34 protein-coding genes and 1 pseudogene are annotated in these 47,141 nt (G+C 43.1%); 17 read left to right on the forward strand and 18 right to left on the reverse strand.

Annotated features, from left to right (window positions below):
• Positions 1-237 precede the first annotated feature (237 nt).
• Positions 238-1,440 (forward strand): enoyl-ACP reductase FabV, encoded by a 1,203-nt coding sequence (gene fabV / locus ACED42_RS15480; protein WP_009847071.1) that lies wholly within the window; start codon positions 238-240, stop codon positions 1,438-1,440.
• A gap of 181 nt (positions 1,441-1,621) precedes the next feature.
• Here the strand turns inward: fabV and ACED42_RS15485 are convergent, their stop codons facing one another.
• Together ACED42_RS15485 and ACED42_RS15490 are read right to left on the reverse strand one after the other, a co-directional pair.
• Positions 1,622-3,304 carry an aspartate:alanine antiporter gene (locus ACED42_RS15485; protein ID WP_012604238.1) on the reverse strand — a complete coding sequence of 561 codons (1,683 nt, stop codon included), beginning with the start codon at positions 3,302-3,304 and terminating at the stop codon, positions 1,622-1,624.
• A 247-nt stretch (positions 3,305-3,551) separates the two neighbouring features.
• Positions 3,552-3,815 carry a GrxA family glutaredoxin gene (locus ACED42_RS15490; RefSeq protein WP_009847069.1) on the reverse strand — a complete coding sequence of 88 codons (264 nt, stop codon included), beginning with the start codon at positions 3,813-3,815 and terminating at the stop codon, positions 3,552-3,554.
• A 518-nt stretch (positions 3,816-4,333) separates the two neighbouring features.
• Between ACED42_RS15490 and ACED42_RS15495 the strand changes: the two genes are divergently transcribed.
• Positions 4,334-5,626: an iron-containing alcohol dehydrogenase gene (locus tag ACED42_RS15495; RefSeq protein WP_371703229.1), complete on the forward strand. Its 1,293-nt coding sequence runs from the start codon at positions 4,334-4,336 to the stop codon at positions 5,624-5,626.
• Positions 5,627-5,766: 140 nt separating this feature from the next.
• Here ACED42_RS15495 and ACED42_RS15500 read toward each other — a convergent pair whose 3' ends face one another.
• From ACED42_RS15500 to ACED42_RS15520, 5 genes are all read right to left on the reverse strand, one after another.
• Positions 5,767-6,621 (reverse strand): MurR/RpiR family transcriptional regulator, encoded by an 855-nt coding sequence (locus ACED42_RS15500; protein ID WP_004734686.1) that lies wholly within the window; start codon positions 6,619-6,621, stop codon positions 5,767-5,769.
• Between the two features lie 359 nt (positions 6,622-6,980).
• Positions 6,981-8,624, reverse strand: coding sequence for a pyridoxal-dependent aspartate 1-decarboxylase PanP (gene panP / locus ACED42_RS15505; RefSeq protein WP_371703231.1), 1,644 nt, complete (start codon positions 8,622-8,624; stop codon positions 6,981-6,983).
• Between the two features lie 118 nt (positions 8,625-8,742).
• Positions 8,743-9,270: a hypothetical protein gene (locus ACED42_RS15510; protein ID WP_009847065.1), complete on the reverse strand. Its 528-nt coding sequence runs from the start codon at positions 9,268-9,270 to the stop codon at positions 8,743-8,745.
• A 174-nt stretch (positions 9,271-9,444) separates the two neighbouring features.
• Entirely contained in the window at positions 9,445-10,350 is a 906-nt protein-coding gene (locus ACED42_RS15515) for a lysine exporter LysO family protein (protein ID WP_009847064.1), read from the reverse strand.
• A 54-nt stretch (positions 10,351-10,404) separates the two neighbouring features.
• Complete coding sequence (locus ACED42_RS15520; RefSeq protein WP_017096721.1) at positions 10,405-11,325, reverse strand: HDOD domain-containing protein; 921 nt, start codon at positions 11,323-11,325, stop codon at positions 10,405-10,407.
• 355 nt (positions 11,326-11,680) lie between these two features.
• Here ACED42_RS15520 and ACED42_RS15525 point away from each other — a divergent pair, with 355 nt between their 5' ends.
• Positions 11,681-12,262, forward strand: a complete 582-nt coding sequence (locus ACED42_RS15525; RefSeq protein WP_009847061.1) for a TfoX/Sxy family DNA transformation protein — start codon at positions 11,681-11,683, stop codon at positions 12,260-12,262.
• 125 nt (positions 12,263-12,387) lie between these two features.
• On the opposite strand, the gene ACED42_RS15530 is transcribed toward ACED42_RS15525, so the two are convergent.
• From ACED42_RS15530 to ACED42_RS15540, 3 genes are all read right to left on the reverse strand, one after another.
• On the reverse strand, positions 12,388-12,942 hold the full coding sequence (locus tag ACED42_RS15530; RefSeq protein ID WP_009847060.1) for a hypothetical protein: 555 nt from the start codon (positions 12,940-12,942) through the stop codon (positions 12,388-12,390).
• A gap of 339 nt (positions 12,943-13,281) precedes the next feature.
• Positions 13,282-13,779, reverse strand: coding sequence for a response regulator (locus ACED42_RS15535; RefSeq protein ID WP_135442714.1), 498 nt, complete (start codon positions 13,777-13,779; stop codon positions 13,282-13,284).
• A complete protein-coding gene (locus ACED42_RS15540; RefSeq protein WP_135383048.1) occupies positions 13,772-15,715 on the reverse strand; it encodes an ATP-binding protein in 1,944 nt (647 codons plus the stop codon). Before ACED42_RS15540 ends, ACED42_RS15535 begins: the two co-directional genes overlap by 8 nt.
• A gap of 183 nt (positions 15,716-15,898) precedes the next feature.
• Here ACED42_RS15540 and ACED42_RS15545 point away from each other — a divergent pair, with 183 nt between their 5' ends.
• The 3 genes from ACED42_RS15545 (at position 15,899) to ACED42_RS15555 (ending at position 19,178) form a co-directional block, all read left to right on the forward strand.
• A complete protein-coding gene (locus tag ACED42_RS15545; protein WP_371703232.1) occupies positions 15,899-17,161 on the forward strand; it encodes a DUF945 family protein in 1,263 nt (420 codons plus the stop codon).
• Positions 17,162-17,324: 163 nt separating this feature from the next.
• The gene (gene serC, locus ACED42_RS15550; RefSeq protein WP_371703233.1) at positions 17,325-18,419 is read left to right on the forward strand and encodes a 3-phosphoserine/phosphohydroxythreonine transaminase; all 1,095 of its coding nucleotides are present in this window, start codon (positions 17,325-17,327) and stop codon (positions 18,417-18,419) included.
• A gap of 66 nt (positions 18,420-18,485) precedes the next feature.
• On the forward strand, positions 18,486-19,178 hold the full coding sequence (locus ACED42_RS15555) for an MOSC domain-containing protein (RefSeq protein ID WP_371703235.1): 693 nt from the start codon (positions 18,486-18,488) through the stop codon (positions 19,176-19,178).
• Between the two features lie 159 nt (positions 19,179-19,337).
• On the opposite strand, the gene ACED42_RS15560 is transcribed toward ACED42_RS15555, so the two are convergent.
• Complete coding sequence (locus ACED42_RS15560) at positions 19,338-20,054, reverse strand: 3'-5' exonuclease (protein ID WP_012604226.1); 717 nt, start codon at positions 20,052-20,054, stop codon at positions 19,338-19,340.
• 5 nt (positions 20,055-20,059) lie between these two features.
• Positions 20,060-21,949, reverse strand: coding sequence for a DUF294 nucleotidyltransferase-like domain-containing protein (locus ACED42_RS15565; protein ID WP_009847053.1), 1,890 nt, complete (start codon positions 21,947-21,949; stop codon positions 20,060-20,062).
• A gap of 150 nt (positions 21,950-22,099) precedes the next feature.
• Between ACED42_RS15565 and ACED42_RS15570 the strand changes: the two are divergent.
• A pseudogene (locus ACED42_RS15570) lies at positions 22,100-22,740 on the forward strand (hypothetical protein).
• 122 nt (positions 22,741-22,862) lie between these two features.
• Here ACED42_RS15570 and ACED42_RS15575 read toward each other — a convergent pair.
• Complete coding sequence (locus ACED42_RS15575) at positions 22,863-24,053, reverse strand: amino acid aminotransferase (protein ID WP_009847051.1); 1,191 nt, start codon at positions 24,051-24,053, stop codon at positions 22,863-22,865.
• 261 nt (positions 24,054-24,314) lie between these two features.
• On the opposite strand from ACED42_RS15575, the gene ACED42_RS15580 reads away from it, so the two are divergent.
• Together ACED42_RS15580 and ACED42_RS15585 are read left to right on the forward strand one after the other, a co-directional pair.
• A complete protein-coding gene (locus ACED42_RS15580; protein WP_371703236.1) occupies positions 24,315-27,461 on the forward strand; it encodes an Ig-like domain-containing protein in 3,147 nt (1,048 codons plus the stop codon).
• Between the two features lie 198 nt (positions 27,462-27,659).
• Positions 27,660-30,815: an Ig-like domain-containing protein gene (locus tag ACED42_RS15585; protein ID WP_371703238.1), complete on the forward strand. Its 3,156-nt coding sequence runs from the start codon at positions 27,660-27,662 to the stop codon at positions 30,813-30,815.
• Between the two features lie 221 nt (positions 30,816-31,036).
• Here ACED42_RS15585 and ACED42_RS15590 read toward each other — a convergent pair whose 3' ends face one another.
• Both ACED42_RS15590 and ACED42_RS15595 read right to left on the reverse strand, forming a co-directional pair.
• Positions 31,037-32,563 (reverse strand): HD-GYP domain-containing protein, encoded by a 1,527-nt coding sequence (locus tag ACED42_RS15590; protein ID WP_029222860.1) that lies wholly within the window; start codon positions 32,561-32,563, stop codon positions 31,037-31,039.
• Between the two features lie 298 nt (positions 32,564-32,861).
• Positions 32,862-33,161 (reverse strand): hypothetical protein, encoded by a 300-nt coding sequence (locus tag ACED42_RS15595; RefSeq protein WP_009847048.1) that lies wholly within the window; start codon positions 33,159-33,161, stop codon positions 32,862-32,864.
• Positions 33,162-33,381: 220 nt separating this feature from the next.
• Here ACED42_RS15595 and ACED42_RS15600 point away from each other — a divergent pair, with 220 nt between their 5' ends.
• From ACED42_RS15600 to ACED42_RS15615, 4 genes are all read left to right on the forward strand, one after another.
• Positions 33,382-34,785, forward strand: a complete 1,404-nt coding sequence (locus tag ACED42_RS15600) for a PLP-dependent aminotransferase family protein (protein ID WP_371703239.1) — start codon at positions 33,382-33,384, stop codon at positions 34,783-34,785.
• Positions 34,786-34,912: 127 nt separating this feature from the next.
• Positions 34,913-35,119 (forward strand): hypothetical protein, encoded by a 207-nt coding sequence (locus ACED42_RS15605; RefSeq protein ID WP_004734707.1) that lies wholly within the window; start codon positions 34,913-34,915, stop codon positions 35,117-35,119.
• A 420-nt stretch (positions 35,120-35,539) separates the two neighbouring features.
• On the forward strand, positions 35,540-36,217 hold the full coding sequence (locus ACED42_RS15610) for a hypothetical protein (protein ID WP_371703241.1): 678 nt from the start codon (positions 35,540-35,542) through the stop codon (positions 36,215-36,217).
• Position 36,218: 1 nt separating this feature from the next.
• The gene (locus tag ACED42_RS15615; RefSeq protein WP_269336291.1) at positions 36,219-37,379 is read left to right on the forward strand and encodes a serine protease; all 1,161 of its coding nucleotides are present in this window, start codon (positions 36,219-36,221) and stop codon (positions 37,377-37,379) included.
• A 93-nt stretch (positions 37,380-37,472) separates the two neighbouring features.
• On the opposite strand, the gene ACED42_RS15620 is transcribed toward ACED42_RS15615, so the two are convergent.
• Both ACED42_RS15620 and asnS read right to left on the reverse strand, forming a co-directional pair.
• A complete protein-coding gene (locus tag ACED42_RS15620) occupies positions 37,473-38,852 on the reverse strand; it encodes a hypothetical protein (protein ID WP_371703242.1) in 1,380 nt (459 codons plus the stop codon).
• Positions 38,853-39,196: 344 nt separating this feature from the next.
• The gene (gene asnS, locus ACED42_RS15625) at positions 39,197-40,597 is read right to left on the reverse strand and encodes an asparagine--tRNA ligase (protein ID WP_004734710.1); all 1,401 of its coding nucleotides are present in this window, start codon (positions 40,595-40,597) and stop codon (positions 39,197-39,199) included.
• Positions 40,598-41,281: 684 nt separating this feature from the next.
• Here asnS and ACED42_RS15630 point away from each other — a divergent pair.
• A complete protein-coding gene (locus ACED42_RS15630; RefSeq protein ID WP_102249789.1) occupies positions 41,282-42,772 on the forward strand; it encodes a SulP family inorganic anion transporter in 1,491 nt (496 codons plus the stop codon).
• Positions 42,773-42,886: 114 nt separating this feature from the next.
• On the opposite strand, the gene ACED42_RS15635 is transcribed toward ACED42_RS15630, so the two are convergent.
• Positions 42,887-44,521, reverse strand: coding sequence for a methyl-accepting chemotaxis protein (locus tag ACED42_RS15635; protein WP_371703244.1), 1,635 nt, complete (start codon positions 44,519-44,521; stop codon positions 42,887-42,889).
• A 327-nt stretch (positions 44,522-44,848) separates the two neighbouring features.
• Here ACED42_RS15635 and queD point away from each other — a divergent pair, with 327 nt between their 5' ends.
• The 3 genes from queD (at position 44,849) to ACED42_RS15650 (ending at position 47,062) form a co-directional block, all read left to right on the forward strand.
• Positions 44,849-45,211, forward strand: coding sequence for a 6-carboxytetrahydropterin synthase QueD (gene queD / locus ACED42_RS15640; protein WP_041472835.1), 363 nt, complete (start codon positions 44,849-44,851; stop codon positions 45,209-45,211).
• Positions 45,212-45,640: 429 nt separating this feature from the next.
• Positions 45,641-45,838 (forward strand): hypothetical protein, encoded by a 198-nt coding sequence (locus tag ACED42_RS15645; RefSeq protein WP_131825228.1) that lies wholly within the window; start codon positions 45,641-45,643, stop codon positions 45,836-45,838.
• 81 nt (positions 45,839-45,919) lie between these two features.
• Positions 45,920-47,062, forward strand: a complete 1,143-nt coding sequence (locus ACED42_RS15650; protein WP_371703245.1) for an amino acid permease — start codon at positions 45,920-45,922, stop codon at positions 47,060-47,062.
• The last annotated feature ends 79 nt before the right edge of the window (positions 47,063-47,141 follow it).

Consider the following 47,141-nt stretch of genomic DNA (forward strand, 5'->3'; position numbering starts at 1 on the left):
TGTAGGATCGTTCAACTGATCAGGAAAATGCTTAAATGATCAGTGTTAACCTAATAAGGTGCCTTTTTTGTTTTTGTCGTAGAAGTCGCAATAGAAGCGTTAACAAATGGTGACTTAGTCGGCAAATATCAGTTGAGTGCTCCAACCACTTGCATTTTCACCACATTTTTACAGAAATTAGATGCCATTTGCGCACGAAACTCTTATCCTTAACCTGATTTTTTAAGGAAGTTGAATATGATCATCAAACCTCGAATTCGCGGATTCATCTGTACTACAACACATCCAGTCGGTTGTGAAGCTAATGTAAAAGAACAAATTGCTTACACAAAAGCTCAAGGCCCAATCGCAAATGCACCTAAACGTGTACTCGTTGTTGGCTCTTCAAGTGGCTACGGCTTGTCTTCACGTATTGCGGCTGCATTTGGTGGCGGCGCTTCAACTATCGGTGTTTTCTTCGAGAAAGCCGGTACTGAGAAAAAGCCGGGCACAGCTGGTTTTTACAACTCAGCAGCGTTCGATAAGCTAGCTAAAGAAGAAGGCCTGTATTCAAAAAGCCTTAACGGCGATGCTTTCTCTAACGAAGCTAAACAGAAAACAATTGACCTGATCAAAGAAGATCTAGGTCAAATCGATATGGTTGTGTACTCACTGGCATCTCCAGTGCGTAAAATGCCAGAGACTGGCGAAGTGATTCGTTCATCTCTTAAACCTATCGGTGAGACTTACACATCTACAGCGGTAGATACAAACAAAGATGCGATCATCGAAGCAAGCGTTGAGCCTGCTACTGAAGAAGAGATCAAAGACACTGTTACTGTAATGGGCGGTGAAGATTGGGAACTTTGGATCAACGCACTTTCTGAAGCGGGTGTTCTAGCTGACGGTTGTAAGACTGTTGCTTACAGCTACATCGGTACTGAGCTAACGTGGCCAATCTACTGGGATGGCGCGCTAGGTAAAGCTAAGATGGATCTAGACCGTGCAGCGTCAGCGCTTAACGAGAAACTAGGCCAAACTGGTGGTACTGCGAACGTTGCTGTTCTTAAGTCAGTTGTGACTCAAGCAAGCTCTGCTATTCCTGTTATGCCTCTTTACATCGCTATGGTGTTCAAGAAGATGCGTGAAGAAGGCATTCACGAAGGTTGTATGGAACAGATCTTCCGTATGTTCAGCCAACGTTTATACAAAGCAGATGGAAGTGCAGCAGAAGTTGATGAAGTGAACCGTCTACGTCTAGACGACCTAGAACTTCGTGATGACATTCAAGAGCATTGTCGTAACCTATGGCCTCAAATCACAACTGAAAACTTAAAAGAACTGACTGACTACGTTGAGTACAAAGAAGAGTTCTTGAAGTTGTTCGGTTTCGGTGTTGATGGTGTTGATTACGAAGCTGACGTTGAGACAGCTGTTGAATTTGATGTAGCTGACATCTAATTAACAAATCAAATAAATGAAATAGGCGCTCATTGAGCGCCTATTTTTTTGTCTGTAGTTTGAGGAAAGTAGTACAGAGATGTGGGATGAGAAAAGAAATTAAGTAATAAAAATGCACTAACTCAAAGATGAATTAGTGCATTTAAAATATCTAATCTAAAGCGTTATAACGCTGAATAAACTAGCTAATGATAATGATAAAGGTACCCGCTAAGGTCATCAATATATTGGCTATCGCGTACGTACCCGCGTACCCCAGTGCTGGGATAGTTGAACGAGCGTGGTCATTCACTATGTCCATCGCCGGAGCACAAGTTCGTGCGCCAATGATGGCTCCAAAAAGAAGAGCTCGGTTCATCTTCAGTGCGTAAGCGCCGACTAGGTAAGCGAAGAATACCGGCAGTACACTCACGATAAGTGCTATCCCGATAACTTGCGGACCCACTTGGGTCAAATGCTCAAATATCTTACCACCGGCGCTCAAGCCGATACCGACCATAAAGAACATCAAACCGAGATCTTTGACCATATTCAACGCCCCTTGAGGAACGTAACCGAAGGTAGGGTGGTTCGCTCGTAAGAAGCCAAGCATGATGCCTGATAGAAGAAGACCAACGGCATTACCTAAACCAAATGAGACTTGTCCGAATGTCATGGTGATCAAACCAAACAAAATACCCAGAATGAAGAAGCTACAGAAAGCCGTCAAATCGGCCATTTGGCTGTGAATCGAGATGAAACCAATTTTTTCTGCAAGGCCGTGAACACGGCTCTTTTCACCACTCACCTGCAGTACATCACCTTTAGAAAGTACGATGTTTAAGTCCATCGGCATTTCAATTTGAGCTCTTACTACGCGATTAAGGAAACAGCCGTATTCGGATAAGTTTAAGTCAGATAAACGCTTACCCGCGATGTTGTCACTTTTAACGACGATCTCTTCTTCAACGATTCGTAGATCGAGAAGGTTACGGTCAAAAACTTCTTTGCCGTTTCGGAAACTTGGATCAAGACGAGCGTGGCTGTCAGGGAAGCCAACTAATGCGATTTCATCGCCTTCTTGCAGAATGGCATCGCCATCAGGGTGGGCAAGAATACCATTACGTCGAATCCGCTCGATGTAGCAACCAGTTTGGCGATAGATGCCAAGCTCACGAAGGTTCTTGCCATCAGTCCAGGTAATTAGCTCTGGTCCCACACGATAAGCTCGGATAATGGGTAAGTAAACCTTACGCTGGCCAGAGGTGCCTAGGCCGCGCTCTTGAGCTATTTGTTCTGCAGAGTCGTGTAGGTTTACTTTCTGAAGCTTTGGAATAAGGCGGGCAAACATAATCATACTGATTAAGCCGACTAAATAAGCCATCGCGTAACCTACAGAGAGGTTTTCTATAACCAGACCCAGGTCCATGTTTCTTGGCACTTCAGCTAAACCTGAATTGAGTGCATCTTGCGCACCAACTAATATTGGTGTTGCAGTTAGTGCTCCCGCCATCATGCCGGCGGAAAGTCCGAAACCAAGACCTAAATATTCGCTGCAAAAATAAGTAAGGGCAATAGCCGTAGAAAGTACAACGAGGCTAAGAATGAGGTAATGCTTACCGTCTCTGAAGAATATACCGAAGAAGTTGGGGCCAGCTTCAATACCTACACAGTAAATGAAGAGCATGAAACCAATCGTGAGAGCGTCGGCGTTAAAGGAAAAGCCAAGATGTCCCATGATAAGAGAAGTAATCAGAACACCGATTGAATTTCCTAGTTGGAGACTACCGAAACGAATTTTACCAATGGCGAGGCCAATAGATAACACAACAAAAATGAGAAGGATGGGGTTTTGTTTTAACAGCAAGACAACGTCGATATTCACAGTGATTGCTCAATAATTAGCGTGAAACACAGGATCAGTTTGAGGAATGAATTGTATCTAAATAGAAATAAATTATAAGTGCTATTTTCAATTTTATTCGATATTGACCTTAATCTTACTCCGGTTGAAAAATTGTCATAAAAAAGCCCGCTGCAATGAGCGGGCTTTATATCAATCATACAGTCTAACTGTTTTATCTATCAGCTGTTTAGGCTTTAGCCTCGATTTTCGTTTGAGAAATTCCAGCTTAGTCGAAAAGACCTAGGTTTTCTTTTGCGTATGCTTCAAATTCTGTGCAGCCGCCAATGTGATCTTGGTCGATGAAGATTTGTGGAACTGTGTCTACAGGTTTACCAACAGTCTTCTCAAGGTCAGCTTTGCTGATGCCTTCAGCGTGGATGTCAACGTAACGGTAGTTGAAGTCATCGCGTTTAGCTTTAAGAGTTTCAGCATGCTCTTTTGCGCGAACACAGAATGGACAAGCAGGGCGACCAAAAATAACTACAAACATTTAATTTCTCCTAAATACGGGATGAGGCTCGTTAACTCATTTATGTTAACTATTCTTTTATGAATGCCACTCAAAATTTCTTAAAACCAACTATGCCTCAATGGCATGGGGAAATAAAGATGGAATTGCCTCTTAATACGATAGGTTTTGCCTATCAGCGCAAATATTAATCATAAAAGGCTAGAGTCTTGTTTACTGGCCACTGTCATCGTGAATTCCCCTCAATATTAGTATGTGAATTACCCCTAAGATTGCAACTTTAGTCGATATTTAGTGCGACAAGTTGCACCTTGTCAAAAAAATCAAACGCAGAACGAGGCATCCTTTATCTAGGTATGGAACCATATTCTGTAAGCAGTCTGAAGTAATGATGTTTTAGTGCATTCGTATTTGGGGTGCCGGGATTGTGTTGTAAATACGAAAATCAAATTTCAAATTTCAAATGTGAAATCCAAGAGACCAATTTCCTAAAAACCAAGAGTTCGCAGTTTTGTTCGGTCATAGGCGCAGGAGGCACCATGTTTCAATTTATGACATCTACAAAGATCATCTTTGGTGATGGAGCACTCTCCGCTTCATTGTCTCTCTTTAATCAATACGGTTACAGCGTGCTATTGGTGACTGGCAATACATTAGAGCGCACTTCAATAGTCACTGACTATCTCGATGCACAGAGTTTGCGCTATCAACACATTGCCGTATCCGGTGAACCTAATATCAAAATGGTTGAGGAGGCTGCTATTTCTGCACGTCGATTTAAGCCAGATATGGTTGTCGCTATGGGGGGCGGTAGCGCCATCGATATGGGCAAAGCGTTAGCCGCGGTTTTACCTAACCAAGGTAGTTTGTATGACTATGTTGAAGTTGTTGGGCGTAATGTCCCTCTTAAAACCAAACCGCTTCCGTTCATTGCGATTCCAACCACAGCGAGTACAGGTGCAGAAGTCACTAAAAACGCGGTGCTGAAATCAGGGCAAGACCAAGTAAAAATCAGCCTTAGAAACCCAGACATGCTGGCTGACGTTGCGATTGTTGACCCAACCCTAACTCATGGTACGAATCTGTATTTATCGGGGCGAGGTGCTATGGACGCATTTACCCATCTAATGGAAGCCTATGTGTGCGGTGAACCGAACCCACTGACTGATATGATCTGTGAAGAAGGCTTACGTAAGCTGAGTGGTTCTGTCATTCAGGCGTGTATCTACGATGAACCTCAAGCGCGTTCTGATCTCGCGTTTTCCTCTATGTTAGGGGGAATAGCGATAACTAACGCCAAACTTGGCGCTGCGCATGGTTTGGCTTCTGCGCTAGGTGGCAAAATCTCGGCTCCTCATAGTGTGATAACTGCACGTTTAGCACCATTTGTGATGTTAGAGAATATAGCTGCTGCGAAGGAGCAGCAGAGGAGTGACATCCTAGCGCGTTATCAGCGAATTTCTCAGATAGTGACAGGTAACGTAGAAGCAACAGAGGACGAGGCAATTTCTTGGTTGTCTGAAGTATTGGATACGCTCAAGCTTCCAACTTTACTGGAATTTGGTGTATGTGAAGCCCAATTTGATGAGGTGTCTGCCGACGCGCTCAAGTCAGTGGCAATTAAAGGGAACCCTTTACCGCTGAACCAAGAACGGCTCGTACATATTCTGAAGAAGGTTTGCGAGAAGTGTGGTTGTGTAGAAGGGCATCATGAGGGAGCTTTAATGAATCAAATTGAGCAAGAGCCTGCCGCCGAGTCGAGCTTTACCATTATCAATTCTTATGCGTCCGAGAACAGCGTGGTTGAGAAGGGCAATAGCTGGACTATCTAACAGTCTTCAATCTGCTCTTGGCATAACCAGACACAGCACAAACCCATCACGGCATAACCCATTTAAACAGACAAATAAAAACGGAGCTCTAGGCTCCGTTTTTCAATTGAATTTAATTCTTAAGCTCACATCTTAACAGATTAGAACTGAGAGTACTTTTCGTAACGTGAATCACGAAGTGACTCTTTTACTCGTTTCAGGTTCTCTCGGAAGCCAGAACCACGACGAAGCGTAAAGCCTGTTGCTAACACATCGATAACCGTCATCTGAACAACACGACTTGCCATTGGCATGTAAACGTCAGTGTCTTCCGGTACATCCAATGAGATAGACAGAGAACTCGCTTTATCTAGCGGAGAGTCTTTTGCTGTGATAGCGATAACTGTCGCGCCGTTTTCACGAGCTAAGTTCGCAATCTCTACTTGGCTTTTAGTGCGGCCAGTGTGAGAGATAAGAACAATAACATCGTTATCACTGCAGTTAATGCAGCTCATGCGTTGCATCACGATGTCTTCGAAACAAGTGATTGGGATATTGAAACGAATGAATTTGTTTTGAGCATCTTTGGCTACAGCAGAAGAGGCACCCAGTCCGAAGAACGAAATACGTTTTGCTTGAGTCAGTAAGTCAACCGCTCGGTTTACTTGCATCGCGTCTAAACTGTTTTTAGCAACATCTAGACAAGCCATAGTTGATTCAAAAATCTTATGTGTGTAAGCATCTGGGCCGTCATCTTCTTCAACATTACGGTTCACGTAAGGTGTACCGTTCGCCAAGCTTTGAGCTAGGTGAAGTTTAAAGTCAGGGAAGCCCTTTGTGTCTAAACGACGACAGAAGCGGTTAACTGTAGGCTCACTCACGTCAGCCATTTTCGCTAAGGTAGCAATGCTAGAATGAATTGCAGTTTGAGGGGAAGCCATGATTACTTCGGCTACCTTACGCTCAGACTTGCTGAAATTTTCCAGGTTTTTTTGTATTTTTTCTAATGTATTCATAGTGTTCACAAGGGTATAGAGAACAACTTGCTAGTTAATATCTTTTACCAGGGGGTATGGCTGAAACAAATATAAGAAAATACAAAACCAAACTTATATTCGGTATTGTAAATTCTACTGCATCAAATAGATATCAAGCTAACTAGCACCATAGAGTCAGTATAAACCCAAGATACTATTCACTAATACAAAAACACGGCATCAATGCTTAAGAATATGACAAACCTCAACAAAATTTTAGAAAACTACAGAATTGGAAGAGGATTAGAGCAAAAAGAATGCAAATTGAGTATGAACTGACAGCTAAGTTACATCAAAAAGAAAGAAATTTTCAATTTGATGCAACTAAAATTGAATGGCTAGGCGTTGATTAGCTTAACCAATTTGGTGATTTTACTCATCAAATTGGGTGCTAGTTTAGAGATTTCACGCTGTTCTTCAAGCACTGAAGAGAGAATATCGTTGCCCGTCAGTGGATTTGCTAATACTACACGGAAAACGATGATTGGCTGATGCGCCCATATTTCGGGGTTTAAGCGCGTTCGCGATACGAAAGACTTGCCCGTTTCACGTTGCTTCTTCTGAATAAACTTGGTCAGTTCATTCAGTAGCTCATTCAGTTCAACACGCTCTGGTGCTTTAGCCTTAAGTAGTGCTGCTTTGACTGATTCAGGCACATAGCGATAGGTCAGTAGGCAAAGCTCAGGCTCTGAAACCAGTTCGAAGTCGTTTTGACTTTTAATCAGGTCAGCAAAGTAGCGCGCTTTATTGATGCTCTGGTCGATTAGCAGTTCATACCCAGGGCGACTGATGATGTGCATTGAGGCGTAGACTAACATTGCCATACCTGAACGAGAGCCTTCTAACGTATGGCTACCTAAGTCTTTTGAGCCTTTGCGAAGGATGTATTGAGCGTGATGTTCGATTGCGGTCATCGCATCTGGCTTCTTAAACAAAACCATGCCAGCACCCATAGGGATATAAAGCTGTTTATGTGCATCAATCGTAACTGAATCAGCCAATTCAATACCATCAAGTAGGTGACGATGGTTGTTCGACATTAGAGTCGCACCTCCCCAAGCGGCATCAACATGGAAATGACAATCGGATTCAGCACACACTTCTGCAATGTCTCTTAGAGGGTCGATATTACCGGTTTCGGTTGTACCAGCCACACCAATGACAGCGAAAGGCTTTATCTTATTCTGCTTGAGCTGTTCAATCTTGAGTCTTAGGTCGTCCGTACAAATGCGGTTGTCGTTATCTGTTTTAACAGACACTAGACCTTCTTGACCAATACCAAGGACATCCGCTGCTTTTTTCAGAGAGTAGTGACCACGTTCAGAAACCAAGATAGCAAGGCCTTCGTAGCCGTAGTGCTTCATGGCTTTAAACAAGCCTTCTTTTTCCACACCTTTGAAAGAACCTTGTGCTTTTAGCGCGTTGTTACGTGCAACCCAAAGCGCAGTAATGTTCGCGATGGTACCGCCAGAACAAAACGCTCCTAAAGAGTGGTTGGCACTGTGCATCCAGCGAGAATAAAACTGGTCGCTATCCTGATATATCAGGCGATGTAACATACCCAGAACTTGACGTTCTAAGGGAGTGAAAGCTTTTGAGGTCTCGATTTTTACTAGATTCTGATTTAGCGCAATCATGATTTTAGACAGCGGCATCAGGAAATAGGGTAGCGCAGACGTCATGTGACCAATAAAACTTGGCGACGACGTATGAACCGAATGAGATACAAGAGAATCGAGGAGATGCTCGGTATGTTCTGAAACAAACTCAGGCAGCTCTGGGATATGAGCATTCGAAAAATCTTTCTCAATCTCACGTAATGGCTTTTCTTCAGCCACAATGTGTTCACGTAAGAATTGATTCAGGTTTCGTGAAAGTTTGTCTTCGATTTGAGTGAGTGTTGAGTCTGGGCCTTCTGGTACTGTAAAGATACGTAGAAGACTGTCAAAGCTAACATCTGCTGTTTTTTGTTCCGTAACCATAGCAAGCGAGTTATTTTTCTTATATTGACGCGAGCGGGATAATCTAAACGAAAACGGGAACAATGTCCCGTCTTAATTATGAAATCCAACTTCCCATAAAAGCATAGTAAATTAAGGGTTATTTACACTTAATCGCTTCTAGTTTGGCGATCGACTGGTTGTAACGCTGCAGTGCTGTATCGATTTGCTTAGGGTGACTAAGCAGCTCAGCAAAGGCGGAACGTAGCTCGTAGTTTTGAGCGTGAGGTGTTGATTGGCGGTCGTCGAACGTTGTTTTCGCAATTCTACCAAGTTCATCATCACGTGTTGATAACGTCTTAATGTCGTGTTGTTCCAGTTGCAGCCAGCCTTCTACCGGTTGCTCTGTTGCCACTTTGCTTGAATCGTTCACAAGGTAGTAGTTTACCGCAGCGCGATTAAGCTCGAAGTGGTGCTTACGACCTTCTAGGAACCACTCGCTTACTTCTGTCAATTCTGGGTATTGCTCAGAAGTTAATGTAGCGAGGTCAGCATACCAACCTAAAGAGGCGTCGATGTACGCATCATATTTTTTTGCTTGGCACTGATTTGTCTCAGACATTGAATCTGCTGCAAAAGAGAAAGTCGAAGTTGAAGCTAGCAGTAATGCGACGCAAAGGCGTTTCATAGCGGTTCCTTTTGTAAGTTTATTCTTTTTATAACGTTGTCGTTACAGATTACCGTGATCATTATTTGTTGAGCAATGACACTTAGTGTCTTTTTATTTCGGTAACTGTATCGGTGTCTTGGGCATCGGTATTCGAGTTGCATTCTAATCTAAAACAAACGCTATTCCTGCGATCTAGTTAGCAAGAGATACAAAGAACAACATCAAAATCGGGACAAGCAAGCTGAGGATAAAGCCACTGACTATGGCGACTGGCACGCACCGAACGCCACCTGTGGTTTGAATGACAGGTAATGTGAAATCCATCGCTGTTGCGCCTGCATAACCAATCGATGTGCATGGGTAGCTCCGGATCAGCACAGGAATAAGTACCAAAGCAACTAACTCTCTTAACAGCTCAAGCATGAAAGAAGCGCCGCCATAAACAGGACCAAAGGCGTCGCCCATCAAGATACCAGCTAAAGAATACCAACCAAACCCTGAAGACATTGCCAAGGCTTTGAACAGAGGGATATCAAGGATATAAGCCGCAATAATACCACCAAGCATTGAGGTGGCGATGATTGCGATTGCGATTACCATACCGTGCTTGTTGAGTAAGATTTGACGAAGTGTTAGTCCGCTATTGCGTAACTGAATGCCAATAAAGAACAGTAGAACAAACAGAATCCATTCACTCGCGGTATCAACCCAATCAAGTCCAATAGGCAGAACTAAACCCGCAATAAGGCCGGAACCGACCACTAAGATGAGTTTGGCAGACTCCATCGCCATAGAAGACAGGGGGAGTTTCTTATTACAGCTGTCTGTCTGGAGTGGCAGTAACTTATCAATAGCAGGTAGCGCCATTAGATTACAAACGCTTAAGCAGACGAAGAAAGTGGCCGTGTATAGAAGAATTGTCTGCAGGTTACTGCCTAGGTTATCGAGTGCGGCTAAGCTAAGTCCCATTAACGCGAGAATCACGTAGATCAACCGCGAAGTAGAGCGGTTGATAAATTCTAGCGTCTGAGCGTTCGAAATTGAAAAAAGATACCCCACGACGAGTGGCGCAAATATAAAGATCATCCCTGTAAACATGCTTTCCCCATTGCATTGACTTCATATTGCATTTACTAGCAATTTAACAGTAACTTAGAAGCCGCTAGTATTGATCACGTCACTTAGCTTTGCATTAAAATCCTGTTTGCTCAAGTTGCTTAATTTATAAAGTACTTCCGCTCCTGTCACGTTTAGTTCTACTTCGTGCTCATCAATGTTCTCATCCTTGTTTCTAAACATCAGTAGGTGGTTAGCTATCCGCGCAATATCAAGGTAAGACACCTCGCGCTCTTCGTGATTATTAATGGTGTTGCTGCACACATCGATAAAGTCGCTGTCGAAACCCCAGCGTCTAAGGACCAACTTACTGGTTGCTGAACATTGGCCTTGGAATATTTGCAGTGCGATGTCGTGATCTAAATAGTTCCCGTTGTCTAGGTAGAGGTGATATTCACTAACCAAACAGAACAAGCCAATGTCTGCAAGTAACCCAACAAGTAGTGACTTTTCATGCTCTAGATAACGGTATTCGGTAGGGGATAGTTCTTTAAATAGGTTAGTGACTAACACCATAGTTGCGGCGAGTTCTTTTGATACAGAAGCGCTCTGAACCAATAGCTCGTTGCACTCTTTACTCAAATTGACGGAATGTTTAAGTTGTTCAATAGCCTGAGCCGTGACAATGTCACGTACTCTCAATATACCAAGACGCGATACGGCCGTCATAACATCGACACAAGTAATATTGCGTCTGTTGAAGACAACTGAGTTAGCAACTCTGATCACGATTGCTGTCAGCCCTGGGTCTTCAAGTAAGCACTCGGCAACTTCGGCGACGCCTGTTGGTTCAAGAGTACATAGCTTTTGAATTTTAAGTACAACCTCAGGAATCGGAGGAAGAGTTATTTTTCCCGCTGAGATGGAATGTCCAACAAGTTGGGCAAACTCGGATTCTAGGCCCTTAAGGAGAAGAGCTTTATTTTGTGGTAGCCAGAAAAATGATAAATGATTCATATTAAGAGTAAGAACATGTATGTCGTACCATTTTACAAGCCGGGATGCTGCGAGGCAATACTCATCGAACCACATAAGCTTTGATAACTTGAACGGGGGTATCACTAAGAATTAAATTCTTGGCGTGATTTGATAGTTTAATGTGATGTAAATCATTAAAAGCAAGGATATTCAACTGATTGATGTGAGCTGCGCCCTGACTTATTTTTCTTTTCGAAGTATCATTTATTTCAAAGGTGACAAACGAAACCATAATATTCACCTAAACATTAAATAGATTTAAAATTTTTCGCATAAAAAGCTGCTTGTCTGGCGATCAACCTAATCGGGGTAATTTGATTAAGGATCAACGGATATGACCGAGACAGCATTTATTAATTACGTGAATCAATTTGGTGAACATCAAAAGCGCTCTATGTTTGGAGGTATTGGCCTCTTTCAAAATGACGCTATGTTCGCTTTGTTGAGTGAAGATTGTGTATTCATTCGAGGTGGGAAGTTATTAGATAAAAAGCTGACGGGGCTAGATTGTGAAAAGTATCGTCACGTAAAAAAGCAGACGACAGCAACCGTGAATTACTACGACATCACGGATCTCTTTACGTCTGAGCATCCTGAATTGGATAGTATTATTCGTACTTCAATCGATAATTCAATTCAGCAGCGTAGCTTCAAAAAATCATCTGCTAGCCGTAGATTAAGGGATTTGCCTAACATGCAACTGACGTTAGAACGCATGGTTAAAAAGGCTGGAGTGGATGATGTTTCAATGTTTATGCAGTTGGGTGCATCTGAAGTGTTTAATAAGGTTCGCGAAGCGTACGGAAACGATGTTGACCTAAAATTACTTTGGAAGTTTGCGGGTGCAATTGATGGTATTCACTGGAAACTATTACAAGAGCCACGCAAGCAGCAATTATTAAAGAGCTGCCACTAAAGATATCGCCTGTATATGCATAAGATTACTGTTTATATATAAAAACCGAGGGATTTCCTCGGTTTTTTGTTTCTATCTAGCCCGTTTTAAAGGCTAAGCCCATATGAAGAGCTTTCTCGTTTTACTTAAAGCTTGAAACGAGTCGTGAACATTAACTGATCACCGTAGAAATCATTGATACGAACTTCTGCACCTAGAGAGAATAGTTCTGTAGAGTGGAAACGCACGTAAGCAGAACCGATCCAATCATCTTTATCATCGATAGAAACGTAACCGCCTTTGCCGCCAACTTCTAGTTGTGGGCCAAGCCATTGACGAACACCAACGTTGAATTCCATACCAACATCAGGAGAGCTTTTCGCTGCTGGTTGAACTATACGAGCTAGCATTTCACCCGTTAGATCTGCCCAGTTGTTAATTGGAGCGTGGAAACCAAGACCTACAGCAGAGTCGTAATCGCCTTCAAATTCTGAATCGATACGCGCTACTGCGTGAGCATTCGGGTGGATTGACTTACTGAACGCACCACCAAATGTAATTGGGCTCGCACCGATACGAGCGTCAAAGTAATCGTAGCTAAAGTTGCTCATTACTTGTGCTTGTTCATTTGGTTGTCCATCGACAGCTAGTGCTTGGCTAGAAGCCAATAGCATAGCGGTAGTAAGTAGAATTTTGCGCATAACGACCGTAAACCTTTATTAGTGTTGATCCCTTTGGTTTGATAAAAAATAGCCAAACCATAAACATTGAGACAGTTTAATCTAACTCGCGGAAAAGTAACCCATAAAAATGCTATTCATTTGTCATTTAGCTAAAAAACAAGCAAGTAAAGTACTGCTCTGTTACAGAGATCTCATGTTTTAGGGTTATTTAACAAAATCTAGTATCCATTCACTTGTTATTGATAACTATTAGATACACTTAATTTACTCACTGTTATGCAAAATACACTTCGTGTTAAAACTGCAATAGCGATTAAATCGCTATTCATCATCTAATCTCTATTTACCAACCTATCGCTATTCACCGAAACTAGTTCGCTTGTCTGACATTGATGTCAGTATGCGCTCAGTATCTAAAATGGAAGTCCAGTTTAACAACTGCTTGTCGTTTGCAATGACATAGTCTGTCAGTTGTTGAGTAATCGTGTCTCTAAGTTGATCGCCTTGCCAAGGTTTTGAAATATAAAAATCAAGCGCCGCGTTGTTAATTGCTGTGACGGTATCTTCTAGCCCGGCTTGCCCGGTGAGCAGCAGCTTGCGTGTTGGCTTTGTAGAATCGTGCTGGTTAAGTTCGATAAGAAAATCGATACCCGTTTTGTCCGGCATGATGTGGTCACACAAGATTAAGGCGAGTTTAATACCTTCCTGTCCCATTTCTTTAATTACTTGCTTAGCTTCATCGACCGATTCGGCTCCTTCAACAATAAAATTGTCTTCAAATGGTGCTAAATCTTGAAGGACACTGTTGAGAACCTCTGGCTCATCATCGACACATAAAATTAGGTACTTATTCATGAGGTGCTCCTTCTTGTTTGAATGGAAGCCACACTTGCATGTGTGTATGGCTGCCTACCTCAGACTCCACCAAAATAAAACCTTGATGAGCCGAAACGATTTGTTGAGAAATGGATAACCCAATCCCTAAACCGAAGTTGCCTTCTTTTTTGGTCGTGAAGTTTGGGTTGAAAATAGTGTTGATGTCTTCTTTGGCGATACCGTGTCCAGTGTCCGATATTTGCACTACAAGAAACGTGTCGTCACCTTTAGTTTCTTGAGACGTGGTGATAGAGACTTTGCCTCGCTCTGAAAGAGCATCAAGTGCATTAGAGAGAAGGTTGGTCCACACTTGTTGCAGCGAGAGCGACTGGCACAATAGAAGCGGCAAGTCGGTGTCGTAGTGTTTTTCAAGTTGGTGATGTTTGAGCCTGTTTTCAAAGATCACTAACGTATCTTCAAGCCCTTCGTGGATATCTGTGTAGTGGCGGACCTCTTCATCTTCTCGGGCATAGCTTTTTAGGCTTTTGACCATATCGGCAATACGTTTGCTGCAAACTTGAATTGAGCGGATAGAGTTTCCAACATAGTGATAATGCTCTAAGTCATTGAGCAGCTCTTTGCCTGCGACAGGGGAGTCTTTTAAGGTATCTAAAACCGCAGAGTCTTGGCTCAGGTTCAGTCTTACGGCTTTTTTGGCTAGCGCACGATCATCGATAGTAGAGGTGAGGTGCTTTACGAGTTGTCTTTCTTGAGCCGTTGATAGTGGCTTCGCCATTTTTGAATGTGCTAATACATCCGTCCCTTTATTTGATTCTGGGAGTGCCGAGTTCTCGAGTATTTGATCGAGATGTTCAGACAAGGTTTCAATACTTCTCAGTATGGCTGCAATCGGGTTATTTAACTCATGTGCGACACCTGCCACGAGTTGGCCGAGCATCGCCATCTTCTCTTTCTCGATCAATTGTTGATGTGCAGATTCCAACGATTCTAGCGTTTGCTGAAGCTGGATCTTATTGTTGATGCTTCTTTGTAAGCGTCGGTTAAAGTGACGGAGCAGTAGATTGGTAAATAGCGGTAGCAGAGTGTTGTTTGAATGCATCACCTGAGCAAAGCTATCTTTATCCAGTTTGATGACTTGGGTCTGAGTCAGAGTAATCGCAGTAGAAAACGAAGGCTCACCCGTCACGAATGACATCCCTCCGACAATATTGCCCTTAGAGTGACGCACAACTTCGCGTTGCTGCCCCAGTTCATCTTTTTTATAGAGCGCCGCTTCACCTTCAATAATTAACCAAAGAAAGCGATTATCTTCGCCCTCAACCGTCAGCAGATGCTCTGGTGAATAATCACGAATGGCCTTGGTTTTATCATCTTTTGAAAAGACATCCTGCAGAGCACTGACGACACGCTCAGCAAGGGCATTGTCAGAAAGCTGGTGGTAATCGTGAATGAAACCCGATTGGAAAGAGTGAATCTTTTGTTCAATGTGCGCTCTGAGTAAGCGCTGTTGATCCAATGCATCGCTGTAAGAGAGCAGGTTTTCTGAGTCGTATTGGATGACAAAAGACGTTAGCTCTTTTTGCGCTGATTTGAATAGAACCTGATCTTGAACTGGCTTGGTTAGACAGTGGTTGAGCCTGCCTTCATTCACCGCGGTTAGAATGGATTGAATGTCTGACGAAGCGCTGACTAATATCGTTCTTGCGGTATTACTATGGGGCAGCTGTTCGAGTTCAATCAGAAATTGCACGCCATTAAATTCAGAATGATGATGAGTGATCACCAAGGCTACAGTTTGGTTGTGATCATGAATATCTTCTAATGCGTGATGCGCGTCTTCTATGTTCTCGGCAGTATAAATATCGAATACAGAAGCCAACGGAGCCAACTCCGAACGTATTCTTTCAATGCTAACCGGATTATTGTCCAAACAGATAACAGCGTATTGATTCACAGCTCAACCTTAATAGTAGCGACGTCTCTAGCCTAGCAAGAACCGCCGAATAAGGATGAGAGCTAGCCGTTAATTTATTGAGGCAATCGAAGTATCGAGCAATAGACTGATTTAACTCAATGTTTCTTGTTTGCTACTGATGGGTTAGACTAAAAAAAACAGACACGTGTAGAAAGAGAACTCATGGAACAGTTAAGAAAAATTGGTGCAATTGGCGGCGCAATCTCATTGGCACTTTGTTGGCCACTAGCGGTTGGCCAAATTGGACAAAATGCCATTACCGATGGTGTTGCAAAGCTTAACAATTCAAGCATTCAAGCGGAGATCGTGGAGTACGATAGAGGTTACCTGTCTTCTAACGTAACTACTCGCCTAACTGTGACCGATGAAAACCTGAAAGAACAACTCGCGATTGATGGGCTGCCGAGTGAGTTTGTCATCAATAGTGCGGTTAGCCACGGTTTGGTGAGCCTGAATGCACTGTCGACGTTTGATAATACTGATATTCTGCCTCTAACTCTGACAACTAGCACTGAGCTAAACGGCAACACGGACTTTAACTTCGAGTTAAGCCAGTTCAATCATCAAGGTTCTGATGAGAATGGTACTTCGGTATCAATCACGAAATCGAATCTGTCTGGCCATGCCACTGTTTTAGGGCAAGTTGATTACGAGCTTTCAATCCCTTCAGTTCAAATTGATTTTGAAACCGGTGAAGAGGTAACACTGTCAAACCTAAAAGGTGTAGGTTCAGGTCAACAAGCGAAAGGCTACTGGTTAGGTTCTCAGAATTTTACTATCGATAGCTTCTTGGTTACAGACTCTGCAATGCAGCCTTTCATGACCATTGAAAACTCTAAGTACGATTTTGAATCACATCTAGATGAAGCGACTAAGCGTCTGCGCAGCAACCTTAAACTGGATGTCGCAAACATCGAGACCAGTGAAGGCCAGTTGAACAACCTAAACGTCGATTTCGAAATGTCGAAATTGGATAGCGAATCGTTTGAGAAAATCTTTGAGATTTACCAATCTAATCCAGTAATGACGCAAGAAGACGTTGCCGAGATCATTCCATTTATCGATATCCTGTTTGCTAAAGGCTTCGACCTTTCAATGAACAATATGTCGTTAGATCTAGGTAAGGGTCAATTCGAATCTAAGTGGTTAGTGAGCGTACCGGAAGGAACCGAAAACATCAGCAGTAATCCTTCGATGATTGTACCTGCATTAAAGGGTAACGTTCACTCTAGCTTCTCAAATGAGCTTGTTGAAGAGTACCCATTCATCCGTGAAGGTATTGATGAATTGCTTGTGATGGAAATGATCAAGGAAACAGAAAGTGGTTATGAAATCAGCGCTGACTTAGAAAATGGAAACCTAGTGTTCGAAAATGGACAAGAAATTCCATTAATCGCTCTACTTATGCCGGTTTTTGTTCAATAAACAGAACAGGCTTGAATACTGATAGGGTGATTTAGCAGGTTCAGCTTAAACATTTTATACGGTACAAAACAAAAGAGGTCTTAAGACCTCTTTTGTTGTTTTTATGTTGGGTAAAACATGGTATTACTTGCATAGTTATTATTTAGCAGGAGCAATCATCCCCATGGAACTTACATTAGATAACGTATTCAACTTCAGTGCTGGCCCAGCTGCACTGCCTAAACCGGTAATGAAACAAGCGCAGGCGGACTTTATTGATTGGAATGGTTTAGGGACTTCCGTGATGGAAATCAGCCATCGCAGCAAGGAATTTATTCAAGTTGCTGACGAGTCCGAACAGGACCTACGTGATCTTCTGAACATCCCAGACAACTACAAAGTTCTTTTCTGTCAGGGGGGCGCTCGTGCTCAATTCGCTGCTGTTCCTCTAAACCTTTTAGGTGACGCGACGAAAGCGACTTACATTGATGCGGGTTACTGGGCAGAAAGTGCAGTGACTGAAGCGAGCAAATATTGCGAAATCGATGTATTCAACGCCAAGACGTCAATTGATGGCAAAGCAGCGGTTGTTCCAGCTAAAGATTGGAAAATCGACCCGGAAGCGGCGTATGTACATTTCTGTCCAAATGAGACCATCGATGGTATTGAAATCAGTGAGCTTCCTCAAACGGATAAGCCAATCGTAGCGGATATGTCATCTAACATTCTGTCTCGTAAGATCGATGTGTCTCAGTACGGTGTTATCTACGCTGGCGCTCAAAAGAATATAGGCCCTGCTGGTATTTGCATTGCTATCGTGCGTGATGATCTGCTAGAGCTAGCAAACGACGTATTGCCGAGCATTCTTAACTACAAAGTACTTGCTGAAAAAGACTCAATGTTCAACACACCGCCAACGTATGCTTGGTACCTATCAGGCCTTGTATTCAAGTGGTTGAAAGCTCAAGGCGGTGTTGAAGCGATGGAATTAGTGAACAAAGAGAAAGCTGGGCTGCTTTATAATGCGATTGATAGCTCAGCTTTCTACAGAAACGATGTTCATATAGCAAACCGTTCAAGAATGAACGTGCCATTCCAATTAGCGAAACCAGAGCTAGATGCTAAGTTTTTAGAGTTGGCTGATGCTGCTGGTCTGAAATCACTAAAAGGCCACAGAGCGGTAGGTGGGATGCGAGCATCACTTTACAACGCGATGTCTCTGGAAGGCGTGCAAGTATTAGTCAGCTTCATGAAAGACTTTGAAGAGAAATACGCTTAATTAAGGCGTATTTCACAATAAGAGGAGCGAAAGCTCCTCTTTTTTTACTTGCTGAAAAGGAAGGGTATGAAGAAGTTAGGTACAGTAAACAGTGTTTTGGGCGGTAAGGTTGTTGCTTTTGCTCACGGTACACAGAGTGCTATCAATAAGCAGGTTTTATCTGAGCGCCAATACACTACTGAGCTTGGATTTATTAACGATGAGCAAGGCGACCCTCGCTTTCATGGTGGTATTCAGAAAGCCCTTCATATCTACCCAAGCGAGCACTACTTAATTTGGCAGGAGGAGTTGGGCGACAAAGCAATCTTCCAATCTGAAGGTGCATTTGGTGAGAACATAAGTTCAAGTGGGGTGACTGAAGCTTCCATTTGTTTAAAAGATAAGATTCGAATTGGTTCAACCTTGCTGGAAGTTTCACAAGGTCGTATGCCTTGTTGGAAGCTCAATGTACGATTCGATCAAAATGATATGGCGAAAAGGCTACAAGACACCCTTCGAACTGGCTGGTACTTCCGTGTTTTGGAAGAGGGTGATATCGGCTCCGGCGACGAGATTATCCTGTGTGAAAGACCTTACCCAGAATGGCCGTTAAGCCGGGTTATGGGTGCGGTGTTCACGGGTTGTTTGGATAAACAAGAGCTTAGAGAATTGGCGGAGCTGCCTCTAGTGGAATCTTGGGGCACGCTCGTAGAACGTCGACTTCAAACTGGCGAAGTTGAAGATTGGGAAATGAGATTGGTTGGCCCGATAGCCGAGTAGACTTTCTATTCAGGCGCAAAAAAAAATCATGCGAAAAAGAAAAATGCTCACAATCTAGATGATGTGAGCGTTTTTAATTTTGAAGTGTGCACTATTAACTATTAGTCAGTAGCTAACAGTTAAATCGCTTTATACGCGTTTAAATGGTGTTTAATTTAGCTATAACCAGAAATCTTTAACAGGCATATCAGGGCTAAAATGGTGCGCAATCTGTGCTTGTAGAAGCTCCGCTGTCGCAATCGCATCAGTTAACGCATGATGCGGAGTATAGTCAGGCAAGTGGTATCTACGACGGCTCTGACCAAGCCTTACTGACGCAGGCTTCTTACCTTTTAGCTTATTCCATAGACCGCCGGCCAGTTTGTTTTGGATTTGAGATTCAATCTCGAGCGTGTCGAGGACTGGGAACTCAATCCCTTCACCTAATCTGACCTTCAACGCGTTATCCAAGAAATCACGCTCGATGCGGCGATAATGAACGACTGGGATATGGCCGCCCATTGATTCTAAGATCTCATCTAATACTTCACTTAAGTCTGGCGCATCAATGATGTCGTTGTGAGTGATGCCATGGATAACAACCGAGTCTTCTTCCAATTTCTGCTTTGGTCTCAGGGTCCAGTGCTTGGCTTGTCTTAGGTAGATTCGATTTAGCGTAAACGGAACTAGACCAATGGTAATGATGCCATCTTTGTTTGGGTTTAAACCCGTTGTCTCAAAGTCGACAGCTAAGAAAGTCACTTCTGATAATGGCGTATCAGGTGCAGGAAGAGGCTGGCTATAAAATTGCTTCAAGCGTTCATCTCTCGCTCGTTCGAGCTTCTGAGCAAACTTAAATGGCCAATCAACCGCTGGGGATCTGAATAGTTTGTTCATAGCGCCTACTTAAACTTATTGCTGGCTTGATAACGGAACTTAAGAAAGTTCTGTGCATTGCTTAATATTTGGAATGCATCCTTTAGATTACGTCGCTCGAAGTCAGAAAGGTTCTCTGGTTCGATGTTGTTATCCGGTTCGATGTTGTTGTCGACATCGTGTGCTTGGTGGCGAATACGAACTAAGGAGATAAATTCCATCGCATCTTTCAAGTCTTGAGCTCGACCTTTTGGCAAAATACCTGCGTCGATAATGTCATCTAAACGTTCGAATGAGTTCTTAGAGCGAGATGCGACTGCTAAAGAGTGAACACGGATTAGATCGGCAAGTGGTGCGGTACCACGACGTTTAAGATTGATCGAGTTGTTATGACGACCATCTTTCTCCATTACGAAATCTTTAAAGAAACCCAGAGGCGGTGTTCGGTTGAGTGCGTTACGAGCAAGACACGCCAAGAAACGGTTGTTCTTACGCGCACGTCTTACAATAAAACTATTTAACTGTTCTGCCCATTTTAAGCGGCCATAAACACCATCTAAATCAAAGAAGATAGAGGCGTTCAGCAGTGCTTTCGGGTTTGGATCATCAATCCAATCAGCGAAGCATTCTTCCCATTGTCGACGTGTCATACGCCAAGTTGGGTTAGTGGCCATGATGTCACCGGTACAGTACACATAGCCACATTGGTCTAAGCCATCACAAATGAAGGTCGACAGCTCTTCAAAGTACTTACCGTGCTTTTTCTCATCGTAGGTATCATCAAGAATAATGGCGTTATCTTGGTCAGTAACGAGCAGCTGCTCATCACGCCCCATCGAGCCGAGCGCGAGGAAACAATAAGGGATCGGCGCTTTACCGAGTTTATCTTCGGCTAGTTCAATAATTCGTTGTTTAAAGCTACGGCCAATTACCGACATTGCGGTACCCACCATGTGGGCGTTGGCGTCTTCGTTAACCAAGCGCACAAAGCTGTCTTTTACTTGCTCAGAAAGGACTTTAAGATCTTCGATGCTTTGCTGTTGGAAGATGCTGCTTACCAATAACAGCGAGTTTTGAGACTCGTAACGTACAATATCGGTCGCTTCAATAATACCAATAGGCTTCTTATCTTTTAGTACTGGTAGGTGATGCACGTTGTAGCGAAGCATGGTCATCATGGCTTCGTAGACATAGGCATTATGATCGAGCGAGATAACCTCTGCAGTCATTACACTTGATACTTCATCCGATGGATCGAGTCCTTCTGCTAAAACTCGGGTACACAGATCACGGTCGGTAATGATGCCAATAACGGGCGTCGAATCGTCTTCATCATCTTCAACAATATCCGGGTCGATGATCAGCAAAGATGAAACATTATCTTGTGCCATCATGGTAGCAGCTTGTTGGATGGTTCGTGTTTTTTCGATCATTGGCGCTTCGCTAGTCAGCAGCGTCTTTACCTTTGACGTGGTTAGATCGTTAGCGTCGTTGCTGTCTGAGTTAGCCTGACGCAGTCGCGCATTATCTTCTACTTCGACAAAGTCAGCGAATGAATCATAGTTGTCGTAGAGTTCTTGGAAAATAGGTTCAGGGATACAGTAGAGTAGGGTGTCTTCTGTTGCTTTTACCGGGAAGCGAACTTTATTGTTGGTGAGTAGCCCCATTTGGCCAAATAAGTGTCCCTCATCCAGCCGGTTATAGAGCTCACCTTTACGACGATAGACTTCTACTTCGCCGCTTCGAACAATGTAAAGGTCGTTAATCTGATCACCAAAGTGAATGATAGGGGTATCTTGGCGGTAATAAGAAATTTCGACGCTACTGGTCACTTTCGCCAACATCTCCTCTGGGAGTTCTGTGAAAGGGGGGTATTGTGCCAGAAAGTTTTGAATCTCTAATAACTCAGCATCCATAATGATCATCCATTGGTTTGTATGATTTCATGGTACAACATTTGATAATATTTTGCCGTCACAAATCAATCTGTGAGCTAAAACCTTTTTAAAGTCTTAGGGATAGACTAATCTTTCAAATAATAGGGTGACAGTTAAAGGATGATAGGAATGCCGAAGTGGAAACTTAGTTTAGTGTCTGCAATTTTATGTTTTCTTCAAGTTCGTGGGCCGAAACTCACAGTGTGGATATTCTTGATTATGACCATATATACGCCACCGCTCATTCGGGAAGTTTGAATGAAGATGCAGGCAGCAATAACAATGCATCATCTTATGGATTAGGTATCAGCTATGCGATAACGGATGATTGGCTATTGTTGGGTGACTACAGTGCTCGTTTCATTCACCCAGATGAATCGACAACTCGAATGGATACCCTTATGCCGGGCATTGGGTACCGTTACAGTATTAAGCGAGATCTAGATATAGTGGCTTACTACCTGCTTGGTATTACTAAGGGGGAAGTCGAAGATAATGGAACTAACATTACTCGCTCGTCAGACACGGAGTTTATCCAAGGGATAAAAGCCGAACTCAACTATGGCTTTGCGAAACGTTGGATAGCGAACGGTAGTGTGCAAGTGAACCGAAGTGACTTGTTTGATGAAGAAATTTACCACGTGGGTTTACGTTATCTCGTGACCAACAAGTTTGCGATTGGTGGCTCTTATCAACACAGAAATGGCGAAGGTAAGATTCGTAGTGAACGCACTAACGAGCTAGGTGTAGAGTTCTTCCTAGAGTATTAGTTAGCGATATATAGACTAAGCGTCTTAAAAACTGACATATAAAGGAGACAGACACAAAAAAGCCAGCTTAATAGCTGGCTTTTGCATATCTATTGGTCTGCAAGTGCAGGTTTCTTTTTCGATTAAAGAACCGCAGCGATACCTTTACATAGAGGACCCATATTTGACTTCGTCATGCCCGCTACGCTGATACGGCCAGAGCCGACAATGTAGATTGCGAATTCGTCTTTCAGGCGAGTTACTTGCTCTTTGCTTAAACCAGAGAAAGAGAACATGCCGTTTTGGCGCTCGATGAATGTGAAGTCTGCATCAACACCTTCAGATTTCAGTGTCGTTACGAATAGCTCGCGCATCTCTTGGATACGGTCACGCATTTCTGCTACTTCTGCTTCCCATTCTGCACGTAGATCAGCATCACCAAGGATGTGAGTAACGACAGCACTGCCGTGCGCTGGTGGGTTAGAGTAGATAGAGCGGATGATGCTCTTAACTTGAGAGAACGCTGTTGTTGCTACGTCTGCAGATTCTGCAACCAATGTGAATGCACCAACACGCTCGTTGTACAAACCGAAGTTCTTAGAGAACGAGCTAGCAACAAGAATCTCTTTGTTGTATTGAGCAAAAATGCGCAGGCCAGCTGCATCTTCTTCAACACCTTTAGCAAAACCTTGGTAGGCAAAATCGAATAGAGGAAGCAGTTTCTTCTCAGCAACTAGCTTAGCAAGTACTTCCCACTCTTCAGTTGTTGGGTCGATGCCTGTTGGGTTATGACAGCAGCCGTGAAGAAGAACGATGTCGCCTTCAGAAGCTTTCTCTAGGTCAGCAACCATGCCTGCGAAGTCTTTGTCTTTGGTTTCAGCGTTGTAGTAGCTGTATTGAGCTGTTTCGATACCGGCAGCAGCGAAAACGCCGTTGTGGTTAGCCCAAGTTGGGTTACTGATCCAGATTTTCACGTCACCCAGTTGGCGCTTGATGAATTCACCCGCTACGCGAAGTGCACCTGTACCACCTGGAGCTTGTGCTGTTTTAGCGCGTTGAGACGTTACGATCTCTGCATCTGAACCGAAAAGCAGTTTCTGAACCGCTAGACCGTATTCAGCGGTACCTTCAATCGTTAGGTAAGATTTGGTTTTTTCGTTTTCAAGAAGTGCAGCTTCTGCTTTCTTTACTGTTTTAAGTACTGGCGTTTGACCATCTTCATTTTTGTAGATGCCAACACCAAGGTTAATTTTCTCTTCACGAGAGTCTTTTTTAAATTCTTCAGTAAGGCCGAGAATAGGATCGGCGGGAGCTGCTAACACTTTTTCAAACATAATCTTCATCCATGTCAATTGAGAGGGAGGTAATAATAACTCCGGTATTTATACCTTTCATGCAAGGTTGTTACAACTCAAAACCTAGAATTTATTAAAACGATTTATAACCAACAGCTTCGAAAATTTGATTTATGGAATTTTTCGGCATTTCCATTTGAAATGACTGTGCGTCGATGCGGTTTTGTTTAACGTAATTCATTGCTAACAATGTTGTTTTTGTTCATGTTTAGGGCGGTAAACATGAAGGAACTCTTTAGAATGAAGAAAACACTGAGTCTGTTTTTCGTGGCTTTAGCAGTGGTCACTGCTGGGGGCTGTAAAGATAGCAAAAATGAAGGCCATAAACCTATGGTCTATAAGCCAACGAAAGCATCACCGTCAGAGCTTTCTGTTGAAATTATTGTTAATGGAAAAAAGCGTACGTTAGAGCTGAATCGTTACTCTATTCGTGAGCCCGATATGAAAGTATATCTATGGGATCATCGTATTAACGGGAACGCCCCTTCGAGTACTATTAAAACTCCGGACATTCGTGTTTACCGAGGCGTTGATACGAGTGATGAGAATACTCAAGTTATAGCGGCTCTTACCACTAAAAATAAATTATATGTAACTGCTTTTCGTGGTAGCCACCGAGTTTGGTCGATCAAGGATGCAGCGGTAACTGGTGGTAAATCAGCGGGTACTATCCAACCGTTGAAGTCTAGCTTTTCTTCTGTGTCTCGACAAAACAGTATATTAGATGCGGTTCAGAAGTCGATTAAGCCAATAGACAAAAATCCGGATAACCCAGTTTCGGGTCTAGACAATATCTTACCAACAAATATGTCAGACATTAAACTGAGTAAGATAAATGCATTTGTTCAAATTAGTTACCAGACTTTTAAAGAGCAAGCTGACGGTAACTTTGATGATGCTATGGTTTTAGCTGATTACTACATAAACTTAGTGGACTATGTGTATAGTCGTGATGCGTTAATTCGATTCTCTATGCAAGATGTTCTTATTGAAACATGGGGGCATTTAAGGAGTCACTACAATAACTGTATAAAGAGTAGCAGTCACGATAGATGTAAAGACTGGGGTTACCAAAATGAGAATACCTCAATTAAAAACGCAACACGACGTTGGGTGGATGCCCAAAGAAAAACGCGCCATTGGGATGTTCGACATCGCATGATTGATTTGGTAGGCAGTGGGGTTGTTGGTGTGAACTGGGGATCTTATGTTCGCTCGATGGGTCAATTGATTCAAGCGGATGGTGTTGTTTTACACGAAACCTCACACTATTTAGGTACGGGGCACCATACTGGTGGCGAGGAAGAAACCTCACAAGGTGGTGAAGCGCACGTGGGAGATATTGGTTTTGTCGGTTACAAAAACCGTGTAGCCAGACGAGCGATTGTTGGCCCTGCTGATTACCCGTTACCCCCATCGGCTAAAATTGATCACTTTGGTGTGTTGCGTGATACAGCGAAAACATTAGATGTGTTGAAAAATGACTTTGATGCAAATGGTGATTCGATGTCGATAAATAAAGTGGACTCGCTTACCGTTCAAGGCGGTCAAGTTAAGATCGTCGGAGATAAACTGGTCTATACCCCACCGAAAGGGTTTGTGGGAGAAGATTCGTTCTTTTATCAAATCACTGACTCAACTAAGCATCATGGAAAACAATTGTATGATCGTGAAGAGGTTCATTTAAGAGTAACAAGCCCTGGTTTGTACGCTAGATTCGGATTTGAAAGCGCGATTGAAGATTTTTGGATTCCTAATGAACAGACCGGACTAGCAAGTCAGCTTCATGTTAGTCGTGATTGGCGTTCAGGGAAGGATGTTTGGGTTGATTACTCACAATCAGTGACTAACGATTCCTATGGAAAGACATTAACGCTGGGCGCTCATGAAGCGGTAAGGTCAATCAAAAGCAAATACGATGTACCTGAGTCGTTTAAATATAATACTCATTACGGTCATGCATTTGATCTCGGTGATGATAGCTTCACGGTTTCATTGAAAGTGAAAGTTGGAACTAGACTTCCTCATGACATTAATTTGGTTAACCGTGGAATGGAGAGAGAAGGCTACCACTTACGACTACTGAAAGATGGAAAACTAAAGTGGTACATGAAGTCTCGTCAATACGCTATGCATAAAGGCGGTACTGATTACCGCATTGTAACAATGACGACGGAGTCACCTTTACCTGCTGATAGCGCATGGCATGCAATTGCTGTGCGAGTTGACCGAACAACGAATCAAGCAAGCTTATGGGTTGATGGGGTTAAACAGTCGCTTGTCGATGAAGCGCAAAATGAGGTTAATCTTCCTAAAGGTTATGCTGGTTTATGGGGCGGAGGTAGCCGAAGAGCGTCAAGTATCAGTCAAGGTTTGACTATCGGGCAAGCATGGTGGGATACGGACGAAGTACACAAGCAGGAGTTACAAAAAAGCCAGAGCCGCTATTTGCGTATCGATAACGTAGAGTTGAGGTCATTTGCACTTACAGATGATCAGATATCAAAATTGACCAACAACAATTATGTGTATCCTTATGCACCGCGTCCATATAATGGTGAAGGCATTGCTTTCTCAGGAAGCAAAACACTGAGCTGGAAATTGTCTAAGTCATCGGCTTACAAGTTAATGATTAGCCGTGATGGAAACTCTTGGTCTACTGAAAAAATTGGTAATGGTAGTTCGGGTTCACATACTGTCGCGCTCAATGCCTCCGATGAGGCGCTTTATTGGCGTGTCGACGTGAACGGTTCTGTCGGCGAAGTGTGGTCGGTTCGAAATAATCTAGTTAATGGTCGTCAAGAAGTCGCATTCAGTCACTCTGAAATTAGTAACGGTGCCGCAATACCTGATTGTGAAGTCAAATCAGGTGTAACCTGCTTATTTGGTTGGCCAGCAACGCAAAATGGTTATAACGACTTATATGGTAATACTTGGACAATTGACAACGGCGGGACTACTAACTGGGAAGGCCATATATATCTTGGTGGTAAACAAAAAACGTTGAGCTTACAAGTTGATACTCCAACCGGTGAGTGGTCTGGTGTTCGTTTTCGAGCAGCTGCGGCGGGCAAAGGTTGGACCGGTGCGGACGATTACCCTTCAGGTACACTGAAGCTGTATGCAAATGGGAAGGAAGTATGGAAAGCTTATAATATCGGTGATGAGGTTTGGACTAAAGCAGGTACAGAGTGGTCGTCACTCCCCTCTATCGGTACCTATGCAGTAAGTGTACCTCGTAAAGTGAAATCTGATATGTATGGCGTTCACTTTATTGATCTCCCTGCAAATGTCACACAGCTCAAATGGGAATATGAAAGCTCACGCTTAGATAGCAAAGGAATGACCCCCGGGGCCGTTATAGGAGGCGTACAACTAATAAGGTAGTACTTTTCTTTTAAACTTTAATAGCCCAGCGTATTTGTACGCTGGGCTTTTTTATTTACGTAGTTAAATCACGCTCCCTTTTGAAAGACAGTCCTTTGATAGGCTGTACGTTGGCGCTGTTTTGTTCAACGTAATTCATTGCTATTACTATGGTTTTTATTCATCTTTAGACTGGTCGATATAAGGGAACCACATAGAATGAATAAAATACTGAGTCTATGTTTTGTGGTACTAGCGGTAGTCATGGCTGGTGGGTGCAAAGATAGCAAAAACGAAGGCCATAAACCTATGGTCTACAACCCTACGAAAGCATCACCCCCAGATCTTTCAGTGGCGATTACGGTTAATGGTAAAAAGCGTACGTTAGAGCTCCATCGTTACTCGATCAGAGAGCCCGATATGAAAGTATATCTTTGGGATCACCGTATTAATGGGAATGCACCATCCAGTACTATTAATACGCCAGCGATTCGTGTTTATCGTGGTGTTGATACCAGTGATGAGAATACGCAAGTTATTGCCGCACTGACCAGTAAAAATAAACTTTATGTGACAGCGTTCCGTGGTAGTCAAAGAGTATGGACAATTGAAAAAGCGGACATCATAAGCGGTCTTTCCGCTAAGAAGCTAACAGCAACAGCTCAAAACTTAGCTTCGGTTACGCCGCAGTCTGCAATTTTAGACAACATGCAAAAAGCAATTAAAACCGTAGATGAGCACCTGAGTGCACCAACATCTGGTTTAGATAACTTAATTGCTAAAGACAAAACGCAAGTTCAGCTGCACAAAGTAAAAGTGGCAGTTCATGTCTCTTACCAAGCGTTTGTTCAAGAAGCGGATAGCAACTTGGATGATGCGATGGTGCTCGTCGACTACTACATTAACTTGGTTGATTATGTGTTGAGCCGAGATGCTTTGTTACGTTTCTCTGTCAATGATGTGTTGATAGAAACTTGGGGCTATCTGGACGACCATTACCAAACTTGTAAAAAAAGTGCTTCTCATGACGCTTGTAAGGCGTGGGGTTACCAACATGAGAATGAACCTATTCGAGTTGCCGCCATAAAATGGTGGGATGAACAAAGAAAAACGCGAGGCTGGGATCTTAAGCACAGAATGCTTTGGCTGAAAGGAAGCTGGATAGGCGGCGTTAACTTCGGAAGTATTGTTCGTAGCCCTGGCAAGATGATAGATTCTGATGGTGTTGTGTTGCATGAAACTGCGCACTACTTAGGTACTGGCCATAGTACATCAGCTGAAGGTCACGGTATTCAAGGTGGTGAAGCTCATGTAGATGACATCAATTTCACGCGTTATAAAAATAACCGCCTAAGAAGAAGCTTGGTTGGCCTTGCAGACTATCCTTTGCCTCCTTCGGCTAAAATCGATCACTTCAGCGTAAAACGTGATAACACGACTAACCTAGACGTACTAAAAAATGACTTTGACGCTAATGGTGACACGGTTTCCCTCCATAAGGTTGATAAATATTCTGCTCAGGGTGCAGAACTTAGTGTCAACAATGGAAAAGTCACCTACAAAGCGCCAAAAGGCTTTATTGGTGAGGATGAGTTCCACTACATCATTACTGATGGCAAGAAACTGTTCGATCGTGACGTTGTTCATGTCAAGGTTACCACTCCAGATCTATATGCTCGTTTCGATTTTGAAGACGCACCCGTTGATGACTTATGGATGGTGAATGCTCAAACAGGATTGGCAGGACAAGTTGCTGTTGTAAAAGAGTCGAGTAAGCAGGAAGTTTCTGAAGTTTGGGTTAACCAAGGTTACGCGAATTCGAAAACACTAAAACTAGGTGCTTACGAGTCAGTAAAATCTAACTTACTAGAGAACGATGTTCAGGAATCTTATAAGTATAAGTTCCACTACGGACATGATTTCGATTTCGGTGAAGACGATTTTACTTTGTCACTCAAAGTGAAACCTAAAGTCAAGCTAGAACATCCAATTGATCTCGTTAGTAAGGGCATTTGGGTTGATGGGTTCCAACTTAAGTTAACGAACGAAGGAACACTAGAGTGGTTCATGATTTCGCGCCAACTTGCAACATATGCGGGTGGAAGTGACTTAAGAAAGGTATCTGTTACAACCAAAGAAGCACTAAGCCTCAGTCAATGGAACACTGTTGCTGTGCGTGTTGACCGTACTACCCAAAAAGTATCTATCTGGTTGAATGGGAAGCAAGCGACACTAATTGATGATTACAACAATAAAGCCGAAGTTGACGATATTAAACTTGCCAACGGTTATGCTGGTGTTTGGGGGGCGGGTAGTCGTTTTTCTGCTGGTACAAGCCAAGGGTTGATCATTTCTAAGCCTTGGATGGATGCAGGCAAAGATGCTACAGCTAATATAAAGTCTGAGCAAAAAGCAGGTAATATTTTGGTTGATAATATCGAGATGCGCTCATTTGCTTTGTCTGATGGTGACATGGTGGCGCTTGCTAATGATAGCTTAAAGTATGCGTATACACCGCGACCATATAATGGACAATCGTTCCCATTCAAGGGTAACCATAAGTTCACTTGGAAAGTATCTAAATCAAGTGCTTACAAAGTGTATACCAGTACAGATAATAGCACTTGGTTAGAAGTTCAATCAGGTGCTAGTTCTGCTGCTTCAGGTTCGCACACTGTCAATCTAGACCCAGCAAGCGATGTTTTATATTGGCGCATTGATTTTGATGGTAAAACCGGAAAAGTATGGTCTGTTCGTAACGCACTCAAAACGGGTATTCAGAACTTATCTTTCAGTTATGCTGAAGCAAACTCTGGTGCTAAGTACCCTCAATGTACAGTCACTAAGAATGGGGATTGTCTGTTTGGTTGGGATGATGGTAATACAACTGACCAATTTAATCATAGTTGGACACAAAACCCTGCCGATATCACTAACTGGGAAGGTCACCTCTACCTTGGTGGTGAAGATAAAAAGCCTGAAGTGTCAGTTACAGCTGAAAGCGGACAAAGCTGGAAGGCCATTCGTTTTAGAGCCGCTGTTATTGGAAAAGGCTGGACTGGTGCTCAAGACGTACCAAAAGGTACGCTTAAATTATTCGCGAATGGCACTGAAGTATGGAAGGCATATAGCGTTGGTGACAATATTATTGATGGCGCGTTAGCAAAATCAGGGAATCAGTGGTCTAGCTTACCTTCTATCGGTTCTTCTTCAGTCAGTGTACCTAGAGGCACTAAGGTAGGCCGCTACGGTATTCACCAAGTTGATTTACCAGACGATACCACGACCCTAAAATGGGTATATGAAGTAGAAAATCTGGATAGCAAAGGGAAGAACCCAGGTGTAGCTCTTGGTGGTGTACAACTACTAAGATAGTGTTTCTTCTAAACCAAAAAAACCAGCATATATATGCTGGTTTTTTATAGAATCTTACTCAGTCACTATTCCTGTTTCGCTTAACTTAACACTCGAATGAAGCTGACTCAGAAAATCACTCTGCGATCTAACCTATATAACTATTGTAGCCTGTATAACACCCCATAACTTACTGTAACCTTTATAGTCGGAGCCTGTATAGTTAGTGGTTTTCGAAAAGACTAAGCAGGTTGAGCAACAAAGCTTTCTCGTTCAAGTTCACTTTGCATGTTTTTTCCATCCTTGTAGGTCGCGGCAATTGAAACGAACTCTTGTTCGACGGCCAGAAAAGCTTGGACAACTTGCGGGTCAAAATGGGTCCCATTGCCCTCCAAGATAATCTGTTTCGCTTGCTCATGAGTAAAGGCTGGCTTGTAGACTCGCTTCGATATTAATGCGTCATAAACATCGGCCAATGCCATTAAGCGGCCGGACAGAGGAATATCTTCCCCAGACAGTTGGTTGGGATAACCGCTGCCGTTCCATTTCTCGTGGTGAGTGAGAGAAATCTCTTTCGCGACTCTTAAGAAAGAACTGCTTCCCAATTGCTTTTCTGCAATAGATAACGCTTCGGCGCCAATAGCAGGGTGACCTTTCATTATCTCAAACTCTTCATCCGTCAGTTTGCCCGGTTTTAGCAGCACACTGTCAGGTACTCCAACCTTACCTACATCATGCAGTGGGGCAGATTTATAAAGCAGCTCGATATAGTTGGGTGTTAATAAGATCGCGTGAGCTTCAGATTTGCTGAGCTCCAGTGCGAGTACCTTTACGTATTCTTGAGTTCGTAAAATATGGGCGCCAGTTTCATTGTCTCGAGATTCAGCAAGCGCAGATAAGCTCACAATCGCAACGTCACGTGTGGTTTTGACTTCGTGTTGCGCGTTTTCGAGGCTATCAAGCATGGTATTGGTCATAGATGCTATTGACCCAAGCTCGTTGTAGCTGAATATAGGTAAGCGAACGCCTTGCTCACCATTAGTTACTTTACTTAATGCGTGCTCTTGGCTTAGAAGAATACGTTTAATCAGCTGGCTCCATAGAGTCATGATGGTTATCGCGTATCCACCTAGTACAACCGCCAAATAAATGAACTCTTTGATCACGCTGATCTTGCCCGTACCATCTAGCAAACGACCGGGGTTGTGTTCTAGCCAGAAGATGTCTTTGACGGCCACCATAGTCAGCATGGTGGTCAGTGTTACCAGAAGCACGATGACCAAACCAATCATTTGTTTAACCAGTGAACTTCTTTCACCCATCAGGTGGAAGTCAAATTGCCCAGTCATCTCCATTTCATCTATTTGGCTAAGCTTCGCTTTCAGTTGAAGAATGGTACCGGTAAAGAAACCGAATAGACTCATGCCAAACAGCACTTTCAAGTTACTGTCTATCGTGAAGTCGTAGCTTAGGTTGTAGTAGAGCGCGAAAGGAATACTCGCGGCAAAGAACAACATAGTATCGAGTTGTGCAAATCGACCTTGTTTGACTAAGGTGTGTTGCGATAGCAAATAATGACGCGCTAGCCACAATAAGATAAAGACACTACTGACTTGGGTGAAAATTTCTAACGTCGTTAAGCTTTCGAGCATCGGGCATACCCGACTGCCGTAGGTGCCAAATAGCACGCCAGCGATGACGTATAATTGAGTCGTTAGCGATTGATTGTAATTTGAAGTATCCATCGATAAGCCTTTGTTCATTTTCATCTTAAGGTCTCGCAACTATTCCTAAGTTTACGAATACGTATTTTGTGTATTAATTCACGAGGTTGGTAGGTATGTATGGCTAGTATAGCGAGTGTGAATAAGGTCGGGGATTCTATCGATAGCTTTTGTTGAATGATACAAAAAATTGGTTTGTGTTAGATAATTGTTAGCTAGATGGGTGTTATTACGGCAGTTTTTATGAAGACACTTGAATAGTCCCGGTTGAAATACGAGACTATTCAGTCGATATATTTGAGTAAAGTCGAGAGTGATTGACGACTACTTACCTCTAATCAAATTACTTTTTCAGATTGATTTCAGATTCAATTGAGTTGGTTTCAATGTCTGGGTGAGATGCTAGTTTGTCTGATGCCCATTGGTTTAGGTGTTTCAGAATAGCAGACACCGCGTGTTTCTCAGTTGGTGCTTGGTCTTGATCGACGTCGATCTCCTGCTTTGGATGTGAGCCTGTTGCATCTTCAGCGATATGGAGCCAGTCTGGGTGCCAGTAATATGGCTGGCCACTCGGTGTTGTCCAACTATGAACACCGTTTGACTCTCCTTTATAACTTAACTGGTCTGCTTCTATTTTTTTCATTTTTATCTCGCATGTTTTTTGGATTACATCAAATTATAGAGGCGTAGAACGAACTTGGCTCTCGCCTTGGTTACAAACTTAGCAAAGCATACAAAGTTATCTGTGAACCAATTCACACTATTATAGAAATTAGGCTCAATCATATGGATAGAAGCAATAGTTGTTAACGTTAGTGATAAAATCTCAGGCTTATTAGAATTTCTCTAGGTAGTACAATTAGATGGCGCGTTATGAAGAGCTTGCAAAGGATATTCGAACTCAGATAGCGAACAACACGTGGCGTCCAGGAGAAAAGATCCCTTCCGTCCGCATGAGTTGTCGCAATTACAGCGTCAGCAATAGTACTGTCTTACAAGCCTACCAATTGTTAGAAAGCGAAGGGTGGATCATCGCTAAGCCTCAGTCGGGCTACTTTGTTGCACCACGTGTGGACGGCGTTGATTATGAACTGCCGTTAGTACACAAAAAGAAAGCCATTAATGATCGCTTATTCGACTTTTTGAAATCGAGTTCGGCAGAGGGGGTTATTCCTTTTGGATCAGCATTCCCAGATCCTGACCTTTTTCCTTTGCCTACCTTGACTCGAAACCTCGCCAGTGCGGGAAGGAAGATGACAGGTGCCAGTGTGATCAATAATCTGCCACCGGGCAGTGAGTCCCTAAGAAGACAAATCGCTCAACGTTACCTGCAGCAAGGTATTACCGTCAACCATCAAGATATCGTGATTACTTCTGGTGCGATGGAAGCGCTTAACTTGAGCCTTCAAACTGTAACCAAGCCCGGTGACTACGTTGTGATTGAATCTCCCGCTTTCTATGGTGCTCTGCAAGCTGTCGAGAGGTTAGGACTCAACCCTATCGAAGTGGATGTTTGTCCAATCAATGGATTGAATATTGAGCAGTTTGAAAGCGCACTACAAAACCAGGATGTGAAAGCGTGTTGGCTGATGACGACGTTTCAAAACCCGACAGGGACAAGTTTGTCTGAAGATGCGAAGCGCCGAGTGGTTGAGGTTGCTGAACAATACAAGACTTATATTATCGAAGATGATGTTTACGGCGACCTATATTTCGAAGGGCATAAACCTAAACCGCTAAAAGCATTTGATAAAACAGACTCAGTGTTGCTATGCGGCTCTTACTCTAAGAGTTTATGTCCTGGCTATCGTGTTGGTTGGGTGGTGAGTTCGCGTTTTAATGATGCGATTCAAAAACTTCAGCTTCTTTCTACGCTGTCGAGTAGTGCTCCTGTGCAGCTTGGCGTCGCGCACTTCTTGACACACGAAAGCTACGACAATCACCTTCGTAAATTGCGTAAAAATCTTCTAATGAGAAAAAAGCGATTTATAGAGGTCATTAAGCAATATTTCCCACATTCCATCGAGATAGAAGACCCTGCTGGTGGTTACTTCGTGTGGGTACGGTTCTCTCCTCACTTCGATAGCCAACAATTCCATCAACTCGCAATTGCTCAGGGGATCAGCGTCGCTTCAGGCGATCTGTTTAGTGAGCAGGGCAGAGTAGATAACGCGATCAGATTGAACTTCTCTTATGAACTCACAGCAGAGAAAGAGCAAGCGCTGCTCTTACTTGGTAAACTTGCGCATCAACTTACGCACTCGTAAAACCGTAAGTCACTCATAAAAAAGACAATGATTCCAACTGTACGGACTGATTCCGATGCAACTGTACGCCTTCTTGACCAACGAGTTGTGATTCAATATCGATAGACCAAATATTGGAGATACCGTTATGTTGAAAATGACTATGGGTAACGAAGTTAAGTTGATTATCGTTGCTATTGTGTGTGCACTTCTGTTAATCCTCGGCCACGTACTACTGGCAAAAGCATTCGCTGATATGGCATGGGCAGAATACACGACTGCCGCCATCCCATTCGTTATGATGGCAATCTGCGGTCTCGCGATAAAATACGCTATCGACCAAGATGTCGACTAAGTTTTTGAGTACACAAAAATGATCTTTCAGAGCCCCTCCATGATTTGGTGGGGCTTTTTCGTTGTATACATGAAACGAACTTGCATAGGTATCGCTGTTATCGTCGTGAAATAAAAATTCTTAATGACATACAATTACTATCCATACCTATTGTAAGCATATGTAAGGAGCGTCGAGTCACTACTTGGAAAGTAAATCACCTTTAGTCAAAAGCTTGGCAAACGCCATTTATCATCATTAACTATTGGTATGGTTGGGTTTATAGTTATTCGCGCCAACTATCAGTCGGTGAGGTTTGAATCGTGATGAACAAAGCCCTTACAGCACCTTACATTTTCAACTTATCTTTAGCCTACAATTACTTGGAACTAATACTGAGGCGAAAATATGAGATTAAAATGTGCAAAATTGAACCTCTGCATGTTGGCATTGCTAACAACTAATGCAGCGGCCAGTGAGATTGACGTCGATTTAAATAAATTAAGTAATGTTTCAGAAATTGGTACAGATACTTTGTCGATCGCTAGTGAGTTCATCGGTTATGAACTTAATGATGGCAAGTATCGTTACGCAAGAGACGTTGACTTGAACGGTTTAGATTGGGTTTTCTTGTATGGAGAGCATCAAAGAAAAGATAAACCCAATAGTGCTTTAATTGGTGACGTAAACGTTATTGGTGAATTACGACAAGTTTCTAATTCAGAGACCAAAAACGCAATTGGTAACCGTTATTACTGGCAGGGTGGTGATTCTACAGATTACAACCAAGAGCTAGCTTTCTCTGGTTTACTTGTCGGCACTAGTGGTTTCTCTTTTGACGTTCAGCCAGGTAAAGGCGGGCGATTTTCTGTAGAGCTTTATACACACAATTGGCTCTCTTCTGCTGATGTAACCGCATGTGTTAAAAAGCAATGTATCACTATTAAAAATGATATTTCCTTTCACATGACCAGCGTCAAAAATACGATAGTTTTCGAATCCCAATCTCCTGATGATATCGTCGAAATCACTTATACACGTCAACATAGACAGTTCGACTTTGAAGCTAGACAGGGTTACCACGCTATTGAAGCTGTCCAATTGAGAGAGGCTCAGTAACATGAAAAAAATTATTTTGGCATCAGCGATCGTTGCTACTTTTTCAGCGCAGGCGGGCATAGGCAAGATGGATCGCTCGGTTACTCAACACAAAGCGTTTGCCTTACAAACTCAATTTGATTTTGCTTGCCACATGAATGCAGGGTCGGCCACTTTAATCGACCCGTATTGGGTTATCACAGCAAATCATGTGTCAGGTTCAAAAAGTGAAGGATATGAAAATGCGGTAACTTGTTCTTCTTATGAAAAAGATAAGAATGGCAAGTACAATGTTGTTCATACGTCACGTGCGACTACTGACCCTGATGGTGAGTGGGGGGAGTATGAATTTACCGATGGTATTTACGACTTTGCTTTGGTGCGCTTAGATACGCCAATCACCGGTATCAAGCCGGCGAAGTTGCCTGAGAAAGGGATGTTTGATCATTCAGAAGTCTATGAAGTAAATAGCGTTGGCTTTGGCAACTATAACGGACGTAATGGCGGCAAAAAGTTTGTTAAGTACAACGACACAGACAAAAAATGGTTAGCTGAGTACAAATATGACCCAGTGATCATGCCTCAAAGTAACTTGCAGTGGTTAATTATCCATGGGGATTCAGGCTCTGGTATCACGATTGAGAGAGATGGTGAGTTTTATATTATTGGGGAGATAGGGCTTCAATATTATGGTGAGCTTGGTTGGCAAGATACCTTCGATGATGTTTTGGGAAGATTAGATTCGTTAAATAAAGATATGAGAGATCATGGCTTTAGTTACACGAAACCAGTAAACCTCTCTGACGTAAAGTGGACGTCAACAACTCAGAACGATATTGAAAATCTGCATGCATTTTACAGCTATTGGAACGCGGATAGTATGGATTTCAATGGCACTTACTGGACGGCGGATGGTGGTATTTATAACACCGCTTATGCGATAGAAGGGGAAAAGTACACTTTTGAAACAGTGATACCTGTAAATTCTAAAGCGCCTGCATTTGATGTGTTTGTTAATGGTCGTCAGGTCGCTCATAACATTAAAGCGGACAAAGAAAGTCTGTTTTTGAAAGTGAATGCATTTGAACAGAAAGGCGATCAGTTAGTCATTGAATTTAAGCCTCTTCAAAGTACAGGTGAAAAAATTATGCTCGATCACTTTTTGGTACGCAAGGCTGACTAATTTAGTCTGGACAGCTTAAATGAAACTTAAGCGCAATAAATAAAAAGGAAGCCCTACTTATGTCAAGTAGGGCTTTTTTTACACATTGTAAAATTACTTAGTAATTAGCGTACTTTGCTTAGCATTGAATTCAAAGTTCGAAGTCTTGGTTACCGATTTGGTTACGGTCGGAGCTACGCTACCTAGCATATCTCTCTTTGTCGTTCTTTCGTAATTGACAAGTTGAACTTGGTCACCTTTGAGAGTGCTCTCTAAGCAGTTAGCAACAGTGACCAGTTTCCCTGATGCGACTTTGAACTTGATTTTTTTACAGTAGTTAATTGTGTTGACTGATGGGTCTTTAACTAGGGTAAATTGTTCATCTGCAATCTCAACTTGGATCGCGCTTTTGTTCAATTCAACCTGAACAGATGTGTGTGATGTTTCAATGCCATAATTTTCGATCATCAAACCCGTTTCAATTAAGGGCTTAGGAGCGACACGGTACTTATCATCGGACCTATATGCTGTATTTATTGTGTCCGTTTTTGAGTTATAGACAGTCGTCGGCTGAGTTGATGTAGCTTTGAATACATACGATTTGGTAACAGGATCTAGTTTACCATTACCCTTTAAGTAGGTTATTAACTCATCTCGGTTTGATACATTAAATTGCTTGAATAATAGTGAAGAGACATGGTCGAGCACATAGACACTGCTTCTCACGTGGTTTTCAACGGCTACAGCTTTCAGACTATCGCTCACAACGTCCAGCAGGTTGTTGTTCAAAAGGCTGTTTTTAGGAGTGTAATTTGCTCGTAGGTCTTTTGTAACACCCGTCATTACAGACGCCAAACCATACGTAGATACTTCAGCAGGAGTCATATAATGCATTCCTTGAGCCGGAGCAGCTTTCAGTGTAAACCAGTAGAAGCCGCTCGGATCTGGTAATCCCATCTTTTTATAATAATCAATGTAGGGTTTATGCTCACTATGACCAACAGGCAATGAAGCCCCTTGTAAAGACCCTTGTGCCCATGAGTGAACGCCTAATCGAGCACCTGGTTCAATCGTTCTTTTCACACCCGCAGCGAAAAGGTCAGTTCCCCCCGAAGCGACATGTCCAATAGAGCTAATGTACGTGTCTAATTTTTTCGCTCTTACTTTGTACGCTAGTTGAATGTTGGCATCATCATTCATAGAGCCACCCATATCGATGAAGTTCAGCGTTTTTGTATTCGGGTGAGCTTTGATCATATCGTCAAATGCTTTGGGGCTACCACTACATGCAACGCCATTGACACTCGCTATTGTACCCTTAATCTTGAAGGTTAAGGCTGTATCCCCTTGTAAGGGTTGCGAACATTTAGAGATAAATACCACTGGCTTTTGCGTTGGCTTAACTGTTGGTTTTTTCGCGGGAGTCGATGAGCCTCCTCCGCCACATCCGGTTAAAGTGATTAGTAGAGCTGCAGATAAAATGGTTGTTTTCATTGGGGTCCCTAAAAATTTATATTCACAAATTAATTAGTAAGAAGAATAATTTATACAGGACATCAATACTGTATGACTTTGTCAGGTGTTCATTACATAAAATTACAGTGCTTAACTATATGATTTTGATTTGTTGATTTGTTGATTTGTTGATTTGTTGATTTGTTATCTTCGCGTCTAACCGCTTTTGAATCGAGAATACGCAGGAGAATTTGTGGGTGGGGAAGGGAGGTTGTGGGTAACGGAAATAATCTCGGGGAATAAAAAAACCTCCGTATATACGGAGGTTTTTATCTGTTTAATTATCTATCTATACTGACTTCTCTGAAAGAAGAAAGCTGAGATTAGAAGTTAGCAGAGCGTGGTGTACGTGGGAACGGGATAACGTCACGAACGTTGCCCATACCTGTTACGTAAGACACTAGACGCTCAAAGCCAAGACCGAAGCCAGCGTGAGGCACTGTGCCGTATTTACGTAGGTCGCGGTACCAGCTCATGTGCTCAGGGTCGATACCCATACCAATCATGCGCTCGTCTAGAATGTCTAGACGCTCTTCACGTTGTGCACCACCGATGATTTCACCGATGCCTGGTGCTAGTACGTCCATTGCCGCAACTGTTTTGCCGTCGTCGTTTAAGCGCATGTAGAAAGCTTTGATGTCTTTCGGGTAGTTCTTAACGATAACAGGCGCTTTGAAGTGCTCTTCAGCTAGGTAACGCTCATGCTCAGAAGACATGTCGATGCCCCACTCAACGTCGAATTCAAATTTCTTACCAGAGTCTAGTAGGATTTGGATTGCGTCAGTGTAGTCAACTTGTGCGAAATCAGCGTCTACGAATTGCTCTAGACGAGTGATTGCTTCTTTGTCGATGCGAGAAGCGAAGAACTCAAGGTCGTCGCGGCGCTCTTCAAGAACAGCAGCGAAAACGTACTTAAGCATGTCTTCAGCCAGTTTCGCTACATCGTCAAGGTCTGCAAATGCAACTTCAGGCTCAACCATCCAGAACTCAGCTAGGTGGCGGCTTGTGTTTGAGTTTTCAGCACGAAACGTAGGACCGAACGTGTAAACCTTGCTTAGTGCACAAGCGTAAGCTTCAGCATTAAGTTGGCCAGATACTGTTAGGAAAGTTTCTTTACCGAAGAAATCTTCATTGAAGTCAACTTTGCCTTCGTCAGTGCGAGGTAGGTTTTCCATGTCTAGCGTCGATACGCGGAACATTTCACCAGCGCCTTCTGCATCAGATGCAGTGATAAGCGGAGCTGAAGTCCAGAAGAAACCTTGCTCGTGGTAGAAACGGTGAATCGCTTGAGATAGACAGTTACGTACACGTGCTACTGCGCCGATCACGTTTGTACGTGGGCGTAGGTGAGCAACTTCACGAAGGTATTCGATAGAGTGACGTGTCTTAGCCATTGGGTAAGTGTCAGCGTCTTCAACCCAGCCTACAACTTTAACGTCAGTTGCTGCTAGTTCGAAGTCTTGACCTTTCGCAGGAGACTCAACAATCTTACCCGTTACTTCAACAGAGCAGCCAGTTGTTAGCTTTAATACTTCGTCTTCGTAATTATTAAGATTATTAGGAACCACGGCCTGAATCGGGTCGAAACAAGAGCCGTCATAAATGGCAAGGAAAGAGATTCCAGCTTTGGAATCACGACGTGAACGGATCCAGCCGCGAACAGTTACTTCACTGTCTACCGCTAGCTTGCCGCCAAGTACGTCTGTTACAGGCGCGTAAGTCATGTTGATTTCATTCTCCATTGAGGGACAAATTCAACTCAAAGTCTCTGGCATTGCTGCAAATAAACATACATTTGCACAATAATTAGCCGAAACATTAAGTTGTATAAACTTTTTAAATCGATTGAACATATTACCTGTCATACCGACAGCTTCAACCTTTATTCTTGCTTGGTGAAAGAAATATTGTGTGTACTGACAATAAATGTGTTTGAGGGTGTGTTTTTTGTTCGATTTTTCCTTGTGATTGTTGATTTTAGAGAACTAGGGGAGTGGACTAGTGCGAATGGTTAAGGATTTTCATTACTTGTTGATCTGCTGTAATTAGAGTAGTTCAAACGACGGGACTGAAGGGCATTAACAGTTTTGGTTTGTTCAGAAATCGTTAATATTCGAAACCTTTGTTTGCAATATTGGTCGTGTGATTAAAGTGGCACTCACTCTATATTGTCAGCCATTCTGACCTGTGTAGGACAAACGCGATAAAAAAAAGCACAGGTGTTGATTTCGTTCTACTAAACAATCACCCACTAAAGGAGTTTAATGTTCACGTGTTAATTACGCCGCCTTAACCCCTGCATTCTCTCTACACCCGCACTTTTCGAGCGCTCGCTCATTCAAGAAAAACAGTCGATCAAATTATGTCTCAACAAGGCAGGGCTGGCTGTACAAGTAAAAGAGAATTACATGCTTAATTATTTAAAAAAACACTGGTTATCAAACGTTAAAGGAGATTCATTATCTGGGATTGTGGTTGCACTCGCATTGATCCCTGAAGCCATCGCATTTTCAATTATTGCAGGCGTTGACCCTAAAGTAGGGCTCTATGCCTCGTTCTGTATTTGTGTCGTCACTGCTTTGGTTGGCAGTCGTCCGGGAATGATTTCCGGTGCAACAGGCGCTATGGCGCTATTAATGGTCACCTTGGTGAGAGAGCACGGACTCGAATATCTACTCGCTGCTTCATCTTTAGCTGGCGTCATTCAAATCGCAGCCGGGTATCTTAAGCTTGGTAACCTAATGAATTTCGTTTCCAAATCGGTGATTACTGGATTTGTTAACGCGCTCGCGATTCTCATTTTCATGGCCCAGCTTCCTGAGTTGATCAACGTTCCTTCAAGTGTTTACGTGTTAGTCGCTTTGGGTTTGGCGATCATCTACTTGCTTCCATATTTTCCCAAGTTTGGTCGTGCAATACCTTCTCCATTGGTCGCTATTGTTGCCCTGACAATCATTAGTTTGTTATTTGGTTTAGATGTCAGAACGATTGGCGATATGGGCAAGCTTCCGGATTCACTGCCGGTATTCTTGATTCCTAATATCCCATTCACGTTCGATACGCTTGCAACCATCCTGCCATATTCTATCGCTCTATCTCTGGTTGGCTTACTGGAATCATTGATGACGGCGACGATCGTGGATGACCTGACCGATACTGAAAGTAATAAGAACAATGAATGCAAAGGGCAGGGTGTAGCAAACATCGTTGCCTCACTATTTGGTGGTATGGCGGGGTGTGCGATGATCGGTCAGTCGATCATTAACATCAAATCAGGCGGCTTAACCCGATTATCCAGTATGATCGCTGGGGTTGTTTTGTTGCTAATGGTGGTGTTTGTTTCTGATTGGTTGAAGCTGATACCGATGGCCGCTTTAGTGTCTGTGATGATCATGGTTTCAATCGGCACGTTTTCATGGCGTTCTGTTGTTGAGCTTAAAGACCACACACTCCCAACCAATGTAACCATGCTAGCAACCGTGGCGGTGGTGGTGTTTACTCACAATCTCGCAATAGGTGTTGCGGTTGGCGTGGTGTTATCGGCTCTGTTTTATGCGCATGCCAGCAAATCCATGGTCTTTATATCTGATGAAGTGGTGACTAACGAACTGCACACCACCCATCGAGTAAAAGGCCATGTCTTTTTTGCTTCTTCAGATGCGTTTGTCGATCTATTTGACTATGACAAGGCCACCTCTTTAGTGACGATCGATATATCGGATGCATCGTTCCTAGATAACACGTCGGTTGAGGCGCTTGATAAGGTCGTGTTTAAGTTCCGAAAAAAGGGTGCTTATGTAGAGGTCGCAGGAATGGATACCGTGAGTGCGAATCTGATATTTAAGCACGCGATGTACCACAAGCATAAAGATTTAACCGCGGTTTCCATTACGCACTAATCGTGGTTTAAGGTGCTCTTAAAATCTTAAAGCCTGAACTAGACATTGTTGTGAAGATAAAGCGCTCATCTTTGAGCGCTTTTTTGTTGATGTCGCTAGGGGAGTTCTAACGGCCTATGACTGACCTTTATCGTTGGTATTTGAGTTCGATAAGGTGAATTGGTTGATAAGAGATTCAAGGTGATCCGACAGCTCTTCCAAATCATTACTGATTCCACGAGTTTCAGCTGCAGACTGCGATGTGTTGTCGGCGTGAGAAGTGATGGTTTCAACTTTTTGTTGCACATCTTGGGTTGCTTGTGTGGTGGATTGCGTCTGTTGCTGAATATTTTGTGCATGAGCTAACACTTGTTTCATTTCTTCAACGACACCGTTCATTTCAACGGACAGTGCGTCGATATCTGTCGAGCTTTGATGTGCTTGTTCGCAAACGCGGTCAGCAGAATTCAGCGATTCTTCACTGCCTTGTTGGAACTGATGAATGATAGACTCAATACTGCCAGTAGCCTCTGCCGTTCGTGATGCAAGATTACGAACTTCATCTGCCACTACCGCAAAGCCGCGACCTTGTTCTCCCGCTCGAGCCGCTTCAATCGCTGCATTCAAGGCTAGAAGGTTGGTTTGGTCGGCAATGCCACGAATCACACTCAATATTGAAGAGACTTCTCCAGTTTGCTCATTAAGTGTTTGTATCTTGTGTTTCACTTCTTCGATACTGCTCACTAGATTCTTAATCTCACTACTTGCATCATGTGCTTGGTTAGCACTCTTACAAGCCACATCTGAGGTGTGATTGATGAGTTCTGACGCGGTTAAAGTGGCTTGTTCTACATTAACTTGCTGCGCCTGTATCCCTTCGATATTGTTTTGTACTTCAGCGGTTTCGTTTTGTTGATCGCTGGCGGCTTGCTCGGTAATTTGTGCAACGCTAGTCAGTTGATTGGCTGACGCATTCAGTTTGTGCGAAGTATCTTGTACCTTTTCTAAGCTGTTAGAAACGGTTCCCATGAACGAGTTGATGGCGTTAGCCAGCGTGCCAATCTCATCTTTACTTTGTTCGGGCAAACGAGTGGACAGGTTTTTATCGCTGCTTACTTGGGTCATAAACCGCGAAGTCTGTTGAAGAGGGCGAACGATAATCTTACGAATTAATCCCATCGTAAGAACAAACCCGGCGAAGGAGATAACCGCCATAATGCCTATAGCAGCCATGGTTTGAGTGTTGATCAGCGCGTTAACGTGGCTGAGGTTATATTCTAGGCGAATCGCGCCTAATACTTCACCTTCTGGTGCCATATGACATGCCACACAATTGGTGCCGCGATAGTTCTCGCTCGACTTCATTGGCAGAGCAATAACCAAGCCTTTACCCCAATCGGCAGAAAAGGGTTCGATAACAGTTTCGCCTGCTAGCGCTCGTTTATCGATATCATCAATAGGTGTTTGGTTGTCATTGCCAGGTCCGTACAATTTGCTCACTGCATCGGCGCGCAGTACACGAACATTTTCAATGCCTTCTTGCGCTAACGCTTTCTGACGAAGGGTCTCTTTTTGTGCCATGGTGCCAGTCAGCATCATCATATTAAGGCTATCGAAATAGTTGCTTGCCTTATCGTGAAGCTGCTCACTTAACACCGAGTTTACAAGTTGCTTTTGCTGCGAATATTGAAAGTAAGTCGATATTGCAAGCAAGAAAGTGAACACAATGGCGAGGGCTACTAGGATTTTAAAGGTGATTGTTGAGCGCATAAGGTGTTTGTTTTTATTAAGTATAATGACATGCATACTTTACGTGTAAGCGGCTCTACCACCTATGGGGTATAACCGATTGTGTGACCACACTCCGGTTGTGGTTATGTTTCTGTGATGTAGCGGGTTTGTTTCTCGTTGGGCGAGAAGGTTAAGCGTATGGTGATTTTCAAGCCATCTTTATATGTGTTTTATTGTGACTCAAGTGAGTGGCTAGCAACAAGCTCCCCCCTTGCCGCTAATAAGGCCGTACAGTGGTGATAGAACTTGTAGTGTGCATTGGTTTTACGTAATATTGCGTGTCATTTTTTTAGCCTGAGAAACACAATGAGAACTGAGTTATACAAAGAGTTTATGTTTGAAGCAGCCCACCATCTTCCACACGTGCCAGAAGGGCATAAGTGCGGTCGTTTGCATGGTCACTCTTTTCTTGTTCGTTTGTACGTAGAAGGCGAAGTTGACCCGCATACAGGTTGGGTAATCGACTTTTCTGAAATTAAAGCTGTATTCAAACCAATTTACGACCGTTTAGACCACTACTACCTAAACGACATTGACGGTTTAGAAAACCCGACAAGTGAAGTATTGGCTAAGTGGATCTGGAATGAACTTAAACCAAGCTTGCCACTTTTGAGCAAGGTTGAGATTAAAGAAACATGTACAGCGGGTTGTATCTACCGCGGTGAATAAGGTTTCGATGCTGTAGATTTCAAAGATACAGCTATCAAAGTTACAGCTATCAAGGCAACAGTCTTCAATACTATAGCTTTCAAGGTTATAGCCTTAAAAGCTATAATCGAACGAAAGGCGCTTACAAGAGCGCCTTTTTTGTAGCTGTCATATATGTTTGGGTGCTCTTTATACAAGCTTTGTTGTTTATGGGGTGGGGTGTTTATAGTTCCGCTTTTTATTAATAATGATTATTGTTTTACGCGGTTTGGTGGTCGATTTGTATCCAAATGGCTATTTTGTTCAATTTAATAGCAAAAAATGTGGTTATAGCGTTGTGTTTCAAAGCTCATTCGATAAGATGAAAATACCTCTAATGACAGAGGTAGGGCAGCAATGGATACGCTGCTTCAAATACTATGGAATGTGACTTAATTATTGGACACATACATGAAATTCAAGATTACATCGCCGATTATTGAACCTACAGAAGGTTCACCACATCAGTTAACGCAAACTCACGCTTCTCGTTTTACCTCTTTTAAGACAAGCTCCCCTTTGAACACCTTGTTCGACCACGTCTCTGCACGCTTCTTTACCGCTTATCGCTCCTATTGTTATTCGTTTTATAACTCTATTTCTATCTGAACTCCTTTGTCATCCGCTCGATGTACGAAGACTCATATCTATAAAAACTAAACAAATAAGTTAAAAACAATGAATATTAAAATGATGGGTAGCTCCCTAATTATCGCTGGTACCGCTCTCGGTGCTGGTATGCTTGCGATCCCAATGGTATTAGCTCAATTTGGATTGCTTTACGGCACGCTGCTGATGGTTCTGATCTGTTTCGGCACCACTTACGCAGCATTATTACTTCTAGAAGCGACCATCAAAGCGGGTGGCGGTCTAGGGTTGAACTCTATTGCTCGAAAAACTCTGGGCAAACAAGGGCAGTTGATTACCAACGGCCTACTTTACGCGTTATTGATTTGCCTATTGATGGCTTACATTCTGGGCGCAGGTGACTTGCTGAGTAAGTTACTGTCTAACTTTGGCGTTGAACTCACCGCGACCACGAGCCAAGTCGTGTTTACGTTACTTGCTGGTGCTGTCGTCGCAAGTGGCACCGGAGTGATTGATAAGCTCAACCGCGCATTGTTCTTTGTGATGCTAGCAAGCTTGTTTGCAACCATGGTGTTTTTGGCACCAAGTATGACGCAAGAAAACTTGATGCAGGTAACCAGTCATGACCATGTCGATCTAATCAAAACCAGTGCCATCCTGTTTACGAGCTTTGGCTTTATGGTTGTGATTCCAACCTTGGTTTCTTACAACCACGAAGCGACAGACAAACAGCTGCGTAACATGGTTATTATCGGTTCTCTGATTCCATTAGTGTGCTACTTGTGCTGGTTGTTTGCTGTGGTCGGTAACTTGAGCGAAGAGCAATTTAGAAGCTTCAAGAACGTATCAGATTTGATGGCGGCTTTTGAGGCTCAGTCTCCTTGGGTGGGTAACGTTCTGTCTACCTTCACTGGCTTGGCGTTGCTGACCTCTTTCTTTGGTGTGGCGATGTCTTTATTCAACCAGAACAAGGACATGTTCAACCAGAACACCGCGGTAACGTACTGCATTAGCTTTATCTTGCCGTTGGCGGGTTCATTGCTTGCTGCGGACAAGTTCCTACAAGTGTTGAACTACGCAGGTATCATCTTAGTGTTCTTGGCTGTTTTTGTTCCTCTGGTGATGGTTCATAAGCAACGCTTTATGAAGGTCGCGGAAGACCGATACCGAGCAGAAGGTGGCAGCGCAATGATGTTGTTCTCATTGCTGTTTGGTTGCTTCTTGCTAATCTCACAAGTGATTTAGCAGAACAATTTAGTGGTTGAATAATTAGGGCGTGTTGACCTTTCGTGGTTAAATTTTGTTCGAGATAAAAGCGTTTTAA

The organism is Vibrio sp. FF145, assembly GCF_041439075.1.
Taxonomy (GTDB): Bacteria; Pseudomonadota; Gammaproteobacteria; order Enterobacterales; family Vibrionaceae; genus Vibrio; species Vibrio tasmaniensis_A.

Excerpts from the sequence above, each read along its gene's own strand:
- ACED42_RS15630 (WP_102249789.1), top strand. The coding sequence starts at position 41,282 with ATGCTTAATTATTTAAAAAAACACTGGTTATCAAACGTTAAAGGAGAT.
- ACED42_RS15535 (WP_135442714.1), bottom strand. The coding sequence starts at position 13,779 with ATGAATAAGTACCTAATTTTATGTGTCGATGATGAGCCAGAGGTTCTC.
- ACED42_RS15580 (WP_371703236.1), top strand. The coding sequence starts at position 24,315 with ATGAAGAAAACACTGAGTCTGTTTTTCGTGGCTTTAGCAGTGGTCACT.
- ACED42_RS15575 (WP_009847051.1), bottom strand. The coding sequence starts at position 24,053 with ATGTTTGAAAAAGTGTTAGCAGCTCCCGCCGATCCTATTCTCGGCCTT.
- ACED42_RS15500 (WP_004734686.1), bottom strand. The coding sequence starts at position 6,621 with ATGAATACATTAGAAAAAATACAAAAAAACCTGGAAAATTTCAGCAAG.
- ACED42_RS15555 (WP_371703235.1), top strand. The coding sequence starts at position 18,486 with ATGAAGAAGTTAGGTACAGTAAACAGTGTTTTGGGCGGTAAGGTTGTT.
- ACED42_RS15560 (WP_012604226.1), bottom strand. The coding sequence starts at position 20,054 with ATGAACAAACTATTCAGATCCCCAGCGGTTGATTGGCCATTTAAGTTT.
- ACED42_RS15520 (WP_017096721.1), bottom strand. The coding sequence starts at position 11,325 with ATGAATCATTTATCATTTTTCTGGCTACCACAAAATAAAGCTCTTCTC.
- ACED42_RS15510 (WP_009847065.1), bottom strand. The coding sequence starts at position 9,270 with ATGAAACGCCTTTGCGTCGCATTACTGCTAGCTTCAACTTCGACTTTC.
- asnS (WP_004734710.1), bottom strand. The coding sequence starts at position 40,597 with ATGACTTACGCGCCTGTAACAGACGTACTTGGCGGCAAGCTAGCGGTA.
- ACED42_RS15650 (WP_371703245.1), top strand. The coding sequence starts at position 45,920 with ATGATGGGTAGCTCCCTAATTATCGCTGGTACCGCTCTCGGTGCTGGT.
- ACED42_RS15530 (WP_009847060.1), bottom strand. The coding sequence starts at position 12,942 with ATGCGCAAAATTCTACTTACTACCGCTATGCTATTGGCTTCTAGCCAA.
- ACED42_RS15620 (WP_371703242.1), bottom strand. The coding sequence starts at position 38,852 with ATGAAAACAACCATTTTATCTGCAGCTCTACTAATCACTTTAACCGGA.
- fabV (WP_009847071.1), top strand. The coding sequence starts at position 238 with ATGATCATCAAACCTCGAATTCGCGGATTCATCTGTACTACAACACAT.
- ACED42_RS15515 (WP_009847064.1), bottom strand. The coding sequence starts at position 10,350 with ATGTTTACAGGGATGATCTTTATATTTGCGCCACTCGTCGTGGGGTAT.
- ACED42_RS15595 (WP_009847048.1), bottom strand. The coding sequence starts at position 33,161 with ATGAAAAAAATAGAAGCAGACCAGTTAAGTTATAAAGGAGAGTCAAAC.
- queD (WP_041472835.1), top strand. The coding sequence starts at position 44,849 with ATGAGAACTGAGTTATACAAAGAGTTTATGTTTGAAGCAGCCCACCAT.
- ACED42_RS15645 (WP_131825228.1), top strand. The coding sequence starts at position 45,641 with ATGAAATTCAAGATTACATCGCCGATTATTGAACCTACAGAAGGTTCA.
- ACED42_RS15610 (WP_371703241.1), top strand. The coding sequence starts at position 35,540 with ATGTTGGCATTGCTAACAACTAATGCAGCGGCCAGTGAGATTGACGTC.
- ACED42_RS15490 (WP_009847069.1), bottom strand. The coding sequence starts at position 3,815 with ATGTTTGTAGTTATTTTTGGTCGCCCTGCTTGTCCATTCTGTGTTCGC.
- ACED42_RS15600 (WP_371703239.1), top strand. The coding sequence starts at position 33,382 with ATGGCGCGTTATGAAGAGCTTGCAAAGGATATTCGAACTCAGATAGCG.
- ACED42_RS15635 (WP_371703244.1), bottom strand. The coding sequence starts at position 44,521 with ATGCGCTCAACAATCACCTTTAAAATCCTAGTAGCCCTCGCCATTGTG.
- ACED42_RS15545 (WP_371703232.1), top strand. The coding sequence starts at position 15,899 with ATGGAACAGTTAAGAAAAATTGGTGCAATTGGCGGCGCAATCTCATTG.
- ACED42_RS15590 (WP_029222860.1), bottom strand. The coding sequence starts at position 32,563 with ATGAAAATGAACAAAGGCTTATCGATGGATACTTCAAATTACAATCAA.
- ACED42_RS15615 (WP_269336291.1), top strand. The coding sequence starts at position 36,219 with ATGAAAAAAATTATTTTGGCATCAGCGATCGTTGCTACTTTTTCAGCG.
- ACED42_RS15585 (WP_371703238.1), top strand. The coding sequence starts at position 27,660 with ATGAATAAAATACTGAGTCTATGTTTTGTGGTACTAGCGGTAGTCATG.
- serC (WP_371703233.1), top strand. The coding sequence starts at position 17,325 with ATGGAACTTACATTAGATAACGTATTCAACTTCAGTGCTGGCCCAGCT.
- ACED42_RS15605 (WP_004734707.1), top strand. The coding sequence starts at position 34,913 with ATGTTGAAAATGACTATGGGTAACGAAGTTAAGTTGATTATCGTTGCT.
- ACED42_RS15565 (WP_009847053.1), bottom strand. The coding sequence starts at position 21,949 with ATGGATGCTGAGTTATTAGAGATTCAAAACTTTCTGGCACAATACCCC.
- panP (WP_371703231.1), bottom strand. The coding sequence starts at position 8,624 with ATGGTTACGGAACAAAAAACAGCAGATGTTAGCTTTGACAGTCTTCTA.
- ACED42_RS15525 (WP_009847061.1), top strand. The coding sequence starts at position 11,681 with ATGACCGAGACAGCATTTATTAATTACGTGAATCAATTTGGTGAACAT.
- ACED42_RS15495 (WP_371703229.1), top strand. The coding sequence starts at position 4,334 with ATGTTTCAATTTATGACATCTACAAAGATCATCTTTGGTGATGGAGCA.